At 63.8% G+C, this 55884-nt stretch carries 57 protein-coding genes and 2 tRNA genes (2 of these 59 cut by a window edge); 31 read left to right on the top strand and 28 right to left on the bottom strand.

Annotated elements, in window-relative coordinates; translation table 11 throughout:
* From wrbA to QCE73_RS05525, 5 genes are all read left to right on the top strand, one after another.
* Positions 1–419: the 3' portion of an NAD(P)H:quinone oxidoreductase gene (gene wrbA, locus QCE73_RS05545; RefSeq protein ID WP_309880139.1), read on the top strand. Its footprint begins 202 nt before the window's first position; 419 of the gene's 621 nt are visible here — the last part of the coding sequence; its start codon lies off the left edge, out of view; the stop codon is at positions 417–419.
* A gap of 8 nt (positions 420–427) precedes the next feature.
* Positions 428–826 carry a DUF2069 domain-containing protein gene (locus QCE73_RS05540; protein ID WP_035503555.1) on the top strand — a complete coding sequence of 133 codons (399 nt, stop codon included), beginning with the start codon at positions 428–430 and terminating at the stop codon, positions 824–826.
* Between the two features lie 159 nt (positions 827–985).
* Positions 986–2440 (top strand): FAD-binding oxidoreductase, encoded by a 1455-nt coding sequence (locus QCE73_RS05535; RefSeq protein ID WP_309880138.1) that lies wholly within the window; start codon positions 986–988, stop codon positions 2438–2440.
* Entirely contained in the window at positions 2437–3240 is an 804-nt protein-coding gene (locus QCE73_RS05530) for a metallophosphoesterase (RefSeq protein WP_250483463.1), read from the top strand. Before QCE73_RS05535 ends, QCE73_RS05530 begins: the two co-directional genes overlap by 4 nt.
* A gap of 54 nt (positions 3241–3294) precedes the next feature.
* A complete protein-coding gene (locus QCE73_RS05525; protein WP_309880136.1) occupies positions 3295–4005 on the top strand; it encodes an SOS response-associated peptidase in 711 nt (236 codons plus the stop codon).
* A 2-nt stretch (positions 4006–4007) separates the two neighbouring features.
* On the opposite strand, the gene QCE73_RS05520 is transcribed toward QCE73_RS05525, so the two are convergent.
* Positions 4008–4196: a hypothetical protein gene (locus tag QCE73_RS05520; RefSeq protein WP_035503398.1), complete on the bottom strand. Its 189-nt coding sequence runs from the start codon at positions 4194–4196 to the stop codon at positions 4008–4010.
* Between the two features lie 118 nt (positions 4197–4314).
* A complete protein-coding gene (locus QCE73_RS05515; protein WP_035503395.1) occupies positions 4315–5253 on the bottom strand; it encodes a LysR family transcriptional regulator in 939 nt (312 codons plus the stop codon).
* 168 nt (positions 5254–5421) lie between these two features.
* Here QCE73_RS05515 and QCE73_RS05510 point away from each other — a divergent pair, with 168 nt between their 5' ends.
* The 4 genes from QCE73_RS05510 to QCE73_RS05495 are packed head-to-tail and all read left to right on the top strand — an operon-like array spanning position 5422 to position 10207.
* Complete coding sequence (locus QCE73_RS05510) at positions 5422–6933, top strand: efflux transporter outer membrane subunit (RefSeq protein WP_404989732.1); 1512 nt, start codon at positions 5422–5424, stop codon at positions 6931–6933.
* A gap of 2 nt (positions 6934–6935) precedes the next feature.
* Entirely contained in the window at positions 6936–9113 is a 2178-nt protein-coding gene (locus QCE73_RS05505; protein WP_309880131.1) for an FUSC family protein, read from the top strand.
* The gene (locus QCE73_RS05500) at positions 9100–9303 is read left to right on the top strand and encodes a DUF1656 domain-containing protein (protein ID WP_309880129.1); all 204 of its coding nucleotides are present in this window, start codon (positions 9100–9102) and stop codon (positions 9301–9303) included. The genes QCE73_RS05505 and QCE73_RS05500 overlap by 14 nt, the downstream gene beginning before the upstream one ends.
* Before the next feature lie 40 nt (positions 9304–9343).
* Entirely contained in the window at positions 9344–10207 is an 864-nt protein-coding gene (locus tag QCE73_RS05495; RefSeq protein WP_309880127.1) for an HlyD family secretion protein, read from the top strand.
* A 677-nt stretch (positions 10208–10884) separates the two neighbouring features.
* Here QCE73_RS05495 and QCE73_RS05490 read toward each other — a convergent pair.
* From QCE73_RS05490 to QCE73_RS05430, 13 genes are all read right to left on the bottom strand, one after another.
* The gene (locus QCE73_RS05490; protein WP_309880126.1) at positions 10885–11700 is read right to left on the bottom strand and encodes an ABC transporter substrate-binding protein; all 816 of its coding nucleotides are present in this window, start codon (positions 11698–11700) and stop codon (positions 10885–10887) included.
* A 132-nt stretch (positions 11701–11832) separates the two neighbouring features.
* A complete protein-coding gene (gene astE / locus QCE73_RS05485; protein WP_309880125.1) occupies positions 11833–12849 on the bottom strand; it encodes a succinylglutamate desuccinylase in 1017 nt (338 codons plus the stop codon).
* Positions 12833–14182, bottom strand: a complete 1350-nt coding sequence (astB, locus tag QCE73_RS05480; RefSeq protein WP_035503553.1) for an N-succinylarginine dihydrolase — start codon at positions 14180–14182, stop codon at positions 12833–12835. The genes astE and astB overlap by 17 nt, the downstream gene beginning before the upstream one ends.
* 15 nt (positions 14183–14197) lie before the next feature.
* Entirely contained in the window at positions 14198–15670 is a 1473-nt protein-coding gene (gene astD, locus QCE73_RS05475) for a succinylglutamate-semialdehyde dehydrogenase (protein ID WP_309880124.1), read from the bottom strand.
* 12 nt (positions 15671–15682) lie between these two features.
* On the bottom strand, positions 15683–16714 hold the full coding sequence (gene astA, locus QCE73_RS05470) for an arginine N-succinyltransferase (protein ID WP_238287996.1): 1032 nt from the start codon (positions 16712–16714) through the stop codon (positions 15683–15685).
* Positions 16711–17757, bottom strand: coding sequence for an arginine/ornithine succinyltransferase subunit alpha (aruF, locus tag QCE73_RS05465; RefSeq protein WP_035503551.1), 1047 nt, complete (start codon positions 17755–17757; stop codon positions 16711–16713). The genes astA and aruF overlap by 4 nt, the downstream gene beginning before the upstream one ends.
* A 16-nt stretch (positions 17758–17773) precedes the next feature.
* Positions 17774–19000, bottom strand: coding sequence for an aspartate aminotransferase family protein (locus QCE73_RS05460; protein ID WP_309880123.1), 1227 nt, complete (start codon positions 18998–19000; stop codon positions 17774–17776).
* 132 nt (positions 19001–19132) lie between these two features.
* Positions 19133–20110 carry a GlxA family transcriptional regulator gene (locus QCE73_RS05455; protein ID WP_309881914.1) on the bottom strand — a complete coding sequence of 326 codons (978 nt, stop codon included), beginning with the start codon at positions 20108–20110 and terminating at the stop codon, positions 19133–19135.
* 46 nt (positions 20111–20156) lie between these two features.
* The gene (locus QCE73_RS05450) at positions 20157–20984 is read right to left on the bottom strand and encodes an ABC transporter ATP-binding protein (protein WP_051626924.1); all 828 of its coding nucleotides are present in this window, start codon (positions 20982–20984) and stop codon (positions 20157–20159) included.
* 18 nt (positions 20985–21002) lie between these two features.
* Positions 21003–21737 carry an ABC transporter permease gene (locus tag QCE73_RS05445; protein ID WP_035503375.1) on the bottom strand — a complete coding sequence of 245 codons (735 nt, stop codon included), beginning with the start codon at positions 21735–21737 and terminating at the stop codon, positions 21003–21005.
* Between the two features lie 23 nt (positions 21738–21760).
* Positions 21761–22450: an ABC transporter permease gene (locus QCE73_RS05440; protein WP_035503373.1), complete on the bottom strand. Its 690-nt coding sequence runs from the start codon at positions 22448–22450 to the stop codon at positions 21761–21763.
* 283 nt (positions 22451–22733) lie between these two features.
* Complete coding sequence (locus tag QCE73_RS05435; RefSeq protein ID WP_309880121.1) at positions 22734–23132, bottom strand: hypothetical protein; 399 nt, start codon at positions 23130–23132, stop codon at positions 22734–22736.
* Between the two features lie 49 nt (positions 23133–23181).
* Positions 23182–24768 (bottom strand): EAL domain-containing protein, encoded by a 1587-nt coding sequence (locus QCE73_RS05430; RefSeq protein WP_309880120.1) that lies wholly within the window; start codon positions 24766–24768, stop codon positions 23182–23184.
* Positions 24769–25042: 274 nt separating this feature from the next.
* Here QCE73_RS05430 and QCE73_RS05425 point away from each other — a divergent pair, with 274 nt between their 5' ends.
* The 4 genes from QCE73_RS05425 to rpsU all read left to right on the top strand — a co-directional run bounded on the left by QCE73_RS05425 (position 25043) and on the right by rpsU (position 26941).
* A complete protein-coding gene (locus QCE73_RS05425; RefSeq protein WP_309880119.1) occupies positions 25043–25582 on the top strand; it encodes an N-acetyltransferase family protein in 540 nt (179 codons plus the stop codon).
* 53 nt (positions 25583–25635) lie between these two features.
* Entirely contained in the window at positions 25636–26229 is a 594-nt protein-coding gene (locus QCE73_RS05420) for a YigZ family protein (RefSeq protein ID WP_309880117.1), read from the top strand.
* A 26-nt stretch (positions 26230–26255) separates the two neighbouring features.
* On the top strand, positions 26256–26564 hold the full coding sequence (locus QCE73_RS05415; protein ID WP_309881913.1) for a 2Fe-2S iron-sulfur cluster-binding protein: 309 nt from the start codon (positions 26256–26258) through the stop codon (positions 26562–26564).
* 164 nt (positions 26565–26728) lie between these two features.
* Positions 26729–26941, top strand: coding sequence for a 30S ribosomal protein S21 (gene rpsU / locus QCE73_RS05410; RefSeq protein ID WP_006999077.1), 213 nt, complete (start codon positions 26729–26731; stop codon positions 26939–26941).
* A gap of 319 nt (positions 26942–27260) precedes the next feature.
* Here the strand turns inward: rpsU and QCE73_RS05405 are convergent.
* From QCE73_RS05405 to QCE73_RS05390, 4 genes are all read right to left on the bottom strand, one after another.
* Positions 27261–27337: transfer RNA gene (locus tag QCE73_RS05405), tRNA-Met, on the bottom strand.
* A gap of 39 nt (positions 27338–27376) precedes the next feature.
* Positions 27377–28921: an oligopeptide:H+ symporter gene (locus tag QCE73_RS05400; RefSeq protein WP_309880115.1), complete on the bottom strand. Its 1545-nt coding sequence runs from the start codon at positions 28919–28921 to the stop codon at positions 27377–27379.
* A 522-nt stretch (positions 28922–29443) separates the two neighbouring features.
* Positions 29444–30076, bottom strand: coding sequence for a LysE family translocator (locus tag QCE73_RS05395; protein ID WP_309880114.1), 633 nt, complete (start codon positions 30074–30076; stop codon positions 29444–29446).
* A gap of 66 nt (positions 30077–30142) precedes the next feature.
* Positions 30143–31219, bottom strand: coding sequence for a porin (locus tag QCE73_RS05390; protein ID WP_035503543.1), 1077 nt, complete (start codon positions 31217–31219; stop codon positions 30143–30145).
* A gap of 305 nt (positions 31220–31524) precedes the next feature.
* On the opposite strand from QCE73_RS05390, the gene QCE73_RS05385 reads away from it, so the two are divergent.
* A complete protein-coding gene (locus QCE73_RS05385) occupies positions 31525–32274 on the top strand; it encodes an SDR family oxidoreductase (RefSeq protein WP_404989731.1) in 750 nt (249 codons plus the stop codon).
* Positions 32275–32332: 58 nt separating this feature from the next.
* On the opposite strand, the gene QCE73_RS05380 is transcribed toward QCE73_RS05385, so the two are convergent.
* Positions 32333–33010, bottom strand: coding sequence for a ribonuclease HI family protein (locus QCE73_RS05380; protein WP_309880112.1), 678 nt, complete (start codon positions 33008–33010; stop codon positions 32333–32335).
* Between the two features lie 110 nt (positions 33011–33120).
* Here QCE73_RS05380 and QCE73_RS05375 point away from each other — a divergent pair, with 110 nt between their 5' ends.
* Positions 33121–33627: a PRC-barrel domain-containing protein gene (locus tag QCE73_RS05375; RefSeq protein ID WP_035503356.1), complete on the top strand. Its 507-nt coding sequence runs from the start codon at positions 33121–33123 to the stop codon at positions 33625–33627.
* Between the two features lie 57 nt (positions 33628–33684).
* Here the strand turns inward: QCE73_RS05375 and QCE73_RS05370 are convergent, their stop codons facing one another.
* Positions 33685–33927 (bottom strand): hypothetical protein, encoded by a 243-nt coding sequence (locus QCE73_RS05370; protein ID WP_035503355.1) that lies wholly within the window; start codon positions 33925–33927, stop codon positions 33685–33687.
* Between the two features lie 85 nt (positions 33928–34012).
* On the opposite strand from QCE73_RS05370, the gene QCE73_RS05365 reads away from it, so the two are divergent.
* Positions 34013–34237, top strand: a complete 225-nt coding sequence (locus QCE73_RS05365; RefSeq protein WP_035503354.1) for a hypothetical protein — start codon at positions 34013–34015, stop codon at positions 34235–34237.
* Between the two features lie 62 nt (positions 34238–34299).
* Here the strand turns inward: QCE73_RS05365 and QCE73_RS05360 are convergent, their stop codons facing one another.
* Positions 34300–35007 (bottom strand): DUF2968 domain-containing protein, encoded by a 708-nt coding sequence (locus tag QCE73_RS05360; RefSeq protein WP_309880110.1) that lies wholly within the window; start codon positions 35005–35007, stop codon positions 34300–34302.
* 326 nt (positions 35008–35333) lie between these two features.
* Positions 35334–35906, bottom strand: a complete 573-nt coding sequence (locus tag QCE73_RS05355) for a hypothetical protein (RefSeq protein WP_309880108.1) — start codon at positions 35904–35906, stop codon at positions 35334–35336.
* 239 nt (positions 35907–36145) lie between these two features.
* Here QCE73_RS05355 and QCE73_RS05350 point away from each other — a divergent pair, with 239 nt between their 5' ends.
* The 4 genes from QCE73_RS05350 to QCE73_RS05335 all read left to right on the top strand — a co-directional run bounded on the left by QCE73_RS05350 (position 36146) and on the right by QCE73_RS05335 (position 40202).
* A complete protein-coding gene (locus tag QCE73_RS05350; protein WP_238210337.1) occupies positions 36146–36421 on the top strand; it encodes a hypothetical protein in 276 nt (91 codons plus the stop codon).
* 174 nt (positions 36422–36595) lie between these two features.
* Positions 36596–37996 (top strand): glycerophosphodiester phosphodiesterase family protein, encoded by a 1401-nt coding sequence (locus QCE73_RS05345; protein WP_309880107.1) that lies wholly within the window; start codon positions 36596–36598, stop codon positions 37994–37996.
* 41 nt (positions 37997–38037) lie between these two features.
* On the top strand, positions 38038–39528 hold the full coding sequence (locus QCE73_RS05340) for an esterase-like activity of phytase family protein (protein WP_309880105.1): 1491 nt from the start codon (positions 38038–38040) through the stop codon (positions 39526–39528).
* A gap of 155 nt (positions 39529–39683) precedes the next feature.
* Positions 39684–40202 (top strand): hypothetical protein, encoded by a 519-nt coding sequence (locus QCE73_RS05335; RefSeq protein ID WP_309880104.1) that lies wholly within the window; start codon positions 39684–39686, stop codon positions 40200–40202.
* A gap of 11 nt (positions 40203–40213) precedes the next feature.
* Here QCE73_RS05335 and QCE73_RS05330 read toward each other — a convergent pair whose 3' ends face one another.
* Positions 40214–41800 carry an inorganic phosphate transporter gene (locus QCE73_RS05330; protein ID WP_309880102.1) on the bottom strand — a complete coding sequence of 529 codons (1587 nt, stop codon included), beginning with the start codon at positions 41798–41800 and terminating at the stop codon, positions 40214–40216.
* Between the two features lie 296 nt (positions 41801–42096).
* Here QCE73_RS05330 and QCE73_RS05325 point away from each other — a divergent pair, with 296 nt between their 5' ends.
* The 3 genes from QCE73_RS05325 (at position 42097) to QCE73_RS05315 (ending at position 43832) form a co-directional block, all read left to right on the top strand.
* Positions 42097–43035, top strand: a complete 939-nt coding sequence (locus QCE73_RS05325; protein ID WP_309880101.1) for a CHAD domain-containing protein — start codon at positions 42097–42099, stop codon at positions 43033–43035.
* 162 nt (positions 43036–43197) lie between these two features.
* A complete protein-coding gene (locus QCE73_RS05320; protein ID WP_309880100.1) occupies positions 43198–43338 on the top strand; it encodes a hypothetical protein in 141 nt (46 codons plus the stop codon).
* 119 nt (positions 43339–43457) lie between these two features.
* The gene (locus QCE73_RS05315; protein WP_309880099.1) at positions 43458–43832 is read left to right on the top strand and encodes a hypothetical protein; all 375 of its coding nucleotides are present in this window, start codon (positions 43458–43460) and stop codon (positions 43830–43832) included.
* A gap of 798 nt (positions 43833–44630) precedes the next feature.
* Here the strand turns inward: QCE73_RS05315 and QCE73_RS05310 are convergent.
* The 4 genes from QCE73_RS05310 to acs all read right to left on the bottom strand — a co-directional run bounded on the left by QCE73_RS05310 (position 44631) and on the right by acs (position 49171).
* A tRNA-Ser gene (locus QCE73_RS05310) sits at positions 44631–44720 on the bottom strand.
* 43 nt (positions 44721–44763) lie between these two features.
* Positions 44764–46788 (bottom strand): sodium:solute symporter family protein, encoded by a 2025-nt coding sequence (locus QCE73_RS05305; RefSeq protein WP_309880098.1) that lies wholly within the window; start codon positions 46786–46788, stop codon positions 44764–44766.
* The gene (locus QCE73_RS05300; RefSeq protein ID WP_309880097.1) at positions 46785–47111 is read right to left on the bottom strand and encodes a DUF4212 domain-containing protein; all 327 of its coding nucleotides are present in this window, start codon (positions 47109–47111) and stop codon (positions 46785–46787) included. Before QCE73_RS05300 ends, QCE73_RS05305 begins: the two co-directional genes overlap by 4 nt.
* 77 nt (positions 47112–47188) lie before the next feature.
* A complete protein-coding gene (gene acs / locus QCE73_RS05295; protein ID WP_309880096.1) occupies positions 47189–49171 on the bottom strand; it encodes an acetate--CoA ligase in 1983 nt (660 codons plus the stop codon).
* A 333-nt stretch (positions 49172–49504) separates the two neighbouring features.
* Between acs and QCE73_RS05290 the strand changes: the two genes are divergently transcribed.
* From QCE73_RS05290 to QCE73_RS05255, 8 genes are all read left to right on the top strand, one after another.
* Positions 49505–50404 carry a DMT family transporter gene (locus QCE73_RS05290; protein ID WP_309880095.1) on the top strand — a complete coding sequence of 300 codons (900 nt, stop codon included), beginning with the start codon at positions 49505–49507 and terminating at the stop codon, positions 50402–50404.
* Between the two features lie 192 nt (positions 50405–50596).
* A complete protein-coding gene (locus QCE73_RS05285; protein WP_075583926.1) occupies positions 50597–51184 on the top strand; it encodes a TIGR00645 family protein in 588 nt (195 codons plus the stop codon).
* Positions 51185–51234: 50 nt separating this feature from the next.
* Entirely contained in the window at positions 51235–52758 is a 1524-nt protein-coding gene (locus tag QCE73_RS05280; protein WP_309880094.1) for a fumarate hydratase, read from the top strand.
* Positions 52759–52963: 205 nt separating this feature from the next.
* On the top strand, positions 52964–53440 hold the full coding sequence (gene bfr, locus QCE73_RS05275; RefSeq protein ID WP_035506542.1) for a bacterioferritin: 477 nt from the start codon (positions 52964–52966) through the stop codon (positions 53438–53440).
* Positions 53441–53444: 4 nt separating this feature from the next.
* Positions 53445–54326: a glutamate racemase gene (gene murI / locus QCE73_RS05270; protein WP_309880092.1), complete on the top strand. Its 882-nt coding sequence runs from the start codon at positions 53445–53447 to the stop codon at positions 54324–54326.
* A 176-nt stretch (positions 54327–54502) separates the two neighbouring features.
* Positions 54503–54739, top strand: coding sequence for a bacterioferritin-associated ferredoxin (locus QCE73_RS05265; RefSeq protein ID WP_062262113.1), 237 nt, complete (start codon positions 54503–54505; stop codon positions 54737–54739).
* 327 nt (positions 54740–55066) lie between these two features.
* Entirely contained in the window at positions 55067–55798 is a 732-nt protein-coding gene (locus QCE73_RS05260; RefSeq protein ID WP_035506535.1) for an energy transducer TonB, read from the top strand.
* A gap of 34 nt (positions 55799–55832) precedes the next feature.
* On the top strand, positions 55833–55884 hold the start of the coding sequence (locus QCE73_RS05255; protein ID WP_035506532.1) for a MotA/TolQ/ExbB proton channel family protein. The gene runs 695 nt beyond the window's last position; the window shows 52 of its 747 coding nt (coding positions 1–52); the start codon lies at positions 55833–55835; the stop codon falls past the right edge of the window.

Genomic DNA, 55884 nt, shown 5'->3' with positions numbered 1-55884 from the left:
AATGCGCGGGTCTCGCGCTCGGTTCGCCGACGCGCTTCGGCAACATGGCCGCGCCGCTCAAATACTTCCTCGACGGCACGACGCCGCAGTGGCTTTCCGGCGCACTGTCGGGCAAGCCCGCCAGCGTCTTCACGTCCACCGGCAGTCTGCACGGCGGCCAGGAAAGCACCCTGCTCTCGATGATGCTGCCGCTCCTGCATCACGGCATGATGATCGTCGGCATTCCGTACACCGAGTCGCGGCTCACCACGACGCAAAGCGGCGGCACGCCCTACGGCGCTTCGCACCACGCGCGCGCGGGCGGCGACGAAAACCAGCGCCACGGCATTTCCGCCGACGAGAAGGCGCTCGCCATCGCGCTCGGGGCCCGGCTCGCGCGCACCGCGCTCAATCTCGTGCGCGGCGCCCGTTCGGCATGAACCGGCCGATGAACGCGCCCGCCGCCACCAACGCGCGATCGAACGCCGCGTTCGCACTGGCCGCGCTTGCGAGCCTCGCCGCGCTGATCGTGCTCACGCTCGCCTGGGAGCTCTGGCTGGCGCCGCTGCGGCCCGGCGCATGGGCGCTCGCATTGAAGGCGCTGCCGCTCGCGTGCGCGCTGCCGGGCGTCGCTCGCAGGAACGTCTACACGCTGCAATGGGCGTCGATGCTCGTGCTTCTGTATCTGGCCGAAGGCGTCGTGCGCGGCATGACGGATGCGGGTCTTTCCGCTTCGCTCGCCTGGCTCGAAGCGCTCCTCGCGCTCGCGTTTTTCGTCTGCGCGCTCGCGTATGTCGCGCCGTTCAAACGTGCCGCCCGGCTGAACGCACGTTCGAAAAAAAGCTGAATCACCCGCTTTTTTGATGCATGCGTCGTGCAGACGTGATGCTTTGTAGCACGAAATGCCGTCCGACGCGCAGGCCTATGCCATTCGGACGAGGATCGCGCGCCGCCTGCCTGCGCGATACTGTGCACTACGCTCCATCGGAATTTTGTCGATCTGCCCATGACCGCAACTGAAGCTTTCATCGCCGCGTGCGCCGACGTTCTCGGCGCACCGCATGTCCTGACCGGCGCCCACGATACCGAGCCCTATCTCGTCGACTGGCGTAAGCGCTATCGCGGCAATGCATGCGCCGTGCTGCTGCCCGCCGATACGGCGCAGGTCGCGGCAGTCGTGCGGCTCGCACGCGAGCATCGCATCGCGATCGTGCCGCAGGGCGGCAACACAGGCCTCGTCGGCGGTGCAACTCCCGATACGAGCGGCGCGCAGGCGGTCATCAGCTTGAAGCGGCTCAATCGCATTCGCGGCGTCGATCCGCACAACAACACGATGACCGTCGAAGCGGGCGTCGTGCTCGCCGAGATTCAGGCGCGCGCCGCCAGTGCGCAGCGGCTGTTTCCGTTGAGTCTCGCCGCCGAAGGCAGTTGCACGATCGGCGGCAATCTCTCGACGAACGCGGGCGGCACCGGCGTGCTGCGCTACGGCAACACGCGCGAACTATGCCTTGGACTCGAAGTCGTGACGCCGCAGGGCGAGATCTGGGACGGCCTGCGCGGGCTGCGAAAGGACAACACCGGCTACGATCTGCGCGATCTCTACATCGGCGCGGAAGGCACGCTCGGCATCATCACGGCTGCGGTCATGAAGCTGCATCCCGCGCCGGTCGCGAAGGTCACGGCGCTGGCCGGGCTCGCGTCGCCGCACGCCGCGCTCGATTTCCTCTCGCTCGCGCAGCATCATGCAGGCGCGCTGCTGACCGGCTTCGAGCTGATGTCCGATTTCTCGATGCGCCTCGTCGGCAAGCATTTCCCGCAACTGCGCTATCCGTTCGACGAGCCGCACGGGCAGACCGTCCTGCTCGAACTCTCCGACAGCGAAAGCGAGACGCACGCGCGCACGTTGTTCGAGCGGCTGATGGAAGAAGCGCTCGAAAAAGGCATCGTGGAAAACGCCGTCGTCGCGGAAAGTCTCGCGCAGTCGCAGGCGTTCTGGAGTTTGCGCGAGCATATTCCGCTCGCGCAGGCGGAGGAAGGTCTGAATATCAAACACGACATCGCCGTGCCCATTTCGAGCATCGGCCGCTTTATCGAGGAAACCGATGCGATCATCGCGGACACGGTGCCCGGCGTGCGCATGGTGACGTTCGGCCATCTCGGCGACGGCAATCTGCATTACAACGTTCAAGCGCCCGAAGGCGGCGATGCGAAGCGGTTCCTCGACGAATTCCAGACGCCGATCAACGCGCTCGTGTATGACCAGGTGCACAGGCATCGCGGCAGCATCAGCGCCGAGCACGGTCTCGGTCAGTTGAAAGTGGATGAAGCGATGCACTACAAGTCGCCGGTCGAAGTGCGCCTCATGCAGACGATCAAGGCCGCGCTCGATCCGGACAACCTGATGAATCCCGGCAAGGTCGTGCGCTGGAGCACGACGCTCGCGAAGGAGAACATCGCATGAAGATTCGCGTGCTGTCGGACCTGCATCTCGAATGCGACGAGCCGCTGGCGATTCCCTACGCCGAGGCCGATCTCGTCGTGCTGGCGGGCGACATCCACAACCACGCCGAAGGTTTGCGCTGGGCCGCGGAAAACTTCGGTTCCGATGTCCCTATCATTTATGTGCCCGGCAATCACGAGTATTACGACGCCGAGTTCGGCGCGATGGAAGCGGCGATGCAGGACGCCGCGCGCAGCGTCGACAACGTGCACTATCTGAACAACGCGTCGCTGGTGGATCGGCGTGGCGCGTGGCGCGTGCTCGGCACGACGCTCTGGACGGACTTCGCGCTGTTCGGGTCCGGCGACGCGGACATCGAAAACGCCAAAGAGGCGTGCACGAAGGTCATGCTCGACTACAAAGGCCTGATCCAGCTCGCGTGGCCCGAGCCGGACGGCGAGCACCGCGAGTTCGCGCCCGACGACTCGCTCGCGCTGCACGAACAGGCGCGCGCCTGGCTCGAAAGCGAGCTCGCGAAGCCGTTCATGGGACAGACCATCGTCGTCACGCATCACGCGCCGATGCGGGCAAGCCTCGCGCCGCGCTATGCGGAAGATCTCGTGTCGGCGGGCTTCGTCAATCATCTGCCGTCGCTTGCGCGTGCGCCGGTATCGCTGTGGATTCACGGCCATACGCATACGTCGTTCGATTACGTCGTCGAAGGCACGCGTGTCGTGTGCAATCCGCGCGGCTATTTCAGCCGGCGCCGCCAGGAGTGGGAGAATCCCGAGTTCGCGTGGGACAAGGTCGTCGAGATATAGCGCGGCAACGAATCAGGAAGCACGGAACCGTGTTGGACTTTGCGGAGGAACGCCATGTGCGGCCGAATCAGCCAGTACCGACTACCGATGCATTACGCGCAGCGCCTGCATCTGAAAAATCCGTTCGTGCTCGTGGACGCCGCCGACAGGCGTCCCGGCTATAACCTCTCGCCCGGCACGCATCCGCTCGCCGTTTATCCTGACGAGACGATCCGCGCGGTTCATTGGGGCTACTGCCCGCCGTGGGCCATCCAGAAGAAGTTGCCGCAGACGATCAATGCGCGCGTCGAGACCGCGGCGACGAGCGCCTACTTCAAACACTTGTGGAAGAAGGCGCGCATTCTCGTGCCCGCCGATGGCTGGTTCGAATGGCGCATCGAGCCGCGCCCGTCAGATCCGGCGGCGAAGCCCTTCAAGCAGCCGTATTTCATTCAGCGCGCCGACGGCGAGCCGATGTACCTCGCCGCGCTCACCAGCATCATGCGCGACGAAGACGCCGCGGCGCCCGGCGCGGGCTTCGTCATCGTGACGGCCGCAGCGGACGAAGGGCTGATCGATGTGCACGACCGCCGGCCGCTCGTGTTCTCGCCCGCCGTCGCGCGGCGCTGGCTCGATCCCGCCGCGTCGATCGAGGATCTCGCGGCGCTCGTGAAAGCCGACGGCGTGCCGGCGTCGCACTTTGTGTGGCATCGCGTATCGAGCGATGTGAATCGCGCGACCAACGACGAGCCGCGACTCATCGAGCCGCTGGAAACGCTGCTCTGAATTCAGCGATCGTATGGGTCGCGCATGCGGCGCATCCGCGCGTCGCGATCATCGTCGATGCGCACCGGCACGAGACGCCGCTTCGCGTTGCGCTCCGACTGGCCACGCATGTCGTTGAAGAAATCGCGCGACGCCGGAACGGCGATCAGCACCAGAAGCGCGGCGAGTGCGAGCAGAAGTGGCGTACTCATGTGACCTATCCCGATTAAAAGTGCGATGGAACCAGTGCGGAAAGTATCAAGCTGCGGGCACATCGTGCGTAAGCAAGTGTTGCGGCGCGGCTTTTTTCGTAACTGAACGCGCGCAACTTCAGGTGACAACGAATTCCTTCAACGATTCCGCGTCCGCCGCGAGCGTGTCGGGCAGCGCCTCGCGCAAGAACTCCACCCAGGTGCGGATTTTCGCGTCGAGATACTGGCGCGACGGATAGAGCGCGTAGACGTTCAACTCCTGCATCGTGTATTGCGGCAACACGCGCACGAGCGTGCCCGCGCGCAGGCCGGGAAGCGCGGACGATGTCGGCAGCACGCCGATGCCCATGCTCTCGCGGATCGCGACGACCATCGCTTCGGCGACGTTCACCGTGAACGTCGACGGGCCGAGGCTCACAGTTTCCTGCCCGTTCGGACCGTCGAACACCCAGCGATCCGGCGGAAACACCGGCGTCATCAGATGCAGGCACGTGTGGCGCACGAGATCGGACAGCACGTGCGGCGCGCCGTGTTGCTCGATGTAATCCGGCGAAGCGCACGCAATGCTGTACACCGAGCCGAGCCGCGCCGACACGAGTCCGGAATCCGGCAGATCGGACGCGAGCACGACAGACACGTCATAACCTTCGTCGAGCAGGTCCGGCACACGCTGCGCGAGCGTCAGATCGACCTGCACCGATGGATGGCGCTGCTGATAGCGCGAGATCATCGGCACGATGTAGTGCTGGCCGAAGCTCGTCATCGAATGCACCTTGAGCTTGCCGGAGGGACGCGCGTGAGCGTCGCCGGCCTCGGCTTCGGCCTGATCGACATAGGCAAGAATCTGCTCGCAACGTTGCAGATAGCGCTCGCCCGCTTCGGTGAGCGCGATGCGTCGCGTCGTGCGGTTCAGCAAGCGCGCGCGCAGATGCGCTTCGAGGTCCGATACGGCCCGCGAGGCGTAGGCCGTCGTCGTATTGAGATGCTGCGCGGCCGCCGTGAAGCTGCCCGCTTCGACGACCCGTACAAATACGCGCATGTTCTGGAGCGTGTCCATGGCGCTTTTCCGTCTTCAAGAACTGTTCGTGGATCGAATTGTTGCACGGCTCGTAACAACGATTATCACAAGTATCGTAAGAATGCTTTGCATCCTTACGGGTTATTCGACAATCCGCGCAAAAATATAATTACTCCCTTGAATCTAATTCGAATTTGGGAGTGAATCGTGCGAGGACGCGTGTCCAAAAGCGCTGCTTGTGCCGTCGTTCTTACAGCGATATTAACAATTGCCGGGTGCGCGAGCACGGGCAAGAACGCGCCGCAGGATTCGCTCAAGGATGCAACGACGCTCGATGTCGGCAGCGCCATCCGCGCCGCCAACGCCGACGCCCAATGGCCCGAGGCGCAATGGTGGCGCGCCTATGAGGACCCGCAACTCGACGCCTGGATTGCGCGCGCGACCAACGGCAGCCCCACGCTCGCGATGGCGGCCGCGCGAGTGCGCGAGGCGCAGCAGCAGGCGGGCGTCGCGCGCTCCGAGCTCTTGCCGCACGTGGACGGCGCGATGAGCGTGTCGCGCAAGAACTGGCCCAATAACGCTTTCTACGGCCCCGGTCCATACGCCGATACGACCACCTGGGACAACACCGCCGGCCTCGCGCTGTCCTACAACCTCGATCTCTGGCATCGCGACGACAACAACGCCGAACGCGCGCTCGACGTCGCCCATGTGCGCGCCGCCGATGCGCGCGCCGCGCAGCTCGAACTCGAGACGAACGTCGTGCGCGCCTACATCGGCTTCTCGCAGTCGTTCGCGCTGCTCGATATCGCGCAGGACACGCTCGCGCAGCAGGAGCGCATCGCGGATTTCGCGCGGCGGCGCCTGAAAGGCGGCCTCGGCACGCAACTCGAAGTGAGCCAGGCCGAAGCGCCGCTGCCCGAGTACGAGCGTCAGGTCGATGTCTACAAGGAAGAAATCCAGCTCGCGCGCAATCAACTGGCCGCGCTCGCCGGCGACGGTCCCGGCGCGGGCGAAGCGCTCACACGTCCGGCGCTCTCGCTCGCGACGCCGCTGCCCCTGCCCTCCGCGCTGCCGGCGGAACTCGTCGGACATCGGCCCGATATCGTCGCGGCGCGCTGGCTGGTCGCGGCGCAGGCGCGCGGCATCGATGTGGCGAAGGCCGGCTTCTATCCGAACATCAATCTCGCGGCTTCTCTGACGCAGGCGTTCGCGGGCGGCGCGCTGCTCAGCTTCCTTACGCGCGATGCGTCGGGCTACAGCTTCGGCCCGGCGATCTCGCTGCCGATCTTCGAAGGCGGACGCCTGCGCGCGCAGCTCGGCGCGGCATCGGCGCAATACGATCAGGCCGTCGATCACTACAACGCGACGCTCGTCGCGGCGCTCAAGGACATCGCCGATCAGGTGGTGCGCGTGCATTCGCTCGACACGCAGCTCGAAGCGTCCGGCCGCTCCGTCGCCGCCGCGCGCAAGAACTACGATCTCGCGAACGCAGGCTACAAGCGCGGTCTCACCGATTACCTGAACGTGCTCATCGCGCAGACGCAGTTGCTCAAGGCGCAGGACGGACAGGCACGCGTGCGCGCCCAACGGCTCGCGTCCTACGCGACGCTCACGTCGGCGCTCGGCGGCGGCATCGACGATCCTTCGAACGGGCCCGAACAGACCGCGCTCGCGCCGTCGAAGCACATCGGACCGTTCAGCAAGGCGGGCAACTGAGCATGTCGACGCCCGCTACGCTCATCGAACGTCCGTCGCTCAGGCTGGCCCTGCTCGACTGGGCGCGCACCGACGGCCTCGCCTGGGTCTACATCTTCAAGGCCGTGCTCGCCGCGCTCCTGGCGCTGTGGATCGCGATGCGCCTCGACATGCAGCAGCCGCGCACCGCGATGACCACCGTGTTCGTCGTCATGCAGCCGCAAAGCGGCATGGTGCTCGCCAAAAGCTTCTATCGTTTCTGCGGAACGATGGTCGGCCTCGTCGTGATGATGGTGTTCATCAGCCTGTTCTCGCAGCAGCCGGTGCTGTTTCTGTCCGCCACCGCGCTGTGGGTCGGCGTCTGCACGGCGGGCGCGGCGCGCAACCGCAACTTTCGCTCGTACGGCTTCGTGCTCGCGGGCTACACGGCCGCGCTGATCGGCATTCCGGCGGCGCAGCATCCGGAGGCCGCGTATCTGTCGGCGCTTACTCGCGTCGGCGAAGTGACGCTCGGCATCGTGTGTTCCGGCGCGGTGAGCGCGCTCATCTTTCCGCAGCATGCGGGCGAGCAGGTCCGCACGACGGTGCGCCGGCGCTTCACGCAGTTTGTCGATTACGTGTGCCGCGCGCTGTCGGGCAACATGGAGCGCGCGCAGATCGAGCGGACGAACCTTGCGTTCGTGTCGGATATCGTCGGCTTCGAGGCTGCGCGCAGTGTCGCCGTGTTCGAGAATCCCGAGTCGCGTATGCGCGGCGGGCGGCTCGCGCGTCTGAACAGCGAATTCATGAGCGCGTCGACGCGCTTTCATGCGCTGCATCAGTTGATGAACCGGCTGCGCGAGAACGCGTCGGCGACGACCATCGCCTCGCTCGAACCGTTCTTTCGCGAAGTGCCGCCGCTCTTGTCGCTGTCGGGCGAGCCGGTGCGCAATGCCGCCGACGCCGCGCGCGCCGCCGCGCAGTTGCGCGATTACAAGGCGGCGCTGCCGAAGCGCGTGCGCGCGGCGCGTGCATCGCTCGAAACGAATCCGGACTTCGCGCAGCTCGAGTTCGATACCGCCGCGGAACTGCTCTACCGCTTCGTCGATGACATGCTCGCGTATGCCGAAACGTATGCGTCGCTGACATCGCCGTCGCACGAACGCGAGCGCTGGATCGCGCGCTACGTGCCGAAGACCAACCTGCTCGCGGCGGCCATCTCGGGCTTGCGCGGCGCGGTCGTGATGTTCATCCTCTCCGCGTTCTGGATCGAAACCGCGTGGCCGAGCGGCGGCACGATGGTGCTCAACGCGGCGGCCGTGTGCGCGCTGGCATCGTCTTCGCCGCGACCGACGCTCATGTCGGCGCAAATGGCGATCGGCACGATGCTCGCGAGCGTCACCGGCATGATCGTCGTGTTCGGCGTGTTTCCGCATATCGACGGCTTCGCGATGATGTGCGCCGCGCTCGCGCCCGCGCTGCTGCTCGGCGCGTATCTGAGCACGCGGCGCACGCTCGCGGGCGTGGGCATCGGCTATTGCATCTTCTTCTGCTTTCTCGCGGGGCCAGACAATCTGGTCCATTACGATCCGACCGGCTTCATGAACGATGCGCTCGCGCTCGTGCTGTCGATGATCGTCGCCGCGATCGCCTTCGCCGTGCTCTTGCCGACCGATGCGCCGTGGCTGCGTCATCTGCTGCTCGGCGACTTGCGGCGCGAAGTCGTGAACGCGCGCCGCGGACGGCTCGCCAGTCTCACGACGCATTTCGAGAGCCGCACGCGCGATCTGCTCGCGCAGATCAACGCGCTCGCCAACGGCCGCGCCGATTTGCAACGCGACGCGCTGCAATGGCTCTTCGCGGTGCTCGAATTCGGCAATGCGGTGATCGACTTGCGGCGAGAAATGGCGGCGCTGCCGCGTGAGCCGATGTCATGCCGACGCCCGGTCGATGCGACGCTCGATGCCGTCGCGCGCCTTTTCGATCGGCCGCAGGCGAAGCGCTTCGACGCCGCGCTCACCGCGACGGAACGCGCGATCGCCGATACGCAAGCGCTGCTCGCGTCGACGGATCGGCCGCGCGAAGACAGACACCGGTTGCAGCGCATCGCGAGTCATCTGCATTTCATCCGCACCGCGCTGCTCGATCACGAATCTCCGTTCGCGCAGTTCGCGCCCGCCGAGAAACCCACGTCCGAAGGAGCGCCCCATGTTCCCGCGTAACGTCGCGATCCTCGAAGCCTATGTGCCGACGATCCTGCTGCTCTTCATCGCGGGCGCGATGATCACGTGGATCGTGGATCGGGTGCTCTCGCTGACCGGGCTCTATCGCGTGGTCTGGCATCCGGCGCTCTTTCGGGCAAGTCTGCTCGTGTGCATCTGCGGCACGCTCGGGCTCGTCGCGTATCGATGAGCGGCGTCACTTTCATCCAAGCTGAACAAAGAGTTGCATCATGATTCTTCGGAAAATAATCGGTCTCGTTTTGACGATCGCCATCTTCGCGGTCGCGCTCATCATCGGCCGCGTGCTGTGGGTGCATTACATGGACGAGCCGTGGACGCGCGATGGCCGCGTGCGCGCGGATGTCGTCAATGTCGCGCCGGATGTGTCGGGCGCGGTCGTGCAGTTGCCGGTTCGCGATAACCAGCTCGTGAAGAAAGGCGATCTGCTGATGGAGATCGATCCGTCGCATTATCAGATCGCGGTCGAGCAGGCGCAGGCGACCGTCGCCGCGCGCGCGGCCGAACTGCGCATGCGCCGTGCGGACGCCGCGCGCCGCGCCGATATGGACAGTCAGGTCGTGTCGAAGGAAGCGCGCGAGAACGCGATGCAGACCGCATCGACCGCCGAAGCGCAGTTGCAGCAGGCGCAGGCCGCGCTCGAAGCCGCGAAGCTCAATCTCGAGCGCACGAAGGTGTTTTCGCCGGTGGATGGCTATGTGACGAACCTGAACGTGTTCCGCGGCGACTATGCGACGGCGGGCACGGCGAAGCTCGCGATCGTCGATAGCCATTCGTTCTGGGTGTATGGCTACTTCGAGGAAACGAAGCTGCCGCACGTGCGCATCGGCGACAAGGCGTCGATTCGCCTGATGAGCGGCGGCGAGCTGAAGGGGCATGTGGAGAGCATTTCGCGCGGCATTTATGATCGCGACAATCCGCAGAGCCGCGAACTGCTCGCCGACGTGAATCCGACGTTCAACTGGGTGCGGTTGGCGCAGCGGGTGCCGGTGCGCTTGCATATCGATGACGTGCCGGAGGGGGTGCTGTTGAGCGCGGGGACGACTTGTACGGTGGTGATTGCGCCGTCGAGTTGAGCGAGGCGGCGGGCTCTTGGGGGGCGGTGTACGCCGGATCCCGTATTCGTGTCGGTCTATTTGTGTTGCCCCTGTGCGGGGCGGCAGTCACTTTCTTTGCTGCTGCAAAGAAAGTAACCAAAGAAACAGCTTTCCCCAGCCTAAGCACTTCACACCGGCCGCGGCACAGGCGATTGGCCTAATGGCCCGGCAGTAGCGAGTGCCCCCACAAGCAGATAAGGGCTTGGACCGCGCACGGTCCGACGAGCGAGTTGTTTGAACGCGCTGGTTCAGCACGAAATAGCGCCGGCACAGCGCTACGCGCTGCCGTTGGGTATGCGAAGGAAACCGACGAGAAAAGAGAAGCGCAGAAGCAGAAGCAGACCCGATTGACCCGTCGGCCGCGAAGCGGGCCGGAGCCATTTGGTGCTGAACCAATGACGCAAGCGATGCGACGCGGCAGACCGTGCGCGAGCCAAGCCCGGTTGGGCCTTTGGGGGCGACACTTAGGCGAGTGCCACCGCGGGCTGGCAAGCATGGCCAAACTGCGTGTGACCGCGGGCTTAAACGAGCTGCTTTCTTTGCCTACTTTCTTTGCAGCAGCAAAGAAAGTAGGTGCCGCCCCGCACAGGGGCAACGCTAATAAACCGACGCGAAGACGGGATCCGGCAACAAACCCAACCTTCAACACCGCCGCCTTACTTCAACACCACCTTCACATCGAAATACTTCTGCGCGAAGCGATCGATGGTCCCATCGTCCTTCAACTCCTTCAACGCGCGATTGAGCGATTCCTTCAGCGCCTTGTCATTCTTGCGCACACCGAAGCCCACGCCGGAACCCACCAGTTTGTCATCCGACACAGCCGGTCCCGCGAACGCGAAGCCCGCGCCTTGCGGCTGCTTCAGAAAGCCCTTCGACGCCGCTTCGGCATCCTGGAACGCCGCATCCAGACGACCCGACGCCAGATCCGCGTAGATCTGATCCTGCGCCTGATACGACTCGACATCGATGCCCGCCGGCGCCCATTTCGCCTTCGCGTACGTTTCCTGGATCGACCCTTGCAGCACGCCCACGCGCTTGCCCTTCAGACCATCGACGCTCGGCTGGATCGTGCTGCCCTTCTTCGCGATCAGTTGGTTGGGAATCGTGTAGATAGGGTCCGTGAAGTCGATCGCGACCTTGCGCTTGTCGGTGATCGTCATGTCCGAATTGATGCCGTCGAACTTGCGCGCCTGCAATGCGGGAATGAGACCGTCGAACGAGTTCTCGACCCACACGCACTTCATTTTCAGCTTCGCGCACACCGCGTTGCCGATGTCGATATCGAAGCCCTTCAGCTCGCCGCTCGGCGACTTCGATTCGAACGGCGCATAAGACGCTTCGACGCCGAAGCGCAGTTCCTTCATGTTATCGGCTGCCTGCGCATTGAACGCCGCGACGCCCGTGACGATAGTGGCGCCCAGCACTGCGAACGCGGCGAACTTGCGACCGGCCAGATACGATTTCTTCAACTTCCATCTCCTTCCATTGCGGTTCGATTCCGGTGTCATGATGCGGCTTCGCACATCCGATGAAGCATGCGGCACAAAATTTCCCATTCGCACCCGACACCGGGGCGCGATTGTAGCGCGTGCAAACCGGATTCAATCGAGAGAGGCGAGCGTCGATTCGGTCGTATCGACGACCATCAGGCCAGCGCGCAGCCCCGGCTTGACCTTCGCATTAGGAAACACGATGCGTTCTTCATCGTGCGACACGCAATAGCGATAGTCGCCGTCGCGCGCGAGTTCGGTGCCGGCCGAGAATGCGGTGAAGTTCGGCACATCGCTCGCGACATTCAGCACGAAGTGCTCGCTTTGCTTGTCGATCTGTGCGACGACCGTGAACACGCGCAACGGCGCCTGCTCCGTGGCTGCCTCGCCCGCGATCAGGCGGCGCAATGCCGCATCCGACGCCGCGAAGCGCGCGAGGTCGTTCTGGCCGAACGGCCGCACTTTGCCCAGTTCCAGCGTGCACGCGAGCGCGCCCGCTTTCTCGGCGGTGAAGTGCGTGAAGGTATTGCCCTTCTCGCGATGCAAAAGCACGGCTTGCAGACGCGCATCGCGCAGCCAGTCGAACATCGCGCGTGCGAGCGGCGCGCCCGTGTGTGGCAATAGCGCGAACTGCTCGAACACCGATGCGCGGATCGCCGTGTGCATATCGATGTGCCACTTCGAATGCTCAACGGCAGCGAAGAAGTCCAGCGCGGCGCGCTCCAGTTCGTCGGCGCGCGGTGCTTCGCGGCTCTTCTCGAAACGCGCATGACGGCCGCTGAACAGGCGATTGAGATCGTCGTCGAGATAGCGATCGCCCGCGCGCATCGCACCGATGTTGCCGAGCACGACCAGCACGCGCGCAGCGAGCGGCGCGCGGCCATGCGCGATATCCGCGACGAGCGGGGACAGCATCTCAATAGGCGCGGTTTCATCGCCATGAATGCCCGCCGATACGAGCACGCTGTGCGCCGGTTCCCGCGCGGGTTCGAGCAGCAGTACGCCTTCGCCCTGCCATGTCCAGCGCACGCCGGAAGGCGCGGTTCCGGCGTTCGTCGCAGGACGCCTGCCTTCGAGCGTGAAAGCGAGGAAGTCGTCGAGCAGGGATGAATCAGCGCTGGAAGTCATAGACGGCACCGAGTCCGAGGATGGTCGTCAGTTCGTCGAGCGCGGCGCGCGATTCCGCGAGCAGCTTCGGATCGGCAAGATCGGCGGGCGCGAGTCGGTCGCGATAGTGTCTGTCGATCCACGCATCGAGCTGGGTGAAGAGCGCGTCGTTCATCCATACGCGCGCATTGACCGCGGCGCGCTCGGCTTCATCGAGCACGACACGCAGACGCAGACATGCCGGGCCGCCGCCGTTCTTCATGCTCTCGCGCAAATCGAAGACGAGCACTTCGTCGATGGGCGTCTTGCGCGACGCGAGCGAATCGAGATAAGCCGCCACGCGCGCATTTTCGCGGCATTCCTGCGGCACGATCAACAGTTGCCTGCCGTCCGCGCCCGAGAGCAACTGGCTGTTGAAAAGATACGACGACACCGCGTCTTCCACGCTCACTTCGCTTTCCGGCACTTCGAGCGCGGTGAACGGCGTGCCGAGCGCGTCGAGCTTCGTGCGCAACTCGTCGTAGACCTTGTGCTGATCGACGAACGCACGCTCGTGGCAAAAGAGCGTCGTGCGATTGCCGACCGCGATCACGTCGTTATGGAACACGCCTGCATCGATCACGTCGGGCGATTGTTGCGCGAACACGGTCGCGTCGCTGGACAGGCCATGCAGACGCGCGACCGCGCGGCTCGCTTCGAGCGTCTGACGCGCGGGATAGCGCTGCGGCTGCGGACCCTGACCGTACTCGCTCTTGCCATACACGAAAAACTCGACGCCCTTGTCGCCGTACTCACGGGCGAAGCGCGTATGGTTCGCCGCGCCTTCGTCGCCGAGCGCGGGCGTGCCGGGCAGCGCATGATGAATGCGAAAGCGGGCTTCATCGGCGAAAATCGCGCCGAGCGAGCGCCGCGTTTCGCCATGCTCGATCGCACGATGCAGCTTGGCCGCGAGATTCGCGGGCGTGAAATGGACGCGGCCGTCTTCCGTGTCCGCCGATGGGCTCACGGTCGCGGCGTTCGCGGTCCACATCGCCGATGCCGAGCTTGCCGCGGCGAGCAGTTCGGGCGCTTCACGCGCGGCGCGCGCGATCACGCTGGCGTCGTCGCCGGAGAAGCCGACATCGCGCAACAGCCTGATCGACGGGCGTTCCAGCGGCGGCAGCACGCCCTGCTGAAAACCGAGATCCGCGAGCCGTTTCATCTTGCGCAAGCCCTGCTTCGCCGCGGCCTTCGGATTCGCCACCGACTTCTCGTTGCTGCGCGACGCGACATTGCCGAACGAAAGTCCCGCGTAGTTGTGCGTCGGGCCGACCAATCCGTCGAAGTTCGCCTCGTATGCTTTCGATGCCTGCATGGTCATGTCCCGTACTTAAAACGTGAGTCCCGGCGATACGCTCGCGGGCATCTGCAATTGCGCGCTTTCCACCGACGCCATCGGATACGAACAATAGTCCGCCGCGTAATACGCGCTCGGCCGCTGATTGCCCGAACGTCCGATGCCGCCGAACGGCGCCGCCGACGATGCGCCGTTGGTCGGCCGGTTCCAGTTGACGATGCCCGCGCGGATCATGCGCTGGAAGTGCTTCCATGCGGCTTCGTCGTCGGCGAGCAGTCCGGCGGAAAGGCCGTAGGCGGTGTCGTTCGCGCGCTCGATCGCTTCGTCGAACGTCTTGTAGCGCGTGATCTGCACCATCGGGCCGAAGTGCTCTTCGTCGGGCACGTCGCGGGCGTTCGTCACATCGAGGATCGCGGGCGACACGAAGCCGAGATGCGCCGCGCGCTGCGTCATTTCGAGCACCGGCTTCGCGTCCGCTTCGATCAGACGCGTCTGCGCATCGACGAGGCGCGCCGCCGCGCGCGCCGAAATCACCGCGCCCATGTACGGCTGCGGTTGATCGTCGAATTTGCCGACAGCGATGTTCGCGCTCACCTCGGTGAAGCGCTGCATGAAACGCTCGCCGAAAGCGTCGTCGGGAACGAAAAGACGGCGCGCGCACGTGCAACGCTGCCCCGCCGACAGAAACGCCGACTGGATCGTGTGATGCACGGCTGCATCGATATCTTCGACGTTCGCCACGACGAGCGGATTGTTGCCGCCCATCTCCAGCGCGAGCACGATCTCGGGACGGCCGCCGAACTGCCTGTGCAGCAGCGTGCCCGTGTCCGAGCTGCCGGTGAAGAACAGCCCGTCGATCTGCCGGTGATTCGCGAGTGCGACGCCCGTATCCTTCTCGCCCTGCACGAGGTTGAGCACGCCCGCGGGCAATCCGGCCCGAATCCACAGTGCGAGCGTCGCCGCCGCGACGCCGGGCGCGAGTTCCGACGGCTTGAACACGACGGCATTGCCCGCGATCAGCGCCGGCACGATATGCCCGTTCGGCAAGTGCCCCGGAAAGTTGTATGGCCCGAACACGGCGACGACACCGTGCGGACGATGCCGCAATACCGCGACGCCATCGGCCATCGGCGCGCGCTTTTCGCCGGTGCGCTCGTGATACGCCTGCACGGAGATATCGACCTTCGCCGCCATCGATGCGACTTCCGTGCGCGCTTCCCACAGCGGCTTGCCAGTCTCGCGGCCGATCGCGTTCGCGAGCGCTTCCTTGTTTTCGTTCAGCAGCGCCGCGAAGCGTTTGGCGATCGCGACGCGCTCATCGAACGAAAGCGCGGACCACGAAGCGAACGCGCGCCGCGCCGACGACACCGCGCGATCCACATCTTCCGCCGATGCGCTGCGGCCTTGCCATACGGTCTCGTCGGAACCCGGATTACGCGATGCGAACGCCCCGCCCTTGCCTTCATGCCAGGCGCCGCCGATATACAACTGGTTCGAAATATCCATGTTCTCTCTCATTCATTTTGCTCGCGGGTAGGACGTCAGCACGCGCACGTCATCGCCTTCCTTCACGCGCAATGCCGCGGCTTCTTCCGCCGTCAGCAGGAACGCACCGTTCTCGACCGCGCCCGTCGTCGCGCCGCAGCGGAAGTCTTCGAGCAGCGTGTTCGATACGAGGCTCTTCGCGTTGCTGTCCGTCTCCGTCCGATCGCCGATGCGCACGCGGGCCAGCACGCTCTCGCGCACCGTGCGCAAGTCGGCCGTATGGCATTCGAGCACCGGGCCCGCATCGAAGATATCGACGTGATTCTCGTAACGCAGCCCTTCCGCTTCGAGCATCTTGCGCGCGGGCGTCGTGTCCTTGTGCGTGACGCCGACCGCGCGTTGCGCGGCATCGGGCAGCAAGTCGAGATACACCGGATAGCGCGGCATCAGCTCCGCGACGAACGACTTCTTGCCATGCGAGCTCAGGTAATCCGCTTCGTTGAAATCGATCTGATAGAAGTGCGAGCCGACCGCGTTCCAGAACGGCGACTCGCCGTTCTCGTCGAAATGGCCGCGCAATTCCGCGCACAAACGCTGCGGAAAGCGATCCGTGAACTGTGCGATGAACATGAAGCGCGAGCGCGACAGCAAGCCGCCCACACCGGCCGTCCGGTAACGCGGGCTCAGAAACAGCGAGCACACTTCCGCATAGCCCGTCAGATCGTGCGAGATGTTGAGCAGCGACATGCGCGTCCAGACGCCCATGTCCTTGCTCGCATGCACGACCGTCGACACGCGATAGTTGTAGAACGGCTGCTCCAGCCCGACTTCCGTTTCGATGCCGCACACACCCGCGACATCGCCCGTCGCGGTGTCTTCCATCACGAAGAAATAGCCCGCTTCGAAGGCTTGCGCATCGCCGTCGAGCGTGCGGCGCGCGCGTTCGACGCGTGCCGCGAGCGCATCGCGATCCGGCTTGAACGTGGTGAGTCCCGGACCCGTTTCCTGGGCGAGCGCGACGAGCGCATCGACATCGCCCGGCTGCGTGCAACGCACGACGATCATTGCAATTCTCCCGATGCCTGATGCAACGGCACGCAACGCACCGTGTCCTTGTCCTCCACGCCGAGCGCGGCGCGCGCGGCGGCGGTCAGCGCGGCGCCGTCGGCGCGCGTGCCCGTGAGGCCGGCGACGATGCAGCGGAATTCATGCGCCCCGCCCGCCGCGACGATATACGGCGCGCCGCTTTCGGACGCGCCGTCGCGCACCGTGCGCAGTTCGCTCGAACTCGCCGATGCGCTCTTGCCGACGGCGATCGTGAGCACCGGGCCCGCATCGAAGATATCGACGAAGCGATCCGGCTCGAAGCCTTCTTCGAGATGGATGTCGTAGGCGAGCAGCGTGCCTTCGTTCGGCTCGCCGAGCACGCGCTGCGCTTCGCCGGGCAGCAAAGGCACATAGAGCGGATAGCTCGGCATCACTTCCGCGATGAACGTGCGGCTGCGTCCGCCCGATTCCGATTCCACCTGCTCGAAGTCGCGACCGAAAAACTTGCGCCCGACCGCATCCCAGAACGGCGACGCGCCGGTATCGTCGGTGACGCCGAGCATCAGCGAAAAGACTTCGCCCGAGAAGCGCTTGCGGTTCGCGGCGATGTAGATCATGCGCGCGCGCGACAGCAGATGCGCCGCCGCTTCGTTCGCTTCGTCGCGCAGCGACGGATCGATGTAGAAACCGGTCAGGCGGCTCTTGCCCGTGAGTTCATGCGACATCGTGAGCGCGTGGATCTTGCGGTTCACCTTGAGCTCGCGCGATGCGTGGATCAGCGCATCGTTGCGAAACGCGTAGAACGGCTCGGAATAGCCCGCCGACGCGACGATGCTCGACGTGCCGAGCAGCCTGCCCGTCTGCGAATCTTCGAGCACGAAGAGATAGAACTCCTCGCCGGGAAATTCGACTTCGGCGCGAAACGAGTCTTCCGACAGCGCGACGCGCGTTTCGAGCGCGCGTCGGTCGCGCGGCAGCGAGTGCAGCACGGGAAGCGCTGCGCGCGCCATCCGTTCGAGCTCGTCGAGATCGGAGAGTCTTGCGGGACGGACGAATAGCATCATCGGGTCCTGTGGGTCACTTGACGGCGGCGGCGCCGACGACCTGTTCGATCGCCTTGCCGATGCGCGCGAAGCCCTCGTCGAGATCGGCCATCGGCATGATGAGCGACGGCGCGAAGCGCAGCACGTTGGGCCCGGCGATCAGCATGATGACGCCGTTCGCCGCCGCCGCATTGAGCACGTCCTTCGCGCGGTCCTTGTAGGCGTCGTTCAGTTCCGCGCCGATCAGAAGACCGCGCCCGCGAATCTCCCTGAACATGCCGAAGCGCTCGTTCAGACGCTCCAGATGCGCCTTGATTGCGCGGCTGCGCTCGTTCACGCCTTCGAGGAGCTTCGGATCGCTGATGAGTTCGACGACCTTCTCCGCGATCGACGCGCCCAGCGGATTGCCGCCATACGTCGTGCCGTGCACGCCGACCTTGAAATGCGCGGCGATCTCGTTCGTCGTGAGCATCACGCCGATCGGGAAGCCGTTGCCCAGCGCCTTCGCGCTCGTGAGGATGTCGGGCGTCACGCCGTATTGCATGTACGCGTAGAACGTGCCCGTGCGGCCGACGCCGGTCTGCACTTCATCGAAAATGAGCAGCGCGCCGTGCTTGTCGCACGCTTCGCGCAGGCCCTTCAGGAACGCGGGATCGGCGGGTAGCACGCCGCCTTCGCCCTGCACCGGTTCGACGATCACCGCGCAGGTTTTCGGGCCGATGGCTTCGAGCGCCTTCGGCAGATCGTTGTACGGCAGATGACGGATGCCCTGCGGCTGCGGGCCGAAACCTTCGGCGTACTTCGGCTGGCCGCCGACGCTCACCGTGAAGAACGTGCGGCCATGGAACGACTGCGTGAACGAGATGATCTCGATCTTGTCCTCGCCGTGATTGTCGATTGCATAGCGGCGCGCGAGCTTCAGCGCCGCTTCGTTCGCTTCCGCGCCCGAGTTCGCGAAGAATGCGCGATCGGCGAAGGTCAGATCGGTCAGGCGTTTCGCGAGGCGCAACACCGGCGCGTTGGTGTAGCCGTTGCCGATGTGCCAGAGCTTTTCGCCCTGCTCGTGCAGCACTTTCAGCAATTCGGGATGGCCGTGGCCCAGCGCCGTCACCGCGATGCCGCCGGCGAAATCGACGTAATCGCGGCCTTCGGTGTCCCATACGCGCGAGCCGCGGCCCCGGTCGGGCACGAAACTGGCCGGCGCGAATACCGGAACCATTACTTCGTCGAACGTACCGCGATTCACATTGATGTCGGTCATGAGCCACTCCTCGTCAGGTTCGTGCATCGGTGTCGTGCACCGGTTCTTGGCAATCAGGTTCGATATTAGGCAATCGCGCGCGTTCCGTCTTGCGCGATCGCGACATGCTTCGATGGGCTTTTTCGCTGCTTTTCAGGCGGGTTCGGGCGGCTCGATCAGCGCGCCGCCGCGCGGCTCGTCGATGGCGCCGCCGCGCTGCTTTTCGATCCAGTTGCGGCGCTCCTCGCGCGGCGTCACGCCGAAGCGGTCGCGATACGCATTGGAAAAGTGCGCCGCCGATGAAAACCCGCACGCGAGGCTGATCTGCACCACCGATTTGCTCGTGCGCTGCAACTGCGTGCGCGCTTTCGTCAGGCGCAGGTTGAGGTAATACTTCGACGGCATCGCGCCGAGATACTGGCGAAAGAGCCGCTCCAGTTGCCGTCGCGAAATGCCGACGAGATTCGCGATTTCATCGGTGGCGAGCGGATCTTCGATGTTCGCTTCCATCAGTTGCAGCGCATCGTTCAGGCGCGGATGACGCTCGCCGGGCGCGGTGACGAACGGAATGCGCTGGCGCTCCGTGCCCGCGCGCAAGGTGCCGATGCCGAGCGAATCCGCGATGCGCTCCGCGAGATCCGGGCCGTGATCGCGCGCGATCATCGCGAGCATGAAGTCGATGCTCGCCTGGCCGCCCGAACACGTGGCGCGATCGCGGTCGATTTCAAAAATCTGCTGGCTTACGATCGCGCGCTCGAACTGCTCGGTGAATTGCTGATACGTCTCCCAGTTCACCGCGACGCGATATTGCGCGAGCTGGCCGGCCATCGCGAGCCACCACACGCCGTGATGGATGCCGGTGACGAGCGGCGTGCGCGGCGCGACGCGCGCCAGGCTCGCGAGAAAGAGCCGGTAATCGGCGAACTGCTGATAGCGCTCCGACACGACGATGAGCCAGTCGCAGCGCACCGCGTCGTTGAACGCGCAATCGGCGGGGAGTTGCGCGCCGCCCGAAAGCGGCACGGGCCGGCCGTCCCAGGAACAGATGCGCCATTCGTACAGACGATGGCCGTCGATCTCGTTGGCGAGCGTGAGTGTGTCGATGATCGGGCCGATGCCGCTCATCGACATCGGCGGGAGCGCGACGATCGCAACCTGCAGCGGCGCGCCTGCCACGTTATTTCAGGCTGCCCGACAGGAACTGGCGCAGACGCTCGCTCTTCGGCGCGCTCAGCACTTCCGCGGGCGCGCCCTCTTCTTCCGTGCGCCCCTGATGCAGGAACATCACGTGATTCGACACGTTGCGCGCGAAGCCCATCTCGTGCGTGACGACGATCATCGTGCGGCCTTCCTCGGCGAGCTTCTGCATCACCTTCAGCACTTCGCCGACGAGTTCGGGATCGAGCGCGGACGTGGGTTCGTCGAAGAGCATGACGTCGGGGTGCATCGCGAGCGCGCGCGCAATCGCGACGCGCTGCTGCTGGCCGCCCGACAAATGCGACGGATACTGCTTCTCGACGCGCGGCGGCAGGCCCACTTTCTCCAGATACGTGCGCGCGCGGTCTTCCGCTTCCTTCTTCGACACGCCGAGCACGTGCATCGGCGCTTCCATCACGTTCTCGATGGCCGTCATGTGCGACCAGAGATTGAAATGCTGGAACACCATCGCGAGCTTGGTGCGCACGCGCTGCAACTGCTTGTGATCCGCGACTTCGAGATTGCCGGCGCGGTCGGCCTTTGTGCGCACCGTTTCACCATCGACGATGATCTGCCCCGCGTTCGGCCGCTCCAGAAAGTTGATGCAGCGCAAAAACGTGCTCTTGCCCGAGCCGCTCGCGCCGATGATGCTGATCACGTCGCCTGCTTTGGCGGCGAGCGAGACGCCCTTCAACACTTCGTTGTCGCCGTAGCGCTTGTGAATGTCCTCGGCGACGAGCTTGGTCGCGACGTCTTTGGCGGTTGGCTCCAACGCTTTCTCCTCGGGTGATGACAGGGACTGATGCATGGGTTCGAATTCTACCGCTCAGGCGCGCCGTGCCGGGCGCGCCGCGCCCGCCGGCCGCAGATACGCGAGCCAGTGCTGCTCCGCGCGCCGGAAAGCCGCGACGAGCGCGAACGAAATCGCCACGTACAGGAGCGCCGCGATGCCGAACGACTCGAACGATTGATAGGTGGCCGAATTCGCATCGCGCGCGACCTTGAGGATATCCGGCACGGTCGCGGTGAAGGCGACGGTCGTCGCGTGCAGCATCAGGATCACTTCGTTGCTGTACAAAGGCAAGGCGCGGCGCAGCGCCGACGGCAGGATCACGCGGCGATACATCGTGAACGTGCTCATGCCGTAGGCGCGCGCGGCTTCCACTTCGCCGTGGGGAATCGCGCGGATCGCGCCGGCGAAGATTTCGGTCGTGTAGGCGCACGTGTTCAGTGCGAACGCGAGAATCGCGCAATTGAAGCCGCTGCGAAAGAACGCTTCGAGCAGGGATTGCGTGCGCACGAATTCCAGGCTGTACATGCCCGTGTAGAGCAGCAGCAGTTGCACGTAGAGCGGCGTGCCGCGGAACACATACGTGTAGATGCGCACGGGCGTCGAGAGCCAGCGATTGCGCGACACGCGCGCGCAGGCGAGCGGCACCGCCGCGCAGAAGCCGAGCACGATCGAGGCCGCGAGCAGCCATAAGGTGACGACGAGACCCGACGCGCGCATGCCGTCGGAGTACAAAAACGGACGCCAGTATTCGGCGAAGATCTGGATCATGGCTTGTCGCTCGCTGGCGTAGGTCAGAGTTCGGCGTGCCGCACGCCGATCGAATAGCGGCGCTCGAGCGCCATCAGCACGAGATTGGACGCGCTCGTGATCGCGAGATAGATCAGCGCCGCGATCAGGATGAAGAAGAACATGTTGAAGGTGCTCTTGCCCGCGTCCTGCGCGGCCTTCACGACATCGGCGAGACCGATGATCGACACGAGCGCCGTCGCCTTCACGAGCACCTGCCAGTTGTTGCCGATGCCCGGCAGCGCGAAGCGCATCATCTGCGGAAAGAGGATGCGGCCGAACACGCGCATGCCGCTCATGCCGTATGCGCTGCCCGCTTCCAGTTGGCCGCGCGGCACCGCGAGAAAGGCGCCGCGAAAGGTTTCGGTGAAGTACGCGCCGTAGATGAACCCGAGCGTGAGCACGCCGGCCGTGAACGGATCGATGTCGAACTGATCCCAGCCGAAGGCATCGGTCAGATTGTTCACCGCGATCTGGATGCTGTAGAAGAGCAGCAGCATCAGCACGAGATCGGGTACGGAGCGGATGAGCGTCGTGTATGCGGTCGCGATGCCGCGCAACGGCGCGTGACGCGAAAGTTTCGCCGATGCGCCGGCCAGGCCGAGCAGCACCGATACCGCGAGAGACAGCACCGCGAGCGCGAGCGTTTCTTTAGCGCCCGCCCAAAGGACCGGGCCGAAGCCGTACAGGTTCAAGTGTCGCCTCCAACGTCTTTCGTGTTGATCGGAAAGAGACGGAGCGCGCTTCGAAAGACACGCTCCGGCGATGGCGGCGATACTCGCAAGCGAAGGTCAATCGCTCAACGATGACGAAGTATGTTTGCTGCGACGCAGCATCAGGACGGCGCGAGCGGCGGCGCGCTCATGCGCCCGCCGCGCAACGCTGCCCGCGTGCGACAGACAGGAAAACCCGCATACGCGCGGCCGACGAAACTTGCGTTTTTCAGGTCGCATTTTCGATAGACCGCGCGCCGGCCTTTCACGCGCGCGCGACGCTCCGCACGTGCTGCGCGACCTGCCCGCTCGCCACGGCGATCTCCGGGCTGTCCTGCAGCAAGGGCAGGAACTGCTCCGCGAAGACGGGATCGCGCGTGCCGGCGCTGAACATGTCGACGACCGCCTTCGCGTGCGCGATGCGGGCGTCGGCGGTGGCTTCGTCGTCATCGAGCACGTCGTCGATGGCCGCGATCAGCGTCGACAGCGGCGCGAGCCAGCGATACGCCGAACCGTTGATCACGATCTGCAGGAATTCGCCCGGCGACACCGGCCCGAACTCGGCTTCGTGGCGCGCGCGCAGATGCGCGAGCACGCTGCGATGAAGCGCGAGCAGCGGATGCCGCACGTCGCGCAGGAAAGCGGTGGCTGTCTGGTCGTTCATGGTCGTGCCTCGTCTGGAAACGACTAATGTGAGGACGATTCGGTATCGATCAAGCGCCGCGCGTCCGGCCCGCGTAACGGATGAATTCCGCGGCGGTGAGCGGCGCGGAAAAGAGCCAGCCCTGCCCGAACTGCGCGCCGCGCGCATACAGATACGCGGCCTGCTCCTCGTGCTCGATGCCTTCGGCGATCACCTGCACATCGAGCGTCGTGGCCATGTCGATGATGTGCGACGCGACGCTGCTCGACGCCGCATCCTGTCCGACGGTATCGACGAAGGACTTGTCGATCTTCAGGCCGTCGATGCGAAAGTTCTGCAGATGCGAAAGGCTCGAATAGCCGGTGCCGAAATCGTCGAGATACACGGCGTGGCCCGCGTCCCGGAACGCGCTGATGACTTCCTTGGCGGCTTCGGCGTCGAGAAAGCTGCGCTCGGTCGCCTCGATACGGATTTGCGACGGCCGCACGCCCTGTTGCGCGATCGCCGGGCCGAGCACGTCGAGAAAGCGATGCGTCGTGAGATCCTGCGCCGAGAGATTCACCGACACGTAGTACTCCGGGTAGCGCTTAAGAAAATCGCCGAGTTCAAGCAGGATCGTGTCGAGCACCTGATCCGTTATCGCCTGAATCAGCCCGCGATGTTCCGCGAGCGGGATGAAATGATCGGGCCGCACGATGCGATCGTGATACTTCCAGCGCACGAGCGCTTCGGCGCCGACGCAGCGTCGCGTGCCGAGATCGACGATCGGCTGATACGCGACGATGAACTGATGCCGCCGCACCGCGTCGGTCAACTGGCCGCGCGGAGACAGCCGGCGCACGATGAAGAACGCCGCCCAGCTCGCGCACGCGAGCCCCACCACGACACCGCCAAGCAGCCAGCCCCAGGGCAGCGTGCGCAGGCGCTGATGCAGCGTCTGATGCGGCGCGCTCACGACGACGGCGAGCGGCATCGACACCGAACGGCGCACGACATACGGCGAGCAGTCGCGCGAAGGCGGCGCGGTGCGATAGACGGCGAGGATGGCGTTGGCGTCGGTGGCGGGCGTGGTCGCGATCACGCGGCTCACTTCCGTGTTGATGACGGCGACGCCGCTCGCGACTTCATCGTTGGCATCGAGCGTATCGATATAGAGCGAAGGATCGGCGGCGACGTAGAAGCCGTTGCGGCCCATCACGAGCGAAGACTTGCCGCCCGGCAGACGCGACAGGCCGTACCACGCCATGATGCCGTCGCGCGAGCGCCAGTCGGGCGGCGGCAGCGTGAGGCCATCGAGCACGCCCGCCGACACCGCGCCGAGCAGCGACGAACATTGCCAGCGGCCATCGTGATCGTAGGCGCCGGCGTCGCGCACCTGTTCGTGCGTGAGCGCAATGCGCCGCAGCTCTTTCAGATACGGCGGCGAGCATGGCGTCGCCGCCACCTTGCCGATCTCCCCGAGCGCACCCGACAGACGTCGCGTCACGTCTTCGGCGCGATGGAGCGCGGCTCGCGCGACCGTGTTGAGGCGTTCAGCCTCGTCATGCCGCTGGCTGCGCTGCGCGAACAGAAAACCGATCCCCGCCGGCGCAAGCGCCGCGATTACCACGATGACGATCAGAAGCGCCGCCAGCGCACCACGTTGAATTTTGTTCATTGCGTGTTATGGACCGCGGCGCGAGGCACGTCGCGCGCGCGTTTTTCGTTCCCTGCTCGACTACGTCGGCTCGTGTTGCGCCGCTCTTGCGAGAGTCTCGGACAAACGACCTAGTGTAGGGGCCGCGCATCGCCCGATTCAACGTTTCTTTGCCTTAAAACTCGCCCTTTTAGTGGGCTTCCGCACGGCCCGCGAACCCTTTTTTTGCCGACCGTGCGCCGTGCGAAAATGGCCAGACCAGAAACGGCGTTTTTCCTTGCATCGAACGACAACTATGAGCTCACACGATTGCCCGCGCCCGCTCGTGCGCGACGCCGCGCCCGGGGACTTCGACGCCATCGCGCGCATCTATGCGCACTATGTCGAACACGCGCTCGCGACTTTCGAGGAGATCGCCCCGTCCGTCGACGACATGCGCGCGCGTCACGCGGCGATCGCGGCGGCGGGCCTGCCCTATCTCGTCGCCGAACTCGATGGCCGGCTGGCGGGCTATGCGTACGCGTCGGCTTACCGGCCGCGCTCGGCTTACCGCCATACGATCGAAGATTCGGTCTATGTCGCCGAGGGTTTCGGCCGCAGCGGCATCGGCCTCGCGCTGCTCACGGCGCTCATCGAGCGATGCGAACGCGGACCGTGGCGGCAGATGATCGCGGTGATCGGCAACAGCGGCAACGCCGGATCGATCGCGCTGCACGCGCGGCTCGGCTTCGAGCATGTCGGCGTTTTGCGCGATGTCGGCTTCAAGCACGGACGATGGGTCGATACGGTGCTGATGCAGCGCGCGCTGAACACGGCCTCGGACACCGCCGCATAAGCGGGCGCGCCGAGCGGCTATGATTCGACATTTGCCTTCCGCGCATTTTCGCTTTGCCAACGTACACCCTCGCCTCTCCCGTCAGCGCCGAAATCGACATCCGCAAGAGCCGTTTCATCGCGCTCGCCCTGCCCGTCGCGAACCGCGATGAAGCCATGCGCGAACTCGAACGCCTGCGCGCCGAGCATCCGGCTGCGACGCACGTTTGCTGGGCGCTGCTCGCGGGCGGTCAGTCGGGCATGTCCGACGACGGCGAGCCCTCCGGCACCGCCGGCCGGCCGATTCTCGAAGTGCTGCGCCATCACGAAGTCGATGGCGTGCTGGCCGCCGTCGTGCGCTACTACGGCGGCATCAAGCTGGGCGCGGGCGGGCTCGTGCGCGCCTATACCGACGCGATCGCCAGCGCGATGCAACTGGCCGAGCGCATCGAACGCATCGAGCGCGGGTTGATCGGCATCGAAATCGACTACGCCGACGAAGCGCGCGTGCGCCGCTGGATCGAGCAGCACGATGCCGAACTCGTGCAAAGCGAATACAGGATGAGCGTGCGCCTGGTGGTGCGCATGCCCGCCGTGGCGCGCGAGCCCGCCGCCGCCGAACTGCGCGATCTCACCCATGGCCGCGCGGCTGTCGAGGTGAAAGCGTGAGCGACGACGCGCCGCGCGCCTTCGCGATGGTCATCGAGCCGGGCGGGCACTTCGTCGCGGTAAGGGACGGCGTCACGCTCCTCGAAGCTGCGTTGCAGGCGGGTCTGTCGCTGCCGCGATCGTGCCGCAACGGCACCTGCCGCGCGTGCATGTGCAGGCTCGTCGATGGCGAGATCGCGTATCGCATCGAGTGGCCCGGACTCACCGCCGAGGAAAAGACCGAGGGATGGATTTTGCCGTGCGTCGCGCTCGCCCGATCGGACGTGACCATCGACCAGCCCGACGCGCGCGAGGCCACGCCCGATTCGCGGCCTGTCCGTTCGCGCGGGTTCTGAACCCGGGTATTTCGGGATTGTCGTCTCGATTCAACGACCTACGATGTGATTCCCGAGTCCGCGTGTACGGGTTTTCGTACAAACTGCGTGCAGGCCGACTCTCAAAAAGTGTACAATTGCGTTTTGCCCTAAATTCTGGCAGGGCCAGATCAACCGAGATTTCAATGACTAAAGTACTGTTGAAAGAGAACGAGCCTTTCGACGTCGCCATGCGTCGTTTTCGCCGTACCGTCGAACGCACGGGCCTGATTCAAGAGCTCAAGTCGCGCATGGCCTATGAAAAGCCGACCACCGAGCGCAAGCGCAAGAAAGCTGCTGCTGTCGCTCGTCTGCGCAAGCAGATCCGTCGCGCACAATTGCCGAAGAAATTCTATTGAGCGACGCAGGGCATCGCGCCCTCGTCCGTCCTGACAGGACCGGCATCGCAGCCTGAGATCGATCGGGTCGCGGTTTCGCGCGCAGGTCGCGTGAAAGCTCGCGGATTCGCGCACTTTGAGTTGCGCCCCAATCGATACGAGTTGGCAAGATCGCACAAAGCCTGCATGAGTGAAAGCTCATGCAGGCTTTTCGTGCTTGGCGACGCGCTTTTTTGATTGAGAGATCGGGTGCGCCTCCTGTCGATATAAGGAAGAAACAAGGAAAGCGCGCGCAGAAAAGCAAAGAGCCCGGATTAACCGGGCTCTTTGCTTGAAGATTTGGTTGCGGGGGTAGGATTTGAACCTACGACCTTCGGGTTATGAGCCCGACGAGCTGCCAGACTGCTCCACCCCGCGTCTGAAGAATTAAATTATAGACCGAAGTATTCGTCGAAGTCAAACGTTGTTTGTACTCAACGCCGACACCGACTGTGCGCGCCCCTTCGCGCCGGCATTTACAGCCTGGTCCACCGCGCGCTGATGCGCCCGCGACAGCTTGCCGAGCACGGGCAGAAGCGCCATTGCGACCGCCGCTCCGCCCGCCGCGAGCCAGCCGAGCCCGAAAAACAGATGCGTATAAAGCGGCAGCGATTGCAGCGGTTCGAGATTCCCCGACGGCAGCCGCGCAAAGTTGGCCACGACGCTGCCGAGATACTGCGACACACCCGTCGCGACGAAATATGCGCCCATCATGAAGCCGCTCATGCGGACGGGAACGTAACGCGCGATCATCGCGAGGCCGAGGCCCGACACGAGCAGTTCACCGAGCGAATAAAGGCCGTAGCCCGCCACCATGAACCACGACGACACACGCCCTTCCACCGCGTATCGTCCGCTCAGACCGAACACGAAGAAGCCGATCGCCACGACGACGAAGCCCAGCGCGTACTTCGCCGCCACGGGAATATCGCGGCCGCGACGCGCCTGTCGCGTGTAGACGAACGCGAGGATCGGGCTCAGCAGCATGATCCAGATCGGGTTGAGCGCCTGAAACTGCGCCGCGCTCCACGTGAAAAGCTCCGCGCCGCCGATCGAGAACGACGGATCGACGTTGCGCAGCGCGAACAGCGTGAGCGACGTCGACATCTGCTGATAGAACACGAAGAACAGGATGACCTGGAGCGTCAGGATCAGCGCGGCGACGAGGCCGGCGCGCTCGCTGCGGTCGCATTTCGTGAGCATGTAGCCGAAGATCGCGAGAATCGCGACGCCCGCCGCATAGACGCACGCGACGGCCACCGCCTTGTGCTGCAGGATGAACACGGTCGAGGCGGCAAGCGCGATGCCGCCCGCCGCCACCGCGAACGCGTGTTTCCAGCAAATGGGCGCATCGTCGGGTGCGGAGCCGATGTGCGCGAGCGTGCGGCGCATCAGCGCGAAATTGAGCAAGCCGAGCACCATGCCGCCGCAGCACACGGCGAACGCGGCGTGCCAGCCCCAGTGATCCTTGATCCACGGCGTCGCCAGCATCGAGAAGGTCGAGCCGATATTCACCGCCATGTAGTAGATCGTGAACGCGCTGTCGATGCGCGCGTCGTCGCCCTCGTAAATGCGGCGCACGAGATTCGCCGCATTCGATTTGAAAAGCCCGTTGCCGACGACGATCACACCGAGCGACGCGTACATGAAACCGAGCGTGTCGATGGGCAGCGCGAGCATCAGATAGCCGAGCGCGAGCACGATCGCGCCGGCGGTCATGGTGCGGCGCGTGCCGAGCACCTTGTCGCCGATCCAGCCGCCGATCGACGGCGCCGAAAACACGAGCGCCGTGAACGCGCCCCAGGTGAGGTTGGCGTGGTCATCGGCGAAACCGATCTTGTCGACCATGAACAGGACGAGCAGCGCGGCCATTCCGTAATAGCCAAAGCGCTCCCACATTTCGATCAGAAAGACGGTCGTGAACGAGCGCGTCTGCGAGGTGCCGGACGAGTGAGTAAGCATCGGAGAAGATCCTTCAGACAACGATAAGCGAATCGGCGCAATTCAAGATGCCGGACGCAAGCAGTGACGAAACGAGCGAGTCGCACGGATTGCACGGATTACGCGCGTGCGATTATCCGTGGACGACGCGCGTGATTATCGCAAATTGCAGGCAAAGTCCTGCTTGCGGTCAACAGATGCGGCGCAAAGCGTTATCGGAGAAGGAGCGGGAGACAGACGCGCGACGCGGCATCGTCGGGCGTGCGGAGCTTTGAACTTTCATTGAACTTCCATTTTCCTGACCGAAATCTCGCGTATGGCGAGAATGCGATCGTTGCGGATTCGAACGCGCAGAAGGATCGCTTCCGTGCGTGTCAGTTGATATAAGCGAATCGCAAGCTTATTGCGATTCGCGAGTGCCGCATTTTGTTGTCATTTGTGTTTCGGGTCACTCGGGGATAGCCCTAAAGACTTAATGCGCCGTCATTCCCCATGACTCAATGTAATAATCCGCGCGATTAACGCGATATCGATATCGCCGGTTCAGGTCGCAGGCCGGCGGACGAAAGCCAGCATCACGCCGAACCCGATCATGAGCGCCCCGCTCACGCGATTGAACCAGGTAAAGCCGCGCGCGCCGCGCGACAGCGAACCCAGGCGCGCGCCCAACGCGGCATAGATGACGATCGCCACCAGTTCGAGCAGCAGGAAAGTCGCGCCGAGAATCGCGAAGCTGGTCGCGTACGCGCCGCGGTCGACGAATTGCGGAAAGAATGCCGTGAACACGAGTATCGCCTTCGGATTTCCGGCGGCGACCCAGAACTCCTGCTTGGTGAGCCGTGCGAGGCTCACGGGGCCGCGCGCCGCGGCCTTCTCCTCGATGACCAGCGACGGGCCCGAGCGCAGCAGCTTCACGCCGATCCAGACGAGATAAGCCGCGCCGGCCAGCTTGATCGCGGTGAAGAGCGTCTGCGACGCCAGCAGCAGCGCGCCGAGCCCCAGTCCCGCGATGGCGATCATGATCGCGAACGCGACGATCCGTCCCGACGACGCCAGCACCGACGCGCGCACGCCATCGCGCGCGCCGTTCGAGAGCGACAGCACGTTGTTCGGTCCGAAAGCCATATTGATGGCGAAGCACGCGGGCAGAAAAATCGAGAAGGTCTGGAGCGACATGTGACACCTGCTGGCCAGCGGAAAGTAGACCGCTAACTTAGCACGCGCACGACGCCCTCAGAAGTGTCAGAAACGATGACGGATGCCCGTGCCCAGCATCAGTTGATTGCGGCCGCTCGACGGATCGTTGGTATTGATCACCGCCGGCGCGCCCGCCGACGCGCGCTGATAGATCGATTCGAGATACACATCCGTGCGCTTGGACAGCAGATAGTCGACCTGCAGCGCGCCCTCGTGCCAGTGCGCGCCGCCGCCGTTGGTGTACACGTACATCCCCGACAACTGGATGGCCGGCGTCAGCTTGTAGATGCCGTTGATCTCGTAATTGTTGAGCGCGAGCGACGGCAGGAGGTTGCCGCTATCGGCGTCGGTGACACCGGAGTTGATCGCGCGGGAAAACGCGCCGCCGAGCGTGAATTCGCCGAGCTCGTAGCTCACGCCGACGCCGAACGTGTTCTGCTGCTGCACGTTCGCGTTGAAGACCGTATTGCCCGAGCCGGGAAGCGCGAGCGAGTCGTATGCGCCGCTAGTCGTGTTGCCGCGCCCGTTGTTATGCAGGTAGGCCGCGCCTGCATTGAACGAGCCGGCCGCATAGTTCGCCCCGACGCTGTACGCGCGGTTATCCGAAAACGCGCCCGCTTCGTTGGAGAACGCGTAGAGTCCGCCGAAGCTGAAGCCGCCGTAGTTCGCGCTGGTGTACTTGACGGAGTTCGAGGCAAGGAACGAGTTATTGGCGTTGTCGTTGTCCAGCACGTGCGCGAACGCGGTGCCGCCCGTGTTGCCGGTGAGCGTGAAGGTCTGAAAATAGTCGTGAATCGAATCGTACTGGCGGCCGAACGTAACCGTACCGAGCGTATCCGTGCCGATGCCGACATACACCGGATGATCGTTGAGCCCTTCGCCCGTCGCGACCGACAGGCCGCGCTCGAGTCGAAAGATCGCGCGCGCGCCGCCGCCCAGATCCTCCGAACCCTGCAAACCCCAGTAGCTGCCGTCGACGGTGCCGCTCGTCAGCCGATACTGCGAATGGCCGCCTACGTTGCTGGTGTAGGCGAGGCCCGTGTCGAGCTCGCCGTAGAGCTGCACCGAACTTTGCGCCCAGGCTGCCGCCGGCAAGCCGATGAGCGTCGCGCATACCGCCATCGAAAACGTCAGCGAACGCGTGTCGGGCGCGACGGCATCGCCCGCCCCGGAAATCGACGGCACAGCTCGGGACGCTTTGGCGCGGTTCGGCATGGAAGGCTCCGGCGATTCTTGTTTGAAGAGGATTGTCAATTTTGTGAAGCCGTTTGTCAGTCAGAAAAAGGCCGCCGCTCGCTCCTGTGTCCTGGAACCAACGAACGACCGTTTTCCGCACGTTTTCATGTTGCGCGATCGTGGAGACTGGGCGTAGCCGACACGCGGCCGTGCTTGGCCGTAGAATCGGGACGACTTCAGCCAACCCGATCATGCCCATGTCCCATCAGACTCGCGCCATCCTCACCGGTCACACTCGCGGACTCGGTGCCGCGCTCGCGGAGCTTCTGCTCGCGCAAGGCGCCGACGTGCTCGCGATCTCCCGAAAGCGCAACGACGAACTCGCTGCGCGCTACCCCGGCCGCTTGCACGAAATCGAACTGGATCTCTCCGATCTGACGAAGCTCACCGAATGGCTGTCGGGCGAAGCGTTGTCCGGCTTCGTTTCCGGTGCGGCGCGCGTGCTGCTCGTGAACAACGCCGGGATGCTGGCGCCGGTCGGCAGTCTCGCGGTTCAGGAACCGGCTGCCGTCGCGCGGGCGGTCAGCGTGAACGTCGCGGCTCCGCTGATGCTCGCGGCGGCCGTGGTCCGTGCGACCGCGCCGGCGACAGATACGCGCATCGTCCATATTTCCAGCGGCGCCGCACGCAACGCCTATCCCGGCTGGAGCATCTACTGCGCGACCAAGGCGGCGCTCGATCATCACGCGCGCGCGGTCGCACTCGACGGCGATCGCGCGCTGCGCATCTGTAGCGTCGCGCCGGGCGTCGTCGACACCGAAATGCAGGCCGAAATCCGCGGGACGGAACTCGAACGCTTTCCGCTGCGTGAACGCTTCGACGCGCTCAAACGCGATGGCCAACTCGCGACGCCCGAACAGTCGGCGCAAAAGGTCGTCGACTATCTGTTGAGCGATGCATTCGGCGACGCGCCAACGGCGGACGTCCGCGATTTGAAATGACCGAACGGATTATTGAAGCCAGCGGCTTATGAATGCCTTATGGCTCGCGTGGGCCGCGTCAGGCCGCTTCGACCGTCGCTCGCGCAGAATCGAGCGCTTCGCGCGACAGGGCGTCCGCGCGGACGTTGCGAGCACGCGGGATCCATTGCAGCCGTACATCACCGATCCGCGCAATGAGCGCACGGACGCGCGCGGCATGATGCGCGAGTGAGCGGATGCCTGCGCCGTCCAGCGCGCCGGCGTCGTCGATCACCACGCGGCTGTCGCCGTAGATCACCGCATCCGTGACGCCTGCGCGCTCCGCCGCCTCGAGCACCGCGATGAGCGCGAGATATTCGGCCGCGCTGCTGTCGCCCGTGCCCGCGGTGACGCTGATCTCGACGGTCTCTCCCAGCGGCCCGATCAACACGCCGCCGATCCCGAGCCGGCCCGGATTCGGCAGCGCGGAGCCGTCGAACCAGCCGCGCCATCCGTGGGTGTCGATCTCGGTATTGCGCTTCGTGCGATTCGCACGCTCGGCGCGCCGGCGTTCGCGCGAACGCAGCGCGTCGGCGTGTCGGGTTTGCGCGGCGCGGCGCGCATCGACCAGATCGCGCAAGGATTGCCCCGCCGCCGCCTTTTCCAGTGTCCTGACGAGCGCCACATGTTCGGAAATCGCCGCGCCTTTGGCGAGCCGCCGGCTCTGGGCGCACTCCTTCTTGTACGCAACCGCAAGCAGTTCCTCGAAAGCGATCATGGATGTCGACGGGATTGAACGAATCCCGAGCTTAGCAGACGTCCGTGACGCGTCATGGTACGACCGTTGCTGATTGAAATGCATCCCCATAACCAGTCAGGGAGCGGATCATGATTGAATCGACGGAGCCGTCTTCGGCAGGCGCGAAGATCGTTGGCAAGGGCGCGGCGACGGCCGCGGGCCCAGGACCCGATGTCATGGCGGCGAGCACGCTCGACGGCAATTCGGTGATGAGCAGCGACGGCCATGACGTCGGCTCGCTGAAGGAAATCATGCTCGACGTGACGAGCGGACGCGTCGCGTATGCGGTGCTGTCGAGCGGCGGCTTTCTCGGCATCGGCGACAAGCTGCTGGCCGTGCCGTGGAGCGCGCTCACGCTCGATACCGACAACCGCTGCTTCCGCCTCGACGCGACCGCCGAGCAGGTGCGCAATTCGCCGGGCTTCGACAAGGATTCGTGGCCGTCGATGGCCGACCGCGTCTGGGCGAGCACCGTGCATCAGCATTACGGACGCGAGCCGTACTGGTCGAGTGATCGCGCGAGCGACGTCGGCCCGAGCGGCGCGATCCCGCCAAGCGGCGTGGATGCGCCCGAAGCAGGCGGGGTGAAGCTATAAGCAAAAGGAGATTGCCGCCGAACGGCGGCCAAGACGCCGCGAACGGCGTGCGAGCGATCAGTCGCGGCGACGCTCGCCGACTTGAACGTCGGTGTTTTCGGTTTCGCCCATCAGCGCGCGCAGGACATCGCCCGCGAAGTCCTCGATGGCGAAGTGCCATTCGAGCGAGCCGACCGGGAAGTCGTTCGGACTGCACTTGCCCTGCGCACGTCGGATCGCGCCGACCGAGAGGCTCAGCGCGCGTGCGTGCTGAAAGTGCGGGTCGTCCGAGTCGAGGAACGGGAATTGATCTTTATCCATGACACCCTTAACGGTCCCGGCCGACAAAACTTTAGGCCAGCCTCGAACACGCAATCGTTTGCGCAGATTCGAGCTTGAACGCACCATGCAACCCTACCGAAATCTTGCCGGCAACTCCGGGGTCGAAGCCTTCGACATCCTGCGCGACGGCATCAAGGTGCGCTTTGTCAGCGGCGGGACATACTTGTATGACTATCGCGTGCCCGGTCGCGCGCGTGTCGAGGAAATGAAGCAGCTCGCCCGCGCCGGACGCGGGCTGAGCACATATATTGCGAAGTTCGGTGCGGAGTATGCCGAAAAAATCGACTAGCTGCCCGAAGGGGCGATTCTACGCGAGATCGAAAAGTTTTCTTCGGACGAATAAATGTGACGTCATCGCAATGACGGCAGGTGCGGCACGCTCTCGTTTACCGTGGATTCGAGTTGATGAAGCTGGCGGCGCAGCTTGTTCAGTTGCGCCTGCGCGGCGGCGCGGCGCCCTTCGAGTTGCGCCAATGCCTTGCGAACTTCCTGCTGTTTCAGCGCGACCTCCTGATCGTGATCGCCGCCTCGATTGAGGTCGACACGCACGCGCTCGATCTGCGCTTCCGATTCCGCTATGAGACGCGAAAACTGCTCGTTCTGCGCCTCGAGATGCGCGCGCCGCATTTCGGCGTCGGCGAGTCGCATCGCCTGTTCGACGTAATGTCGGAACGCCGGCTCGGCTGCATCAATGTCGCCGGCCTTGAGCACGCGCCAGATCGCACCCTCGTGATACAGCACGGCGTAGTAGACAAGATCACGCGGATAGAACAGCAAACTCGCAGAATAGCCGAAGCTCTGAAACGTGCGAAACGTCGAGAGCACGCCTTGCTGAAGGAGCCAGTCGACCTCCGTGAGTTGCGCGGCTTGCAGCCCCTGCTTGCCTGATTGCTGCACCGGCACCGCGGCGGGCCGCAGCGGCGTTACGCGCGTCGAAGCGTGCGTTGCCGGGGCTTCGTCGTTTTCGGGTTCATTTTCGGCGTGAATTTCAGGCACGACGAAACGGACTGGATTGTGCGCTTTCTGGCGCACGAGAAACGATGGTGCATTGTCGAGCAAGCTCCCTCTTCTGCTCAGCAGGCTTTTCACGATGGCTCCCTGCGGATCCTTTTTAGGACCAGCGATCATGCAGTGGCATTGGCGGAAAACAGGACCGCAACATACGCTATTCGAATTTCCTGAAATGCAGAACGCGATTATTCTGCATGACGAACGACGTCCATTCGTTCTTGATCAAATAAGCTGTCGAATCAAGTATAGGCGAGACGTTCGATGTTTCAAACGAAGCGAAAGAACGCCGATGCGGTAAGCGGATTCCACAAGAAATACGGCACAAAAAATAACGATATGAAAATCAGAACACGCCGATTGAAATTATCGAAACGTCAGGAGTGGCGATAAGACGCTTGTGTCCCGCTGATTCTCATCTTTGCGATCTGGGCGGAGCGCGCTTTCGACATCAGCGCGACCATGCGCATGATTCTAACGCCCTGCACTCCGCAGGCGTATCCCGGTGTATTGGCGACGCGCGATTCGAGCATGCGCATCGCGCCATGCAGATCGGCGACCGGCGAAGGAACGTCGACGCCGGGATTCGCCACGAGAGGCATTTGCACCGGCGCACGCGGAGCATGGTGTCCTTGCTGATCGATTGCGAAGAAGTCCGACAGAGCCGCAGGCGTTTCGACTTGCTGCGGGTCTTTGTCGCGATTCTGAAAAAAATCGTGAATCGATTCGAGGTATTGCACCGGGGCTTGCTCGACGCGCCGCGCGACCGCCGCACAGCGCTGCAGTTTCCAGTTTTCCCGCTGGCTGGCCGATGCGATCAAATCCGCGATGCTCGCGCGCAACTCCGCTTCCCGGCGCGCGATCAGTCCATCCAGCATGCGCGCTTCTTCACCCGACTGTTCGGGCGAACGATCGCGCCATGCCAATAATTCATTCAGTGAGATCGACATGAAAATACTCCGTGGCGTTCAGCCCTTTTGAGTCGGATTCAGACAATTCGCGGTTGTTTGGATCGCGAATTGTAATGGCCCGCGCTCGTGATGGCCTATCGAATATGCTATCCGTTTATCGACCGTTTATCGTCGTTTCAGATACAAATAAGGACAATCCTAATCCGCATCAGTGCGGCACGTTCGATGCTGACAAGCCTGTAAGCGGCGCGACCGGCGCCGGTTCCAAGGAGACGGATATGAAGACCCCGATCATGATTGCCGGAGCGCTCCTCGCGCTCTCCAGTACGGTCGCACTCTCGCAGGAGATGTCGCGCGATCAGTTGATGCAGCGCCAGCAGCAAATGCAGCCAGGCAAGAACGAGCCGATGCCCGCTCCGCGCACGGGCGATGCCTCTCAGGGCGGCGTACAGTCCGGCACGTCCGGCAGCGGCACGCTCATGCAGCAACGCGAGCAAGGCATGTCGCCGAATCAGTCGCAAGGTTCCCAATCGACCGGAACGATCAAGCAGTAACTCGCACGGTTTCGTCCACGACGCCGGCCACGCGCCGGCGTTTTTTCGGAATCCCGAGGTCGCCACGGACAGCCGATAGTTCGTACAGTTAAAGGGGCGCTTCCTTAGTCATACAAACGTCACTCGCCACTCGTAATAATGCGCGGGGACAATTCGAAGCCGACAGGAAGCGAAATGAAGCTTGCACGAACGCATCGTAGGCACTCCATTGCGGCGCGCGCCGCGCTCGCTTTTTCATTCGCGCTCGCGGCCTGTCACGGCGACGGCGCTTCAGCCCCTCCGCCAGCCGCCACGACACCCACCGCGTTCTCCACGCTCGACGGTCAGATGCCGCTTGTCATCGGCCATCGCGGGTTGCCGGGCCTGCGCCCCGAAGAAACGCAGCCGTCCTACGAACTCGCCGCCGACAGCGGCGCCGACGCGCTCGAAGAAGACCTGCATCTGTCGAAGGATTGCGTGCTCGTCGCGCGGCATAATCCGTGGCTTTCGGATAACACCAATATCGCCGATGTGGCGAAGACGAACCCGGCGGTGGCGGCGAGAAAGCGCACCGTGCCCGGCGTGCTCGTCGACGTGAAGTGGCAGTCCACGCCCGACACGGGACCGTCGCGATATCTCACGGACCTGACCAACCCGGCCGATCCGAAGTCGGTGCTGAAATCGCTGGTCGTCGATGGCGAGGATCACACGGGCGACTGGTCGATCACCGACTTCACCGCCGCCGAACTCGGCACGCTCCTCGGCGGCACGACCTACGACGCCGCGAACGAGCGCCCCACCGAGTTCAACGGCAAGTTCCCGATCCTCACGTTTCAGCAGATCATCGATATTGCGAAGGCGAAGAGCGCGTCGACCGGGCGCGCGATCGCCGTGTATCCCGAGACGAAGAACCCGACCTGGAACAACGCCCAGGCGATCGCGAATGGCTGCGGCGCGCCGGGCAGTCATCCGCTCGAAGACGCGCTCATCAGGATTCTGAACGACAACGGCCTCAACACCCGCAACGCGCCCCTGTTCGTGCAGAGCTTCGAGCCGGGCAGTCTCCAGTACATGCGCACGCATGGTCTGAACACGAAGGTCGTGCAACTGATCGACGGCTACGACATCGATTTCCGCACCGGCGCGGTGATCTATAACGAAATCACCGACAGCCGGCCGTTCGACTGGACCGTCGCCGGCGATCCGCGCTGGTTCGACGCGATGCTCACGCCTTCGGGACTCGCGCAGATCAAGACCTATGCCGATGGCATCGGCCCGTGGAAACCGCAGATCGTGCCGGTCAGGATTTCGCCCTTCCCCGCCACCAATCCGGACGGCACGCCGTTCACCGGCTCGACTCCGCAGGCGGCTACGCAAACCCCGACCAGCGTCATCAGCGATGCGCACAAGGCCGGGCTCTTCGTGCACGTATTCACGTTCCGCAACGAGAAGAAGTATCTCGCGGCCAGCTACAACGGCGATCCGGCGGGCGAATATCTGCAGTTCTTCAGGCTCGGCGTCGACGGCGTGTTCACCGACTTCGCCAACACCGGCTTCGCGTCCCGCACGGCTTATCTGCGCGAACTCGGCCGCTAGGCTCGCTCACGCTTCGCTTCATCCATCGAAAGGAGAGCTTCATGGTTCGCGCTCGTGCATGTGCCTTGTCGTTTGCGTTGTCCGCGTTGACTGTCGCGTGTTCGTCCGCGTGGGCGGGCGTCGATCTCATCGCGATCGGCCAGTTGAGCGGCAACGCCGCCGATCGCTCGAAAGCGACCTCCGCTCCGCTCGAAAACGGCGCGCCGGGCAATCTGCTCGGCGGCCTCGGCTCGGGCCTCGCGTATGCCGGCTGCGACACGTTCGTCGCCGTGCCCGACCGCGGTCCCAACGCGATCTCTTATAACAAGGCCATCGACGACACCGCGTCGTACATCAATCGCTTTCAGACGCTGATCCTGCGCCTCGAAGCCGGCGCGCGAGGCGGCAAGCTGCTCTATACGCTCGATCCGAAGCTCGTCGATACGACGCTGCTCCACGCGCGCGAACCGCTCGTCTATGGCGACGGCGCTGCCGCAAACGTCGGCAACGGCGCGCCCGCGCTGAACGCGTCGAATCACACGCACTACTTCACGGGCCGCTCGGACAACTTCACGCCGACGCAGCCCTCCACCTATGCGCGCGATGCCCGCTTCGATCCGGAAAGCATCCGCGTGGCGCGCGACGGCGCGAGCGTCTTCATCTCCGACGAGTACGGCCCCTACATCTATCGATTCGACCGGCGCACGGGCGAGCGCATCGCGGCCTATCGCGTGCCGGCGTCGTTCGCAGTGACGACGCTCTCGCCGATCGGCAACGACGAGATCAGCGAGAACACCTCGGGCCGCGTCGCGAACAAGGGCATGGAAGGCCTCGCGATCGCACCGGACGGCGACACGCTCTTCGGCGCGATGCAAAGCCCGCTACTGCAGGACGGCGGCACGAACGGCGCCTACACGCGCATCCTGCGCATCGATCTGCGCACGGGCAAGACGACGCAATACGCGTATCCGCTCACCAACATGGGCACCGCCGACGCGCCCAACTATCCGACGATCAGCGATATCGTCGCGGTGAACGATCACGAGCTGCTGCTCGACGAACGCGACGGCAAGGGACTCGGCGACAACTCGACCGCGAAGATCAAGCGCGTGTATCGCGTCGATATCGACGGCGCGCAGGACGTGAGCCAGACGAGCGGAGAAAGCGGCCTTGCGCCCTACGCGCTCGCGAAGACGCTCTTTCTCGATGTCGTCAGCGTGTTGAACGCGCACGGCATCGCATCGACGGACATTCCCGCGAAGCTCGAAAGTCTCGCGTTCGGGCCGGACGTGCGCGTCGGCGGCGTGCTCAAACACACGCTTTTCATCGCCAACGACAACGACTTCGTCGGCACCGTGACGGACACGAATCATCCGAACGGCATCGACAATCCGAATCAGTTCTTCGTGTTCGCGATCGACGCCGCCGATCTGCCGGACTATGTCGCGCAACGTCTGCCCGGCGCGCAGGGCCGCGACGACAAGGCCTGCCGGTCCGATCGGAATGACCATGATCGCGATGATCACGATCACGGGCATGGTCACGGCAAGTAGGCTTGTCCACAGTTTCGGTGGACAAGCGTGTAGATAACTCGCGCGCCGTGGGCATGTCACCTTGATGCGACGCGCGTTCGGGAAACGCGCGCACGCGGCCCGCACGCGCATAAACCGTATATACTGTTTTCTCCACACACGCGAGGAGAGAACGGATGAGCACACCGCAAGTCAAGGCGCCGACCAAGAAGGCGTTCCATTTCCCGAAGGGCGCCGCTGACAAGGCCGAGGCCCCCGCGAAGGCCGACGACAAGGCAGGCAAGAAGACGCAAACCAAGGCGGCCGCTCCGACACCGAAGACCCGGACGAAGGCGGCGGCCCCGGCCACGACGAAAAAGACCGCGAAGAAACCGGCCGCGAAGACGGCTTCGGTCGAAGCCGCCGCGGTTGCGAAGAAGACCTCGAAGACTGTCGCGAGCCAGCCCAAGGCGGACGCGAAAACCCGGCGCGTGAAGAAGGAAAAGGTCGTGCGCGACAGCTTCACGATGCCCAAGTCGGACTACGCGAAGATCGCCTCCCTCAAGGAGAAGTGCCAAAAGAATGGCGTGCGCGTGAAGAAGAGCGAACTGCTGCGCGCCGCGCTCGCGATGCTCGACGCCGCGCCCGAGAAGCGTCTCGTCGAAGCGATCAAGGCGCTCGAAACGGTCAAGACCGGCCGCCCCGCGAACGCCTGAACGTCCGGGCCTCAGAAGAGATTTCGGAAGACCCAGTACAGAGCGGCCGCCAGCGCGATCGAGGCCGGCAAGGTCAATATCCATGCGAGCACGAGGCTGCGCACGGTATTCCATTGCAGCCCCGAGCCGTTGGCGGCCATCGTCCCTGCGACGCCCGAGGACAGCACGTGCGTCGTCGAGACCGGCAGGCCGTAGGCATCGGCGGCGCCGATGGTCAGCATCGCGACCAGTTCGGCCGAAGCGCCCTGCCCGTATGTCAGATGCTGCTTGCCGATCTTCTCGCCCACGGTCACGACGATGCGCTTCCAGCCGACCATCGTGCCGAGACCGAGCGCGATCGCCACCGCGACCTTCACCCACGTCGGAATGAACTTCGTCGCGTGATCGAGCTGCTTCCGATAGTTGTCGATCACGCTGCGGTCTTCGGGCGTGAACGCGGGCGTGTTCGCCTTCTCCATCAGCCGGATCGCTTCGGAAATGAGGTACATGTTGTTGCGCACGTTATCGACCATGTCCTTCGGCACCGCGGCGAGCGATCCCGACGCGCCGACCTGGTTCGCGACGATATCGGTCAGTTGCTTCACCGCGGGCAAGGTCGCGGGTGAAAGCTGGCGGGTTCGGACATAGGACTGTGTGTCCTCGCGCGCATCGGAGGAAGGCGGCGCGTTGTTCAGATACTTCGCGAAGGTCGCGGATGCCTCGTGCGCCACGGCGACGAAGCTTTGCGTCTCAGAAGGACTCACCGCCTTGTTGAGCGCGTAAGCCGTGGGCACCGTGCCGATCAGAATCAGCATGATGAGGCCCATGCCCTTTTGCCCGTCGTTCGAGCCGTGCGCAAACGACACGCCCGTGCACGTCAGAATCAGCAGCGCGCGAATCCAGAACGGCGGCGGATGATTCTTCTTCGGCTCCTTGTACAGCGCCGGCACGCGCACGAGCGCCTTCAGAGCGAGCAGCAGCAACGCGGAGCAGACGAAGCCGACGATCGGCGAAAACAGCAGCGACTTGCCGACGCCGGCGGCCTGCGACCAGTCGACGCCGCTCGTGCCGTTCGGCCCGCGCATCAGCTGATTCATCAATCCCACGCCGATGATCGAACCGATCAGCGTATGCGAGCTCGACGACGGCAGGCCGAAATACCACGTCGCGAGATTCCAGATGATGGCGGCGATGAGCAGCGCGAAGACCATCGCGAAGCCTGCGCTGCTGCCGACCTGGAGAATCAGCTCGACGGGCAGCAGTTGCAGGATGCCGAACGCGACCGCGCCGCTCGAAACGAGCACGCCGATGAAATTCCACGTACCCGACCAGACCACCGCGATGTTCGGTGTCAGCGAATGCGTATAGATGACGGTTGCGACGGCGTTGGCGGTGTCGTGAAAGCCATTGACGAACTCGAATCCGAGCGCGATCAGAAGCGCGACGCCAAGCAGAAAGTAAGGTAGTGCGGAACTCATCCGGACGGATTCGAGATCGGTCGCCAGATGCAATCCGACATAACCGACGCCGCCGATGAGTATGAAGAGGAAGACGAGGAGACTGGTGCGGCGCGCGCGTTCGCTCACGCCGCCTTGCTGGGGAAATGCAACATCCGGCATGATCGCCTCGCGCGTTTACCGTAGCGGTGCAAAGCATACGTTCGGCCGACCTTGCCGACTGTGAATCTTTTGTGTCAACACCTCGCGTAAAACTTTCGCCATGCGCAGCCGAGAGCCATCCCATGGCCGCGAGAACGATTTCATCGGAAAAGGTCCGCGCTGTCATACGAGTGACATTCTGCATGTCTATGTTTCCGGCCAGCACACCCGCTGAGTGACGGCGAAAACTGCCGGCGCACGAACGAAACCGAAATATAAAAAAAGCGTCGTGCGATATAAGTGCATACCGAGAGACGATGACACTGAACTTCGACCCAGCGCTTGTTCGCAAGAGCCTGAGCGGTTCGCTCAGCCCTTACCCCGCCGAGTCGCGCGCGCGCGTGTCCGATCCGCACGCCCTTCGCGATCAGCCCGTCGCCGATGCTTTCATCATGCTGACCGCCCCGCTCGCGAGCGAAGCCTTCCAGCAGACGGAACTGATGGCCGAGCGTACCGACATCGAATTGCTGGAACGGCTGCGTTCGACGCTGAGCCGGCTGCGCGCGATATGGTGGGCGTTCGAGCCGCTGCTCGACGAGAAGGAAGCGCGCGTGGTGCGCAAGCGCTTCAAACGTCTCGCGGACATCGCCGGCGAGCCGCATGAACTCGATGCCGCGTGCGATCTGCTCTCACATGCCAACGAGAATTGCACGCGCCTCGGGCCGGTCGTGCGCACGCTGCGACTGGAGCGGCGCGACGCATCGGCGACGAGTTGCGTCACGCTGCGCAAGGCGCACGTCGATGTGTTGCTGCGTCGCGCGCTCGCGGATGCGCGTCGGCGTCTAGAGGCGCGCGGCGAGGATCGCACGCTGGAAGAGTTCGCGCGCCAGCGCGTCTCGCTCGCCGATGACATGCTCAGCAAGCGGGAACATCGGGCGTCGAAGATGAAGCGCGTGGATGCGAAGACTTTGCGCAGCATCGAGGAAGCGGCGACGAAACTGCAGTGCCTGCTCGAAATGTTCGCGCCGGTGCTGGAACGCGAGCATCGGCACACGATGACGCATCTGCTCGCGGCACAGGCCGCGCTCGTGCGACTCCATGACGTGCTCGCGAGCGAGGCGGTCTTGCGACGCGTCGCGCGGGCGCTGAACGACAAGGACGCCATCGACGAAGCGACGCGCTGGCTCGACAAGACAGCCCGCGACGAATCGCGCGCCGCGCTCAAGCGTCTGCGCTCGCTGCCTCATTCCGTCTGACGCGCGCGCAAGCCGGTCCCTCCTTTCGTCCATCTTCGCTCCCTCCTTCGGTTGGCAGCCGTCATCCGGGTGTTGCGACTGCGGTCGTACAGGCATCCTGAACGCATGGCTGCCGCTCATAGCGACGCCTTCCGTCATCCACATCCGCAGTGAGGATTCGCCATGTACTTCGGGACACTCGTCACGCGGACGCGCGACGATCAGGAAAACGCCACCTGGCAGCGCGACATGGACGCGTCGCGCACGATCACGCAGGGTCGCTGGAGCGCTTTCTGGCGCGCGTTGGTGAGGCTCTTTGCGTGAGCGAGCGCATCCGAAGGTAAAGGATCGTCGCGCGTCGAGGTAATCGGATTTGTCCGAGCGTTTTTTACTGCTTGAGCCGCTTAAATGCAGACCTTTCTATTTTTACAAGAGGCTCAAGAATGAAAGAACTGCAGATTTCCGTCGACGCAAACGGCTACGCGACGCTCTCGCAATCGGTGCAGGTCAGCGAGCATTGCACCACCCGCGCTCGCCTGCTCATATCGCTTGTGAATATGGTCGCGGCGCCGGGCGGTTTCGAACAGTTCTGCGGGTATTCCGAATCGATGCGTCGCGACATTCTGAATCTGATGCGCTCGGTCGCTGAAGAACAGTTGCCGCTCATCGGCGCGCTCGAGGAACACGCGACGAAGTCGGGATATGAGCGCGGAGCCCAGGCCGCGCGCGAGGTTCTGGTTCACGAGCAGGCGGCCAATTCGGCCCTGCACTACGACGCGGAAAATCAGAACGCTCCGATGATGATCTCCTCGCATTGAGTTTTCGTCTCGCTCGCGTGCCGCTATGGCGCGAGCGAGATCGCTGTTCCAGAACAAAATCACAACCATGCGAACACCCAGCGTTTTACTGACGACGGTCGTCGTTGCGCTCTTTTCGAGCACCTCGCCCGCCAGCGCGAGATACACAGAGCAGTGGATGTCGAGCGCCCAGATCGCTCACACTCAGCCAAAGTCTGCTGCACTGCAGAAGAGCGCGAAGGCGGCGCATAAGGCTCCGGTTCAGACCGCGGTCACTACGGCTGACGACGATCCTATCGCCGCGTTCGCCCGAAAGCCGATACGACGCTGAACGATCTTGAAAATGAAAGGTTTATCGCTCGCATAACGCGACTTATCCGATTCCTTTCTGGCGCGTATCGACTATCCTTCTGAATGTCGTAAGAGGTGGGTTGCATGGGCCGCTGCGCCCTGCCATGTGCGAGAGTTCATCGAGCATTATTAGAGGCGCAGCCATACCGGCGCCCACTACTCTTACGACATCCCTTCCTGCCTGCCTCCCCTTTCCTTCACTCACGCGCTTGCCGTGCTGCGAATCTTGCGCGGTCGTTTTTATATAGTTATCCGAAATTTTAACTACGTGAATCGTCGACGAACCAGGTTCGCAACTCCGGTTGAGGCTTAGGAAAATGATGAAAGTGCGCGGGGTTCTTAAATCGGAACCACACGAGCATCGAAACGGCAGCGCTCGACGTTTCGCGTCACGTCGATTGACCTTGCGCAATATCGAATATCAATCGCGCATTAAAAAAGCCCTTGAAGATCAAGGGCTTGAGATTCTGGCGGAGAGAGGGGGATTCGAACCCCCGATAGGTTTTACCCTATACACGCTTTCCAGGCGTGCGACTTAAACCACTCATCCATCTCTCCGGAAGACCGCGATTATACCAACTTCCCGCGCGTGCGCCAGCCCCTACGGATGACGAATGTAATCGACGAGCGCCCGCGTGTACGCATCCGGTTTGCGATCGACAAGGCTCACCGCGATCGCCACCGCGAACCCCGCCGGCACACCGAACACGCCCGAGCTGATCGGCTCGATGCCGAACCAGCGCGGCCCCGCGAAGCCCGTCAGTTGCACGAAGAACGGATACGTCGACACGATGTAGTACACGCACACGACGAGCCCCGCGATCATCCCCGCGACGACGCCGCGCTGTGTCGTGCGCTTCCAGAACACGCCGAGCACGAGCGCCGGAAAGAGACTCGACGCCGCAAGAGAGAACGCCGCACCGACGAGAAACAGAATGTTGCCCGCATTGAGCGACGCCACATACGACGCGAGCAAAGCGACGCCAAGCAGCAGAATCTTGGAGATCGTCACGCGCCGCTGACTGGACGCGCGGCGATCGACCATGCAGTAGTACACATCGTGCGACAGCGCATTGGCGATCGTGAGCAGGAGGCCGTCGGCCGTCGAGAGCGCAGCCGCCAGCGCGCCCGCCGCGATCAGGCCGGAGATCACATACGGCAATCCGGCGATCTCGGGCGCCGCGAGCACCACCATGTCCGGCTGCATCTGGATGCCGGCCCAGCGCACGATGCCGTCGCCGTTCACGTCGCTGATGCGGATCAGATACGGCTCCACGCGCCGCCACTGCGTGACCCACTGCGGCAGATCCGCGAAGCGATGACCGACGAGTCCCGTCAATATCTCGTGTTTGATGAGCACCGCGAGCACCGGCACTGTCAAATAGAAAAGCGCGACGAAGAACAGCGTCCACCCGACCGAACGCCGCGCGGACGACACCGATGTCGTCGTGTTGTAGCGCGTGAGAATGTGCGGCAGGCTCGCCGTGCCGATCGACAGGCACAGGAGCAGCGACAGAAAGTTCACCTGATGCAGCCGCGGACTCTCGTCCCCGGAAGAGCCGGGTGCGAACGCCTCGGTCATCGGCACCGGCGCGGCGACGCGCTCGATCAATGCATCGCGTTCGCGGGACCATTTGGCTTGCGCATCGGCGGGATCGCGCGGAAAGGCCGCGAGCTCGCGCTCACGTTCGTTGATCTCGCGCAGCGGACCGTTGTGCCGGCGCAATTCGGCGATCTCGGCGACAAGGCGCGCGTGCTCGTCGTGGAACGAACGCGGCAACGCATCGATGCGCTGCTGAATCTGCGCGGCCTGACGCTGAAAATCGGCGCGCACGCGCGCTTCATCGGGCGAGACGGCGACTTCGCGTTCGAGCGCTTCGACGCGCTCCATCACGCGTCCATAGTTGAATTGCGGAAACCAGCCGAGCCCTTCGCGATGAGCAATCATCGACACCGGAATCAGCATCGCGCTGATGAGGATGATGTATTGCGCGACCTGCGTCCATGTCACCGCGCGCATGCCGCCGAGAAACGAGCACACGAGAATGCCCGCGAGCCCACAAAAGATGCCGATCGAAAACTCGATGCCGATGAAGCGTGACGCAATCAACCCGATGCCCTGGATCTGCGCGACGAGATACACGAACGAACAGAGAATCGCCGCGACGGCCGCGAGCGCGCGCACCAGATTGCTGGAAAAGCGCGTGCCGAGAAAATCGGGAATCGTGTAGCGCGCGAGCTTGCGCACGTAAGGCGCGAGCAGGAAAGCGACGAGACAGTAGCCGCCCGTCCAGCCCATCACGTACGCGAGGCCATCGTAGCCGCTCGCGTAGATCGAACCCGCGAGACCGATGAACGACGCAGCCGAGAGCCAGTCGGCGGCGGTCGCCATGCCATTGAACGCGGACGGCACGCGCCGCCCCGCCACGTAGTATTCGACGAGATCTGACGTGCGCGACAAAAGTCCGATCACCGCATACACGGCGATCGGCACGAACAGGAACACGTAGCCGATCCACATGCCCGGCCCCGTCGTGCGCTCGATACGCTCCATCAGGAAGATGAAAAGCAGAAAGCCGAGCGTATAGAGCGTGTAGTAAAGGATCAGCCGGTTCGTGAGCTTCATGCCTCATCGCCCTGTTCCGACCGGGCGGCACGCAGAAGGCGCGCATCGGCGACTTGCATCAGCACGATATAGACGAGGATCAGCGCGACGTAGACGAGAATCGCGCCCTGCGCGCCGAAGTAGAACGGCAGCGGAAAGCCCGCGACGCGCACGTGCTCGAAGCGTTGCGCGAAAAGCGGCAGACCGAACGAGACGATAAAGCCGATCGTCATCAGCACGGCGATCAACGCGACGTTGAAGCGCCAGTAGCGCCGATGCGCACGCGCCATCGCCGCCGATACGGGCGGCGGTGAGGCGGGCGTCGGGCTGGAGAAATCGGACATGCGGCTTTTTAACAAAACCGCATGGCATCGGCAATAAGGATCGACCGCGCCCGCAGCGGGCCGCGGCCGGCGCAGGATCAGCGCGCTTCGCCGAGCTGATCGAGGATGGCGGGATTCTCGAGCGTCGAGACGTCCTGCGTGATTTCCTCGCCCTTCGCGAGTGAGCGCAGGAGACGGCGCATGATCTTGCCCGAGCGCGTCTTCGGCAGATTCTCGCCGAAGCGGATGTCCTTCGGCTTCGCGATCGGGCCGATTTCCTTGCCGACCCAGTTGCGCAGCTCGGTCGCGATCTGTTTCGCTTCGTCGCCTTCCGGACGCGTGCGCTTCAGCACGACGAACGCGACCACGGCTTCACCCGTCGTATCGTCCGGCCGGCCGACGACCGCCGCTTCCGCGACCATCGGATTGGCGACCAGCGCCGACTCGATTTCCATCGTGCCGAGACGGTGGCCGGAGACGTTCAGCACATCGTCGATACGGCCCATGATCGTGAAGTAGCCGGTTTCCTTGTCGCGCACCGCGCCGTCGCCGGCGAGATACAGCTTGCCGCCGAGTTCCTCGGGGAAGTAGCTCGTCTGATAGCGCTTCGGATCGCCCCACACGTTACGCAGCATCGACGGCCACGGACGTTTGACGACCAGAATGCCGCCCTGTCCGTTCGGCACGTCCTGACCGGTTTCGTCGACGACCGCGGCCATGATGCCCGGCAGCGGCAGCGTGCACGAACCCGGCACGAGCGGCGTCGCGCCCGGCAGCGGCGTGATCATGTGGCCGCCGGTTTCCGTCTGCCACCAGGTATCGACGATCGGACATTGACCCTTGCCGACGTTCTCGTGGTACCACATCCACGCTTCCGGATTGATCGGCTCGCCGACCGTGCCGAGAATGCGCAGCGTCGACAGGTCGTAGCTCTTCGGATGCACCTTCTCGTCCGCTTCCGACACCTTGATGAGCGAGCGGATGGCCGTGGGCGCCGTGTAGAAAATCGTGACCTTGTGGCGGTCGATCATTTCCCAGAAACGGCCCGCGTGCGGATACGTCGGCACCCCTTCGAACATGACCTGCGTCGCGCCGATCGCGAGCGGCCCGTACGCGATATAGCTGTGTCCCGTGATCCAGCCGATGTCCGCCGTGCACCAGAAGATGTCGCCCGGCTTCATGTCGAAGGTCCACTTCATCGTCTGCGCGGCCCACAGCAGGACGCCCGCCGTGCTGTGCTGCACGCCCTTGGGCTTGCCCGTCGAACCCGACGTATAGAGGATGAAGAGCGGATGCTCCGCGCTCACCCACTCCGGCTCGCACGTCGCCGATTCCTTTTCGACGATCTCGTGCAGCCACACGTCGCGGCCTTCAGTCCATGCGACCTTGCCGCCCGTGCGCCGATACACGATGACGTCCTTCACTTTCTCGCAGCCGCCGGCCGCGAGCGCTTCATCGGCGATGCTCTTCAGCGGCAGCGCCTTGCCGCCGCGCATCTGCTCGTCGGCGGTGATGAGCGCGACCGCGCCGACATCGACGAGACGTTCATTGAGCGACTTCGACGAGAAGCCGCCGAACACGACCGAATGCGTCGCGCCGATGCGCACGCACGCCTGCATCGCAACCACGCCTTCCACCGACATCGGCAGATAGATCACGACGCGATCGCCCTTCTTCACGCCGCGCTTCCTGAGCGCGTTGGCCAGACGGCTGACGCGCTCCAGCAGATCCTGATAGGTGACGTTGGTGACGGTGCCGTCGTCGGCTTCGAAGATGATCGCGTTCTCGTTGCCGCGGCCCGCTTCGACGTGACGGTCGAGACAGTTGTAGGACGCGTTGAGTTCGCCGTCCTCGAACCACGTATAGAACGGCGCTTTCGATTCATCCAGCACCTTGGTGAACGGCTTGTGCCAGGTGAGCGTCTCGCGTGCGACGCGTGCCCAGAAGCCTTCGTAATCGCGCTCTGCTTCCGCTGCCAGCGCCTTGTAGGCGTCCATGCCGGAGATTGCCGCACCCGACGTTGCCTTGGCTGACGGCGGGAACACACGTTTTTCCTGAAGAACCGATTCGATCGCAGACATCGACAACCTCTCCTGATGGTGTTTCCAAAATCCGGCGGCGCGCGCATCGCTGAATGGGCTGCGTGCGCCGCATGTTTATGAGGTTCGAACGCGGGAAGCGCGCGGCGTTCCCGTTTCCAACCTTGTCTCCGTTGAACCGTGCCGGGCGGCACGAAAAGCATGTCAGGGCACATTCGGCCGCCCATGACATCCTGCATTGAATTCAAGATAAGCCGTTCAACTTACCCGCTTCTTACGTGGCCGGCCCAACGGGCACGGGGTATACACGGAGTCCACGCGGCTTCTACAATGCGTCCCCACAATCGTAACTGAACTACCCGCGCGGTATCCAGCTTGAATCGCTACGCCCTATTACTCATCGGCTCCATGCTGCTCGTCGGAAGCAACGTCGGCATCGGCAAGTCGATCGTCGCTTCCGTTCCCGTTCCGCTGTTCGCGCTGCTGCGCTTCGTGATCGCGCTCGCGGTGCTCTGGCCGCTGTTGCGCTGGTCGAAGATGAAGCGCGTCGCGCGCGGCGAGTGGCTCAATCTTTTCCTGCAGGCATTGTTCGGCACATTCGGTTTCACGCTGCTGATGCTGGGCGGCGTCGCGCGCACGAGCGCGGTCGCGGCGGGCGTCATCACGAGCACGATTCCGGCCGTGGTCGCGCTCTTCGCGTGGATCTTCCTGAAGGAGAAGCCGGGCGGACGGGCGTTCGCGTCCATCGGACTGGCGATCGCGGGCGTGCTCGTCATCAACGTCGCTCAGGCCGGCGACACGGGCGCGAGCTCCTTGCCCGGCAATCTGATGGTGCTCGGCGCGGTGTGCTGCGAATCGCTCTATGTGATCCTATCGCGCCGTCTCACGCAGACGCTGCCCGCCATCGACATCTGCGCGTACACACACGCCATCGGTCTGCTGCTGATGCTGCCCGTCGGGGCGGCTTCGCTCGCGCAGTTCGACTGGACCGGCGTCGCCTGGGACACGTGGGCGCTCGTCCTGTGGTATGGACTCTCCGCCAGCATCTTCTCGTTCTGGCTATGGATGAAAGGCATCCGCCACGTCGACGGCAGTCTCGCCGGCGTGTTCTGCGCCGTGCTGCCGGTGGCGGCGGCGCTCTACGGCATCGCTTTCCTCGACGAGCGGCCGACGCTCGCGCATGGCGTCGCGCTCGCGTGCGTCGTGACGGGGATCGCGCTCGCGAGCTTCAAGTCGCGCGCTACCCGCCCCGTGCCGAGGGAAACGGGTGTTTAGCAGCGGCTCGGCCGTTCCTCAGCGCATTCTGAAAGCTTTCGGCAGGCCCGCGCGGTGACGCGCTACAATAGCGGGCTTCCTGACACCGCAATTGCGCTCAAACGCGCGTTTGCCGGCGCATCGTACGTTTTTCTTCGTCATATTCGCCCGTCATCATTTCCGGTCCGATCCACCTCGACTGAAAAGCCGCCCATGTCCGCTCCGAAGCATTCTTCCGCCTCGCCCTCTCAGCCCGGCTCGATGAAAGTGCTGCCAAAAGTCATCTTCATGAGCCGATGGCTCCAGGTCCCGCTCTATCTGGGCCTGATCGTCGCGCAAGCCGTCTACGTCGTGTTGTTCCTGAAGGAAGTGTGGCACCTCGTCACGCACGCGATGACGCTCGACGAAACCAACATCATGCTCGTCGTCCTCGGCCTGATCGACGTGGTCATGATCTCGAATCTGCTCATCATGGTGATCGTCGGCGGGTATGAGACCTTCGTGTCGCGCCTCGGCGTGGAAGGCCATCCCGACGAGCCCGAATGGCTCGATCACGTCAACGCGGGCGTGCTGAAAGTGAAGCTGTCGATGGCGCTCATCAGCATTTCGTCGATCCACCTGCTGAAAACCTTCATCAACCCCGACCAGCACACGTTCTACGGGGTGATGTGGCAGGTGATCATCCATGTCGCGTTCCTCCTTTCCGCGCTCATCATGGCGTATGTCGACCGGCTGACCACGCATACGCATCCGACGCACTTTCACAGCGAAACCGTCGCGCCCCGCAGCGCGCTCGACTGAAGCGTCCGACAGAACGCGCACAAATAATTTCGTCCCCCAGAGCCCAAGCCATGACAGTCATCAAGCAGGAAGACCTGATTCAGAGCATCGCCGATTCGCTGCAGTACATCAGCTACTACCATCCGCTCGACTATATTCAGGCGCTCGGCCGCGCCTACGAGCTGGAAGAGAGCCCCGCCGCGAAGGACGCGATCGCGCAGATCCTGACCAACAGCCGCATGTGCGCCGAAGGCAAGCGCCCGATCTGCCAGGACACGGGCATCGTCACGGTCTTCGTGAAAGTCGGCATGGATGTGCGCTGGGACGGTGCGACGATGTCGGTCACCGACATGATCAACGAAGGCGTGCGCCGAGGTTACCTGAATCCGGACAACGTGTTGCGCGCATCGATCGTGAGTCCGCCCGAAGGCGGCCGCAAGAACACGAAGGACAACACGCCGGCCGTGATCCACTACGAGATCGTGCCAGGCGACAAGGTCGACGTGCAGGTCGCGGCCAAGGGCGGCGGCTCGGAGAACAAGTCGAAGTTCGCGATGCTGAATCCGTCGGATTCGATCGTCGACTGGATCCTGAAGACCGTGCCGACGATGGGCGCCGGCTGGTGCCCGCCGGGCATGCTCGGCATCGGCATCGGCGGCACCGCTGAAAAGGCGATGGTCATGGCGAAGGAATCGCTGATGGACCCAATCGACATTCAGGACGTCATCGCGCGCGGGCCGCAGGACTGGATCGAAGAGCTGCGCGTGGAACTGCACGAGAAAGTGAACGCGCTCGGCATCGGCGCGCAAGGTCTCGGCGGCCTCGCGACCGTGCTCGACGTGAAGATCATGGCAGCGCCGACGCACGCGGCATCGAAGCCGGTCGCGATCATCCCGAACTGCGCGGCCACGCGCCACGCGCATTTCACGCTCGACGGCTCGGGCGCCGCGAAACTCGAAGCGCCGCCGCTCGACGCCTGGCCGAAGGTCACCTGGGCGCCGAACACGGAAACCAGCAAGCGCATCGACCTGAACACGCTGACGCCGGAAGAAGTCGCATCGTGGAAGCCGGGCCAGACGCTGCTCCTGTCGGGCAAGATGCTGACGGGCCGCGACGCCGCGCACAAGCGCATCGCCGACATGCTCGCCAAGGGCGAAAAGCTGCCGGTCGATTTCACGAACCGCGTGATCTATTACGTCGGCCCGGTCGATCCGGTGCGCGACGAAGCCGTCGGTCCGGCAGGCCCGACCACGGCCACGCGCATGGACAAATTCACCGAGATGATGCTCGCGCAAACCGGCCTCATCTCGATGATCGGCAAAGCCGAGCGCGGTCCGGTCGCGATCGAGTCCATCAAGAATCACAAGGCCGCGTATCTGATGGCGGTCGGCGGCGCGGCGTATCTCGTGTCGAAGGCGATTCGCGCGGCGAAGGTGCTCGCGTTCGAGGATCTCGGCATGGAAGCGATCTACGAATTCGACGTGCAGGACATGCCAGTGACGGTCGCCGTCGATTCGAGCGGCACGTCGGTCCACAAGACCGGTCCCGCCGAATGGCAGGCGAAGATCGGCAAGATTCCGGTCGCGACGGCTTGATCGCTGCTTAATGGCGGTTTATTACCGCTAGAGACTGTCAGGAGCCGGGCAATCCGCCCGGCTCTTTTCTTTCGAACGCCGCTAGTCGAGAAAGGTTTTCATTCTCAGTTTCGTCTGAAACAAAAAATTTCTACTCAACCTTGGCATTGTCACGCTCAAGGTTTATCTTTTCAGAAGCCCCACGTTAAGAACAGGACACGAAATCATGCAAGGCGACGCGAAAGTCATCGAATATCTGAATTCGCAGTTGAAGAACGAACTGACTGCGATCAATCAATACTTCCTGCACGCCCGGATGTATCAGCACTGGGGCCTCGAGAAGCTCAACAAGCACGAATACGACGAATCGATCGGCGAAATGAAGCATGCCGACTGGCTCATCCAGCGCGTGTTCATGCTCGACGGCCTGCCGAATCTGCAGGATCTGCACAAGCTGCTGATCGGCGAAGAAACCAAGGAAATCCTCGAATGCGATCTGAAGCTCGAGCAGATTTCCCAGTCGACCTGCAAGGAAGCCATCGCATATTGCGAGTCGGTGCGTGACTTCGTGTCGCGCGAAATCTTCGAAAAGATTCTGCACGACACCGAAGAGCACATCGACTGGCTGGAAACGCAGCTCGATCTGATCGACAAGGTCGGCATCCAGAATTACCAGCAAACCATGATGGGCGATCACGAGTAATCGCATGCCCGGCGCAGTGCCTTCCCTGAAGCCGAACGAGCGTGCCGCGTCCGACGCGAGCGCGCCGGTCGGCATTTTCGATTCCGGTCTCGGCGGCTTGTCGGTGCTGCGCGCCGTGCGCGCGACGCTGCCGCACGAACGCCTGATCTACGTCGCCGATTCGCGGTATGCGCCGTATGGCGAGCGTGACGACGACTTCATCGTCGACCGCGCGATGGCGATCGGGGAATGGCTCGTCGGACAAGGTGCGAAGGCGCTCGTCGTCGCGTGCAACACGGCCACCGCCCAGTCGATCGCGCTCGTGCGCGAGCGTCTGCCGATCCCGCTCGTCGGCGTCGAGCCGGGGGTGAAACCCGCGGCGGCGGTGTCGAAGTCGCGCGTGGTCGGCGTACTCGCCACGGCCGTCACATTGCGCTCCGCGCGCTTTCAGTCGCTGCTCGACCGTTACGCGGGCGATTGCCGGTTCATCTGTCAGGCAGGACACGGGCTGGTTCAGGCGGTCGAGCGCTGCGATACGTCGTCGCCGGCGCTGATGGCACTGCTGGAAAGCTATATCGCGCCCATGCTCGACGCCGGCGCAGACACGCTCGTGCTCGGCTGCACGCACTACCCTTTTCTCGATCGCGCGATCCGCGATATCGCCGGGGAGCGGCTGCAGATCGTCGATACGAGCGTCGCCATCGCGCGGCAGCTCGATCGTCTGCTGGACGCCCACGCGCTGAAGAACCTCGCCGCGCCGCCCGACACCCTGCCGCGCTTCTATTCCACCGCCGATGGCGATTCCCAGCGCCAACTCGCCGCCGCCCTGCTACAGCTCGACGCCAAAGTCGAGCACGTCGATATCCCTTCGCGCCGTACGCGCCTCGCTGAACCCGACATCGCCTGAGGGTTTTTCACGCGCGCCGGCGGTTCCTTCGCGCGCTTTCCCCCGCCAGGCAAGGCTCTCTAGCAATAACCCCGCTAACTTGCGCGCTCTGTTACAAAAAACACCGAGCCTCGCTTGCAAACGCGTCAATACCGAATGATAATAATTCGCATTAACGCTAACTATTGCGAACGATCATGATTGTCTGTGTCTGCAAGTCAGTGTCCGACCGGAAGATTCGAACCGCCATCGCCGAAGGGGTGGATACCTTCGACGAGTTGCAATTCGAGCTCGGCGTCGCGCTGTGCTGCGGCAAGTGTGAGGAAACCGTTCGCGATGTGATGGCACAAAGCGGCGTCTGCGCCTCGCGGTGCGGCGTCGAGCATCGCGAGCATGTCGCGCCGCTCACGTTCTACGAGCGTCAAGCCGCCTGAAGCAACTCGCGCAGCCGCTGCGCCGCGCACAACCGGCGGCGCCCGTTGTTCTCCAGCGGCGCCGTCAGGTCGTTTTCTCGCCTCCAGCAAGCCAGGTTACCTTCGAACTTCCGGTCACTTTTAGCCAGCCGCGCAACCCTTTACCCCTGGAGGGAAAGATGGAACTGCTGATCGGCTTCGTGGCCACCCTGTTTATCTCCCTGCTTATTTTCCGAAAATGACGTCGCCTGGTTTCTTCCGCACCGTGCCTGCGCAGTCGCTGGACCTCGAGTTGGAAAGCAGCGTTTTCAGCAAGCATTCACGCAGTATTGCAAGCAGCCAATAACAATGCAGTCCCCGACCACTACTCCCGCCGCATTCCAGACAGCGCCAGCATCGAACGCCAATCCGCGCGTCATCGCGGCGTGCGCCGCTGTCGTCGTCATTCACGCCGCGCTACTGGGCGTCGCGCTGACGATGCGCCACGAGCCGCTGCCGCGCCCGATCGAAGCCAAATCGATCACCGCGCAATTGATCAGCGAAACGCCGCAACCCGCGCCGCAGCCGGTCGCCGTTGAAACGCCGCCGCCGCCCAAACCGGTCCCGCAGCCCGTTCCGAAGCCGCAGCCCAAGCCGAAGGTCAAACCGAAGATCGAGCCGAAGCCCACGCCGATGCCGGTCACCGAAGCGCCTTCGCAAATTGCCGCGCCCGCGCCCGAACCGACGCCGCCCGCGCCTGCTCAACCCGCGCCGCCGCCCGCCGCGCCCGCCATCGGCAAGCCGAGCATGGATCTCGCCGCGCCGAAGAACGTTGCGCGCCTCAGCTGTAACATCGCGCAGCCAGACTATCCGGCGACAGCCAAGCGCCGCGGCGAAACCGGCACGGCCGTCATCCGTCTGACGGTGGGGCTGTCGGGCAAGATCGAAAACATCACGCTGCAAAAGAGCAGCGGTTCGTCGCGGCTCGACGACGCGGCGCTCGAAGCGGTACGCGGCAGCGCGTGCAGCCCGTACAAGGAAAATGGCGAAGCGATTCGCGCGACCGCCACGGTGCCATTCGTCTTCAGTCTGAACGACTGATCGATTTTTTTAGATACAAGGAAGGAAAGAGAAAATGGAAAACTACGGGATTGCGCACGTCTGGGCGCAAGGCGACTTCGTGACGC

Origin of the sequence: Caballeronia sp. LZ029, assembly GCF_031451275.1 — a bacterium.
GTDB lineage: Bacteria > Pseudomonadota > Gammaproteobacteria > Burkholderiales > Burkholderiaceae > Caballeronia > Caballeronia jiangsuensis.
The sequence above is the reverse complement of the archived record's forward strand: the minus strand, read 5'-3'. Positions and strand labels throughout refer to the sequence as shown.

Bases quoted from the DNA above. Each gene is read 5' to 3' on its own strand.
- QCE73_RS05325 (WP_309880101.1), top strand. From the start codon at position 42,097: ATGACACTGAACTTCGACCCAGCGCTTGTTCGCAAGAGCCTGAGCGGT.
- QCE73_RS05395 (WP_309880114.1), bottom strand. From the start codon at position 30,076: ATGTCGCTCCAGACCTTCTCGATTTTTCTGCCCGCGTGCTTCGCCATC.
- bfr (WP_035506542.1), top strand. From the start codon at position 52,964: ATGCAAGGCGACGCGAAAGTCATCGAATATCTGAATTCGCAGTTGAAG.
- QCE73_RS05450 (WP_051626924.1), bottom strand. From the start codon at position 20,984: ATGCATCAGTCCCTGTCATCACCCGAGGAGAAAGCGTTGGAGCCAACC.
- QCE73_RS05390 (WP_035503543.1), bottom strand. From the start codon at position 31,219: ATGGCGGTATGCGCGACGCTCATCGGCTTGCCGGCGGCAGCCTGGGCG.
- QCE73_RS05345 (WP_309880107.1), top strand. From the start codon at position 36,596: ATGAAGCTTGCACGAACGCATCGTAGGCACTCCATTGCGGCGCGCGCC.
- QCE73_RS05375 (WP_035503356.1), top strand. From the start codon at position 33,121: ATGATTGAATCGACGGAGCCGTCTTCGGCAGGCGCGAAGATCGTTGGC.
- rpsU (WP_006999077.1), top strand. From the start codon at position 26,729: ATGACTAAAGTACTGTTGAAAGAGAACGAGCCTTTCGACGTCGCCATG.
- QCE73_RS05385 (WP_404989731.1), top strand. From the start codon at position 31,525: ATGCCCATGTCCCATCAGACTCGCGCCATCCTCACCGGTCACACTCGC.
- QCE73_RS05495 (WP_309880127.1), top strand. From the start codon at position 9,344: ATGATTCTTCGGAAAATAATCGGTCTCGTTTTGACGATCGCCATCTTC.
- QCE73_RS05335 (WP_309880104.1), top strand. From the start codon at position 39,684: ATGAGCACACCGCAAGTCAAGGCGCCGACCAAGAAGGCGTTCCATTTC.
- QCE73_RS05350 (WP_238210337.1), top strand. From the start codon at position 36,146: ATGAAGACCCCGATCATGATTGCCGGAGCGCTCCTCGCGCTCTCCAGT.
- QCE73_RS05380 (WP_309880112.1), bottom strand. From the start codon at position 33,010: ATGATCGCTTTCGAGGAACTGCTTGCGGTTGCGTACAAGAAGGAGTGC.
- astA (WP_238287996.1), bottom strand. From the start codon at position 16,714: ATGATCGTCGTGCGTTGCACGCAGCCGGGCGATGTCGATGCGCTCGTC.
- QCE73_RS05320 (WP_309880100.1), top strand. From the start codon at position 43,198: ATGTACTTCGGGACACTCGTCACGCGGACGCGCGACGATCAGGAAAAC.
- QCE73_RS05515 (WP_035503395.1), bottom strand. From the start codon at position 5,253: ATGGACACGCTCCAGAACATGCGCGTATTTGTACGGGTCGTCGAAGCG.
- QCE73_RS05425 (WP_309880119.1), top strand. From the start codon at position 25,043: ATGAGCTCACACGATTGCCCGCGCCCGCTCGTGCGCGACGCCGCGCCC.
- QCE73_RS05300 (WP_309880097.1), bottom strand. From the start codon at position 47,111: ATGTCCGATTTCTCCAGCCCGACGCCCGCCTCACCGCCGCCCGTATCG.
- murI (WP_309880092.1), top strand. From the start codon at position 53,445: ATGCCCGGCGCAGTGCCTTCCCTGAAGCCGAACGAGCGTGCCGCGTCC.
- QCE73_RS05525 (WP_309880136.1), top strand. From the start codon at position 3,295: ATGTGCGGCCGAATCAGCCAGTACCGACTACCGATGCATTACGCGCAG.
- QCE73_RS05280 (WP_309880094.1), top strand. From the start codon at position 51,235: ATGACAGTCATCAAGCAGGAAGACCTGATTCAGAGCATCGCCGATTCG.
- QCE73_RS05445 (WP_035503375.1), bottom strand. From the start codon at position 21,737: ATGATCCAGATCTTCGCCGAATACTGGCGTCCGTTTTTGTACTCCGAC.
- QCE73_RS05365 (WP_035503354.1), top strand. From the start codon at position 34,013: ATGCAACCCTACCGAAATCTTGCCGGCAACTCCGGGGTCGAAGCCTTC.
- QCE73_RS05400 (WP_309880115.1), bottom strand. From the start codon at position 28,921: ATGCTTACTCACTCGTCCGGCACCTCGCAGACGCGCTCGTTCACGACC.
- QCE73_RS05260 (WP_035506535.1), top strand. From the start codon at position 55,067: ATGCAGTCCCCGACCACTACTCCCGCCGCATTCCAGACAGCGCCAGCA.
- QCE73_RS05415 (WP_309881913.1), top strand. From the start codon at position 26,256: ATGGTCATCGAGCCGGGCGGGCACTTCGTCGCGGTAAGGGACGGCGTC.
- QCE73_RS05505 (WP_309880131.1), top strand. From the start codon at position 6,936: ATGTCGACGCCCGCTACGCTCATCGAACGTCCGTCGCTCAGGCTGGCC.
- QCE73_RS05355 (WP_309880108.1), bottom strand. From the start codon at position 35,906: ATGTCGATCTCACTGAATGAATTATTGGCATGGCGCGATCGTTCGCCC.
- QCE73_RS05520 (WP_035503398.1), bottom strand. From the start codon at position 4,196: ATGAGTACGCCACTTCTGCTCGCACTCGCCGCGCTTCTGGTGCTGATC.
- QCE73_RS05455 (WP_309881914.1), bottom strand. From the start codon at position 20,110: ATGTCGATGAGCGGCATCGGCCCGATCATCGACACACTCACGCTCGCC.
- astD (WP_309880124.1), bottom strand. From the start codon at position 15,670: ATGGATATTTCGAACCAGTTGTATATCGGCGGCGCCTGGCATGAAGGC.
- QCE73_RS05500 (WP_309880129.1), top strand. From the start codon at position 9,100: ATGTTCCCGCGTAACGTCGCGATCCTCGAAGCCTATGTGCCGACGATC.
- QCE73_RS05285 (WP_075583926.1), top strand. From the start codon at position 50,597: ATGTCCGCTCCGAAGCATTCTTCCGCCTCGCCCTCTCAGCCCGGCTCG.
- QCE73_RS05535 (WP_309880138.1), top strand. From the start codon at position 986: ATGACCGCAACTGAAGCTTTCATCGCCGCGTGCGCCGACGTTCTCGGC.
- QCE73_RS05265 (WP_062262113.1), top strand. From the start codon at position 54,503: ATGATTGTCTGTGTCTGCAAGTCAGTGTCCGACCGGAAGATTCGAACC.
- QCE73_RS05460 (WP_309880123.1), bottom strand. From the start codon at position 19,000: ATGACCGACATCAATGTGAATCGCGGTACGTTCGACGAAGTAATGGTT.
- aruF (WP_035503551.1), bottom strand. From the start codon at position 17,757: ATGCTATTCGTCCGTCCCGCAAGACTCTCCGATCTCGACGAGCTCGAA.
- acs (WP_309880096.1), bottom strand. From the start codon at position 49,171: ATGTCTGCGATCGAATCGGTTCTTCAGGAAAAACGTGTGTTCCCGCCG.
- astB (WP_035503553.1), bottom strand. From the start codon at position 14,182: ATGCAGGCATCGAAAGCATACGAGGCGAACTTCGACGGATTGGTCGGC.
- astE (WP_309880125.1), bottom strand. From the start codon at position 12,849: ATGACTTCCAGCGCTGATTCATCCCTGCTCGACGACTTCCTCGCTTTC.
- QCE73_RS05330 (WP_309880102.1), bottom strand. From the start codon at position 41,800: ATGCCGGATGTTGCATTTCCCCAGCAAGGCGGCGTGAGCGAACGCGCG.
- QCE73_RS05530 (WP_250483463.1), top strand. From the start codon at position 2,437: ATGAAGATTCGCGTGCTGTCGGACCTGCATCTCGAATGCGACGAGCCG.
- QCE73_RS05315 (WP_309880099.1), top strand. From the start codon at position 43,458: ATGAAAGAACTGCAGATTTCCGTCGACGCAAACGGCTACGCGACGCTC.
- QCE73_RS05305 (WP_309880098.1), bottom strand. From the start codon at position 46,788: ATGAAGCTCACGAACCGGCTGATCCTTTACTACACGCTCTATACGCTC.
- QCE73_RS05430 (WP_309880120.1), bottom strand. From the start codon at position 24,768: ATGAACAAAATTCAACGTGGTGCGCTGGCGGCGCTTCTGATCGTCATC.
- QCE73_RS05435 (WP_309880121.1), bottom strand. From the start codon at position 23,132: ATGAACGACCAGACAGCCACCGCTTTCCTGCGCGACGTGCGGCATCCG.
- QCE73_RS05340 (WP_309880105.1), top strand. From the start codon at position 38,038: ATGGTTCGCGCTCGTGCATGTGCCTTGTCGTTTGCGTTGTCCGCGTTG.
- QCE73_RS05540 (WP_035503555.1), top strand. From the start codon at position 428: ATGAACGCGCCCGCCGCCACCAACGCGCGATCGAACGCCGCGTTCGCA.
- QCE73_RS05370 (WP_035503355.1), bottom strand. From the start codon at position 33,927: ATGGATAAAGATCAATTCCCGTTCCTCGACTCGGACGACCCGCACTTT.